We start from the raw sequence: 55,137 nt of genomic DNA, 5'->3' as shown, positions 1-55,137 counted from the left end.
TCCTTTCCGGCTCGTCGACGACAGCAAGTGAGGGGGCGGACGCCGTTCGGCCGACGGGACACAGCGCAACGTTCGCGGCGTCACCGGCAGAACAGGGCTCGGTGGCGTACCGGATGACGATTCCCTGATTCCGACGCCGTCCGAGACGACTACGCCGGGGCCCCGTCATGCCCGTAGGCGCGCTTGCGTGCTGCGATGTAGACGTCCTGGACGGACTTGGCGTGGGTGAGTGTGACCAGGTCTTCGAAGAAGGTGAGGCAGGCGTAGGGGGTGCTGCGTACGTGGTGGGGGCGGGGTGTGGGTGTCGCGATCCTCGGCGCGGTGCCGCGCCGCTCAGGCCACCGCGCTCAGCGTGTCCGCCAGTCGGCGTCGTGCGGCGCGGGTTGCCGGGACAGCGGACAAAGCCGCCGCGCCCGCGACCGCTGCCGTGCCGAACACGAGCAGGAGCAGGAGGGGCGGGCCCTGTGCGATGCCCGCGCCGATGCCGCTCGATCTGCCCTGTGTGTTGATCAGCCAGTGGGAGAGGGGGGCGCCCAGGGCCGTGGCCGCCAGGACCGCGGCCAGCGCCGTGCAGCCGGTGGCCGTGACGGTGACGGCGGTGATCTGGCGGGGGGAGAGGCCGATGGCCTTGAGGGCGAGGAGGTCGCGTTCGCCTTCGCGTACCGTGCCGCCGATTGCGGTGAGGAGTTCCACCAGGCCGATCAGGGCCAGGACCGCGATCACTCCGGCCGCCACTCCGCGCAGGGGGGAGAGACCGTCCGCCGGGTTGGTCACGGTGTGTACGTCCAGGCGGCCGGCTCCGGCCGTGGTCAGGCGACGGGCGGCCTCGTGGACGTCGGTGCCGGGGTGGAGGCGGACCTGGTAGAGCGTGGGGGTCAGGCGGGGGTCGTTCTCGCGCAGGGTGTCCAGCGACGTGGAGATGACCCGGCCGGCGTTCTCCGTCTCGATGCTGCGGCCCACGATGTGCAGGATCTGCGGCTGGTTGCCGACGGTCATGCGGACCCAGTCGCCGACGTGCGCGTCGAGAAGGTCCAGCAGGCCCTGGCCGGCCACCGCCTCGTCGGTGCCGCGTGCGGGGCGGCCCTCGGCCAGGGCGTACGGGTACGGATCCTGGTCGGTGCCGAAGCCGCGCAGGGCGATCGTCGCCGTCTGGCCCGGGACCAGCGCGGCCACCTCCACGCCCGGGTAGGCGGCGGCCACCTGCGGGTCGCGGGCCAGGAGGGCGCGGGTCTGCCGGTCGTCGAGGCCCGCGTCGGCGTGGACGGTGAGCGCGGCCGGGAGCCCGATCCGCCCGGGGTCGCTGTGGAAGCGGCTGATGGTGGTCCATGCGCTCATCGCCACGACGATGAGGAGGAGGGGCAGGGCCAGTCGGGCGATGGTGGTGAGTGAGCGGGTTCGGCGGGCGAAGGCGGTGTGCCAGCCCAGGACCAGGGCGGGCGGTACGCGGAGGCCGAGTGCGTGTCGGGCCGGGGCAGAGAGGCGTCCGGCGGGCTGTCGGGTGGTGACACCGGCGCGGAAGGACGGGAGTGGCATGGGTACCGGTGGCACCCGCCCCGCACGCCAGGCGGCCAGGCCTGTCGTCGCTGCGATGAACAGGACCGCGCCGGCTGGGATCGCGGTCAGTGCTACGGCGTGGCCGGGCAGGCCCTGCCAGAGGGCGATCGCGTCCCCCAGGCGGCCGGGGAGTCTGCTGCCCAGGGAGCGGGTCAGCGCGGCCGCGGTCACGGCGCCGAGGAGCGCGTAGGCGATGTGCTGGAGGAGGAAGACGCGGACCACCTGGTCGGGGGTGAAGCCGATCGCCTTGAGGATGGAGATGTCCCGGAGATGGCCGCGGATGCGGGTGGTGATCGCTCCGTGCACTGCCAGTCCGGCGGCTATCAGTGCGCCCAGTCCGAACAGGGCCAGGACCTGGCCGAGCAGCCGGTTGTCGCCCTGTGCCTCGGCGCGTGCCTGCTGCCAGGTGGCGACCTCGCCGATCGCGCCGGCGCCCAGCGCTGTGACGGCTCGCTGTACGGCGTAGTCGGTGTCGTCGGGGTTGGTCAGGCGCAGGCCGATGACCTGGCCGTTCGGGGTGCTGACGACGGAGGGCGGGGCCCAGACCAGGCCTGGCTGCTCTTCCGGGTCGTAGCGCGGTTCGGCACTGTCGGCTATGCCGAGGACCGTGATCGTGCGGGTGGTGCCCAGCAGGGTGAGGGTGTCGCCTGGCTCGGCGAGCAGGGCGCGGGCCAGGTGGCTCTCCAGGACCACGCCGTCGGGGGACGTCGGGTCGAGCCAGCGGCCGGAGACCAGGAGCGGGCGGCCGATCGTCAGGTGCTGGGGGGTGGCGCGCAGTTCCACGGCGGCTCGGGTGCCGTGGGAGGTGAGGGTGGTGGACTCGGTGGCGTACGGGCCGGCCTCGGACTCGACGCCGTCCAGGCCGGCCAGTTTTCCGACCTGCGCGGACCGGGCGGTGTGCAGCCATACGTGCGCGCCGCGGGTCTGTTCGAAGACGCGCTGCCAGGGGTTGGTGGCGTAGCCGAAGAGGGCGGTGGCCAGGAGCAGCGACAGTACGATGCCGACCGTGGCCAGCACCAGGAACAGCGCCTCGCCGCGGTGCGTGCGCAGATCGGAGTGCGCCCAGCGCAAGGTGGCCCGCATACGGCTCAGCCCCTCCGCGAGACGTCGTGCGCCCGTGTGCTGGGCGGGCGCGTGTCGGCCGTTCGCATATCGGTCGGTCGCATGTCGGTCCGTCAGTCCGTCAGTTCGAGCACGCCGGAGATGCCGGTCCCGCGGGTGGGCGTGGCGTCGAGTTCCGCGTCGTCGGCTATCCGGCCGTCGAAGAAGCTGATCACCCGGTCCGCTGCGCTGGCCAGCCGGGCGTCATGGGTGACCAGGAGAATCGTCTGGCCGCGGGCGTGGAAGCGGGACAGCAGGCGCATCACCTCGCGGGTGCCCTTGCTGTCCAGGCTGCCCGCGGGTTCGTCGGCGAGGAGGAGCGGGGGGTGGTTGACCAGGGCTCGGGCCAGCGCGACCCGCTGCTGCTCGCCGCCGGACAGCTCGCCCGGCAGACTGCGGTCCTTGCCGTCGAGGCCGAGTTCGGACAGGAGTGCCGTGCGTTCGGCGCGTGCCTGCTTCGGAGGTACCCCGGCGAGGAGCGCGGGGAGTTCCACGTTGTCCGCCACCGACAGGTTCGACACCAGGTTGAAGAACTGGAAGACGATCCCGATCCGCTTCCTGCGCTCGACCGCCCAGCGGGCCTCGCTCCAGTCGTCGGCGCGGGTGCCGTCCAGCCAGACGCTGCCGGCGTCCGGCCGCTGCAGTCCGCCCAGCAGGTGCAGCAGCGTGGACTTGCCGGCTCCGGACGGGCCGGTGACGGCGACGAACTCGCCCGGCCGGAGGGAGAGGTCCACGCCGCGCACGGCACGGGCCGGGGCGCCCTCGCCGTGGTGCGTTTTGACCAGGCCCTCGGCGCGCAGTAGGGGAGCGACCTGGGCCTCGGCGCGCAGCACAGGAGCGGGACCCTGCGTCATTCCAGCCCCTCCAGTTCTTCCAGCTCTTCCTGGCACCGTTCCAGCCAGTCGAGATCGGCCTGCAGATGCAGCATCGCGCCCTCGATCAGCAGATGGGCGATCCGGTTGTCGCGGTTCTCGGCGGCGGCCAGCTTCGACAGGCTGCGCATGGTGGTCAGGTACTGCCGCCGCTGCCGGTTGATCAGGGCGATCTGGTCGGCGAGTCCGGTCTGCGGAGCGAGCGCCAGCTTCATGAAGAACTCGTCCCGCACCCGGGGCTCGTCCTCGGGCTTCTCGAACCAGGCGCGGAGTTCGTCCTGCCCGGCCTCGGTGAGGTGGTAGACCTTCTTGTTGGGACGGCTGGACTGCTCGACGTCCTCGCCCTCGATCAGCCCCTGCTTCTCCAGACGGCCCAGGGTGACATAGACCTGGCCGATGTTCGGCTGAGGGTACGCGGAGCCCAGCAGTTGCTCAAGGTCCTGCTTCAGCTCGTAGCCGTGGGCCGGACCGCGCGCGAGGAGTGCCAGGAGGGGCAGGCGCACGTGTGCAGTCCTCCTGTCTACCGATTGTGCTCCGCACCCTAGTATCGCCCATACCTAACAGGTATACATGGCCTGCGACTCGGGGTGAAGGTGCTCCGTGCGGTGCACTGGGAGGAACCTATGCGGTGGTGGCGTGCCGCGGGTAGGGGGCTCCTCGCTCTGGTCGTGGTGATGACCGGGTACGTGGCCTCGGGCGCGCACACCGGCCAGGGTGCCGGCGACGGCCGTGGCCCGCTGACCCTGGCCACCGCGGGGGACCTCACGGGCTATCTCGGCCCGCTCCTGGAGGGCTGGAACCGCACCCACCCCGGTGAGAAGGTCACCCTCGTCGAACTTCCCGACTCCGCCGACGAGACCCACGCCCAGATGGTCACCGACCTGCGCGGCGGCGACCGCAGCCGGTTCGACGTGCTCAACATCGACGTCGCCTGGACCTCGGAGTTCGCGGCGGCGGGCTGGATCCGGCAGCTGCCCCGGGACCGTTTCCCGCTGGACACGTTCCTGCCCCGGGTCGTCGACACGGCGACCTACGAGGGGCGGCTGTACGCGGTTCCGTACGTCACCAACGCCGGACTGCTCCTGTACCGCGCGGACATCCTCGCCAAGGAGGGCGTACGCCCGCCGCGCACCTGGGCCGAGCTGGAGCAGGACGCGAAGACCATCGCGCCCAAGTACGGACTCGGCGGCTACGCGGGCCAGTTCCTGCCCTACGAGGGGCTCACCGTGAACGCCGCCGAGGCCGTCTACTCGGCCGGCGGCACCATCCTCGGCGACGAGGGCGCCCGGGTCACCGTGGACTCCGCGGCGGCCCGCGAGGGCATCGGGTTCCTCACCCGCGGGGTGCGCGAGGGCTGGATCCCCAAGGCCGCGCTGACCTACACGGAGGAGGAATCCAAACAGGCGTTCCAGGACGGCCACCTGCTCTTCCTGCGCAACTGGCCGTACGCGTACGTCGGCGCCTCGGGCCCGGGCTCGGCGGTCGCCGGCAAGGTCGGCGCCGTACCGCTGCCCGGGCGCGACGGGCCGGGGACCAGTGTCCTCGGCGGCTCCAACCTGGCCGTCAACACGCACGCCCGGCACCCCGACTCGGCCGCACGGCTGATCGCCTACCTCACCAGCGCGCCCGTGCAGCGCCAGGTCCTCACCCGCGGCGCGCTGCCGCCGGTGCGCGCCGCGCTGTACGAAGACCCCGCGCTGATCCGGGAGTTCCCCTATCTGCCGACCCTGCGCGCCAGCGTGCAGGCGGCCCGGCCGCGCCCGAAGAGCCCGCGCTACGACCAGGTCAGCCTGGTGGTGCAGGCCGTCGTGCACGACGCGATGACCGGGCACGAGACGCCCGCGGCGGCGGTGCGGCGGCTGGCGCGGGAGCTGGCCGCCCTCTCCGACCACTAGTTACTTGTTAAGTAACGCCACGGTTTCTTCTGCGCTCTCAAGCAGCCTATTTTTCCTGATATAGAACCCCAACCGGGCAGTAGCTTCCGTCCTGCTCGTTGACACCCTCTCGACATGCCTACTTAACATGCATGCATAACGGCTGGCTTTACCAGCCGGCCTCAACGGCTGCCCTTCGCACAGACAGGTCAACGGGTTGAACAGGCACCCTTGGTGGCGTGACGCAGTGATCTACCAGGTCTACGTCCGCAGCTTTCTGGACAGCACCGGCGACGGCATCGGCGATCTGGCCGGCGTCCGGGCCGGACTGCCGTACCTGAAGAAGCTCGGTGTCGACGGGATCTGGCTGAGCCCCTTCTACCCCTCGCCGCAGCACGACCACGGCTACGACGTGGCCGGCTACTGCGATGTGGACCCGCTCTTCGGCGACCTCGCCGAGTTCGACCTGCTGACGGCGGCCGCCCGGCGGCTCGGCATCAGGGTGCTGCTCGACATCGTCCCCAACCACTGCTCCGACGAGCACCCGTGGTTCGGCCAGGCCCTCGCCGCCGCGCCCGGCAGCCGGGAGCGCGGCCGTTTCCACTTCGCCGACGGGCGGGGCCCCGACGGCTCCGAGCCGCCCAACAACTGGTACTCCATGTTCGGCGGCCCGGCCTGGAGCCGGGTGACCGAGGCGGACGGCCGGCCCGGACAGTGGTACCTGCACATGTTCGCGCCCGAGCAGCCCGACTGGAACTGGCGCACCCCCGAGGTCGCCGACGAGTTCGACCAGGTGCTCCGCTTCTGGCTGGACCGGGGCGTCGACGGCTTCCGCATCGACGTCGCCGCCGGTCTCTTCAAGCATCCCGAACTGCCCGACTCCCCGGACCCGGAGGCCGACGCCCGCACCCGCGACTCGGTCAACCCTCTTGCCTGGAACCAGCCCGAGGTGCACGACGTCTGGCGCAACTGGCGCGCGGTGTGCGAGGAGTACACGGCCCGCGACGGCCGCGAACGCCTCCTCGTCGGCGAGGTGTCCGTCCCCACCGCCCGCGACCACGCGCTCTACGTCCGCCCGGACGAACTCCACCAGGCCTTCTTCTTCGACCTGTTGAGCGCCCCCTGGAACGCCGACGCCTTCCGCAAGGTCATCGGCGAGGCCATGCAGGACATCGCGGGCACCGGCTCCACGGTCACCTGGGTCCTCAACAACCACGACCAGGTCCGCACGGTCACCCGCTACGGCGAACCCACCCCCGAGGGCAGCGGACTCGGCGCCGCCCGCGCCCGCGCCGCCGCCCTGCTGATGCTGGCGCTGCCCGGCGCCGCCTACATCTACCAGGGCGAGGAACTGGGCCTGCCCGAGGTCGTCGACCTGCCCGACGACGTGCTCACCGACCCGATCTTCCGGCGCACCGGCAGTCGGGCCCGGATCCGCGACGGCTGCCGGGTCCCACTCCCGTGGTCCGGGCAGGCCTCCCCGTTCGGCTTCACCTCCGGCGCCGAAGGGGCCCGGCCCTGGCTGCCGCAGCCCGACTACTTCGCCGAGTACGTCACCGAACGCGCCCTCGCCGACACCCGCTCCTTCTGGCACCTGTACCGCGACGGACTCCAACTCAGGACGCGACTGCCCCAGTTGGGCGACGGGCCGCTGGAGTGGCTGGACACCCCGCCCGGCGTCCTCGGCTTCGTCCGCGGTGAGGGCCCACTCCGTGGCGACGGCCTGCTCCGAGGTGACGGCCTGGTCTGCGCCGTCAACTTCGGTACGGCACCCACCCCGGCCCCCGTCTCCGGCACCCCCCTGCTCGCCAGCGGCCCCTGCCCGGCCGGAGTGCTCCCCGGCTCCACCGCCGCCTGGTGGATCAACGACCTCTGACCCGACCGTCCGACCCGATCACCCGATCACCCGCTCAACTCGGGCTTCCCCGAAGGGACATCAACGATGATGCGACGACGTACCACCACCCTCCTCACCGGCTGCACCGCCCTCGCTCTCGCGCTCGGCGCCACCGCCTGCGGCGGCAGCGGCGGCCCGGTCTCGGCCGGCGGCGGCTCCAAGGCGCTCAGCGGCCAGACCGTCACCGTGGCCGGTGTCTGGTCCGGGGACGAACTGAAGAGCTTCCAGAAGGTCCTCGACGCGTTCAGCGCGAAGACCGGCGCCAAGACCCAGTTCGTGTCCACCGGCGACAACGTCTCCACCGTCATCGGCAGCAAGATCGAGGGCGGCAACGCCCCCGACGTCGTCATGGTCCCGCAGGTCGGCGTGCTCCAGCAGTTCGCCAAGAGCGGCTGGCTGAAGCCCCTGTCCACGACCACCCAGCAGTCCGTGGACTCCGACTTCGCGCCCGTCTGGAAGAACTACGGCAGCGTCGGCGGCACCCTCTACGGCCTCTACTTCAAGGCCGCCGACAAGTCCACCGTCTGGTACAGCCCCGACGCCCTCGACCAGGCCGGCGTCAAGCCGCCCACCACCTGGGCGGACATGCTGAAGGACGGGCACACCGTCTCCGACTCGGGGCTCGCCGCCTTCTCCATAGGCGGCGCGGACGGCTGGACCCTCACCGACTGGTTCGAGAACATCTACCTCTCCCAGGCCGGACCCGAGAAGTACGACGCCCTCGCCACCCACAAGCTCGCGTGGACCGACGCGTCCGTGGTCAAGGCGCTCGGCACGCTCGGCACCCTCTTCAAGGACAAGCAGCTGATCGCGGGCGGCCAGAAGGAGGCCCTCAACACCGACTTCCCGACCTCGGTGGAGAAGGTCTTCGGGCCCAAGCCGGAGGCCGCCATGGTCTACGAGGGCGACTTCGTCGCCGGTGTCGCCCATGACCAGTTCAAGAAGACGATCGGCAAGGACGCGACGTTCTTCCCCTTCCCGGCGGTCGACGGCGGTACGGCGCCGGTGGTCAGCGGCGGTGACGCGGCGGTCGTACTGAAGGCCGGCAAGAACGCCACGGCCGGCATGAAGCTCCTGGAGTACCTGGCCACGCCGGAGGCCGCGGCCGTCTGGGCCAAGGAGGGCGGCTTCCTGTCCCCGAACAAGAACCTGGACCTGTCCTCGTACGGCGACGACGTCACCCGCGCCATCGCCAAGTCCCTGGTGGGCGGCGGCGATTCGGTCCGCTTCGACATGTCCGACCAGGCACCCGCGGCCTTCGGCGGCACCAAGGGCGCCGGCGAGTGGAAGATCCTCCAGGACTTCCTGGCCGACCCGTCGAACCCGAAGGCCACCGCCGCGCAGCTGGAGACCGCCGCGGCCAAGGCGTACAAGGGCTGACGGCCGTGACCGCGACCCTGGTGAAGAACACCAGGCCACCCCTGTCCGGGCAGGCCGAACGCGCCCGGCGAAGCCGCCGCCGCAGCCGGATCATCGCCCTGCTCTTCGTGTTCCCCGCGCTGCTCCTGCTGGGCGCGATGGTCGTCTACCCCGTGCTGTTCTCGATCGGCCGCAGCTTCTTCGACGCGTCCGGCACCCGGTTCGTCGGCGGTGACAACTACACCGAGATGTTCAGCGACCCGGCGACCCTCAAGGCCATCCGCAACACCGTGATCTGGGTGCTGGTGGCCCCCACCCTGCTCACCGGGCTCGGCCTGATCCTCGCCGTGCTGGTGGAGAAGGTGCGCTGGGCGACCGCCTTCAAGCTGCTGCTGTTCCTGCCGATGGCGGTGTCCTTCCTGGCCGCCGGCATCATCTTCCGGCTCGCCTACGACGAGGACCCGCACAAGGGTGTGCTCAACGCGGCCGCGGTCACCGTGCACAACGCCTTCAAGGGCACCGCCGAGTACCCCACCGCCCGCGCCCGCACCGGCCAGGACCTCACGGCCGGGAAGGACGGCTCGTACCGTACGGCCGTGGACCTCGGGCCGGGCGACACGGTGACGCTGCCCCTGGTGGGCGTCGCACCGAAGGACCTGCCGGGCGGTGCACAGCCCGCCTACCCGGCGGCACACCGCCGGGCGGCGGCCGGTGAACTGCGCGGGGTGGTCTACCTGGACTTCACCCCGGGCGGCGGAGGCAGCCCGGGCGTGGTCGACCGCAAGGAGAGCGGGCTGCCGCGGATGAAGGTCGAGGCGGTACGCGCCGACGGCAAGGCCGTCGCGAGCACCACCAGCGCGGCCGACGGCTCCTTCCGCTTCACGGGCCTCGCGGCCGGCTCCTACGGGGTCGAACTGCCGGCCTCCAACTTCGCACAGCCCTACCAGGGCGTCTCCTGGCTCGGACCCGCCCTCGTCACGCCCGCCATCATCGGGGCCTACCTGTGGATCTGGACCGGGTTCGCGATGGTGCTGATCGGCGCGGGACTCGCCGCTCTTCCCCGGGATGCCCTTGAGGCCGCCCGGATGGACGGCGCGAACGAGTGGCAGATCTTCCGGCGCATCACCGTGCCGCTGCTGGCGCCGGTGCTCACCGTGGTGTTCGTGACCCTCGTCATCAACGTGATGAAGGTCTTCGACCTCGTCTACATCATCGCGCCCGGGCAGGTGCAGGAGGACGCGGGCGTCCTCGCCACCCGGATGTGGCTGGTGTCCTTCGGCGGCGGCAACAACCAGGGGCTGGGCAGCGCGATCGGCGTGCTGCTCCTGGTCCTGGTGATCCCGGCCATGGCCTTCAACGTCCGGCGCTTCAGGAGGAGTCAGCGATGAACGCGATCAGACGCGGCCTGAGCAGCGCCGTGGTGCAGGTCTTCCTCGTGGTGGTCGGGCTGGTCTGGCTCACCCCCCTTGCCGGGCTGCTGCTGTCCTCGCTGCGGTCCTCGCAGGACTCGGCGAGCAGCGGCTGGTGGAAGGCGTTCGCCAGTCCCGGGCAGCTGTCCTTCGACAACTACTCGGCGCTGCTGAAGAACTCGGGCATGACCCAGGCCTTCTGGAACACCGTGCTGATCTCGGTGCCGGCGACGACGCTGGTGGTCGTGGTGGCGGCGCTGGCCGGATACGCCTTCGCCTGGCTGGACTTCCCGGGCCGTGAGCCCGTCTTCCTGCTGGTGGTCGCCCTGTTGGTGGTGCCGGTGCAGATCGGCCTGCTGCCCGTCGCCAAACTCTTCGGGCAACTCGGCCTGTTCGGCACGATTCCCGGCGTGGTGCTCTTCCATGTGGCCTACGGACTGCCGTTCGCGGTGTTCCTGCTGCGGAACTACTTCGCCGAGATGCCCAAGGAGATGCTGGAGGCCGCCCGGATGGACGGCGGCAGCGAATGGCGGATCTTCACCCGGCTCGTCCTGCCGGTAGGACGGCCGGCGATCGCCAGCCTCGCCATCTTCCAGTTCCTGTGGGTCTGGAACGACATGCTGGTGGCCCTGCTGTTCGCGGACCCCTCCTCGCAGCCGCTGACCGTCGAACTCCAGTCACAGATCAGGCAGTTCGGCAGCAACATCGATGTGCTGGCGCCGGGTGCGTTCCTGTCCCTCGTGGTGCCCGTGGTGGTGTTCTTCGCCTTCCAGCGGCACTTCGTGCAGGGCGTGATGGCGGGGTCGGTCAAATAGGCCTCCCGCCCCGGAGCCCAGGGACCTACCGGTCGGCCCGGTCGGCGTCCGGGGCGGCCGCGGGCAGTTCCACGGTGATGCGGATGCCGCCTTCGGGGCGCGGGGCGAGGGTGAGCGTCCCGTCGTGTGCCTGGGTGATGGTCTTGACGATGGCCAGGCCCAGGCCCACGCCCGCGTGATCGGTGTGCACGCGCTCGGTGCCGCGCCGGAACGGCTCGGTCAGTGTCGCGGCCAGCTCGGGGGTGACCAGCTCGCCGGTGTTCTCGACGGCGAGCACCACCGACCCGGGGCGGACGTCGGTACGGACCCACACGGTGCCCTGATCCGGCAGGTTGTGGACGATCGCGTTGTGCACGAGGTTCGTGGTCAGCTGCAGCAGCAGCGCCGGCGATCCGGTCGCGGGGGCGATGTCACCGCCGGTCTCGACGGTGACGCCGTGCTTCTCCGCGAGGGGGAGGAGAGTCTCGGTGGCCTCCTCCGCCAGGAGGGACAGGTCGACCCGTTTCCGGGAGAACGACCGCTGCTCGGCACGGCTGAGCAGGAGCAGTGCCTCGGTGAGATCGATCGCCCGGGTGTTGACGGTGTGAAGGCGGTCGATGACCTCGCCGGTGTCGCACGTCGGGTCGGTACGGGCCACGTCGAGGAGCGTCTTCGAGATCGCGAGCGGGGTGCGCAGCTCATGAGAGGCGTTGGCCGCGAATCTCCGCTGTTCGGCGACGTGTGCTTCGAGCCGGGCGAGCATCGTGTCGAAGGCGTCGGCGAGCTCACGGAACTCGTCGTTGCGGCCCGGCAGCCGGATCCGGTGCGCGAGCGATCCGTTCGTGGCCAGGCGGGTGGCCTCGGTGATACGGGTCAGCGGGGCGAGCATCCGGCCGGCCAGGATCCACCCGCCCACGAGGCCGAACACCAGCAGGAACGCCATCACCGCGGCCGCCCGTGGCAGGAAGACGTGCACGAGGTTGTACCGGACGGGAAAGACACCGTCGGTCCCCGCGGTGTCGTCGCGGGCGATGAGCACGGCACGGTCGGGGACGTAGCGCAGGAGGAACAGCCACACGGCGCCGAGCAGCAGGGCGCCCGCGAGCATGAGGAACCCGGCGTAACTGAGGGTGAGCCTGACGCGGACGCTCGGACCAGGGAGCCTATCCATGGTCTCCTCCCTCGGCTCCGGCCTGCGGCGGTGTGTCGATGCGGTAGCCGACGCCCGGCGCCGTGGCGATCAGCCAGGGTTCGCCGAGTCGTTTGCGCAGTGCCGAGACGGTGATGCGCACGGCGTTGGTGAACGGGTCGGCGTTCTCGTCCCACGCGCGCTCCAGGAGTTCCTCGGCGCTGACGACACCGCCTTCCGCGGCGACCAGGACTTCGAGCACGGCGAACTGTTTCCTGGTCAGCGCGACATAGCGGCCGTCCCGGTAGACCTCCCTGCGGAACGGATCCACCCGCAGCCCGGCGATCTCCCGCACGGGCGGCCTGCTGTGGGCCCGCCTGCGGTCGAGGGCTCTGAGCCTGAGCACGAGCTCCTGGAGTTCGAAGGGCTTCGTGAGGTAGTCGTCGGCGCCGAGTTCGAACCCGGACGCCTTGTCGTCGAGTCGGTCGGCCGCGGTGAGCATCAGGATCGGCATGCCGCTGCCGGAGGCGACGATCCGTTCGGCGACCTCGTCACCGGACGGGCCGGGGATGTCGCGGTCGAGGACGGCGATGTCGTAGGCGTTGACGCCCAGCAGTTCCAGAGCCGTACCGCCGTCACCCGCGATGTCGGCCGCGATCGCCGCCAGGCGCAGCCCGTCGCGGATGGCTTCCGCCAGATATGGCTCGTCCTCGACGATCAGCACACGCATGCCGTCAAGGCTACGAGCCGGCACATATCGCCGGCGTATCGAAAACGGCATACATGCAGGCAACACGGCAGCGCCTTGACTGGCCGCATGAATCAAGCGACCGGCAGTGAACGAGGTCGGACGGTGCTGCCGCCGGACACGGCCGAGACGGGTCAGGAGGACACCGGCCGCAGCGACACCGGAGCCGAAGACACCGGCCGCAGTGGTACCGGCACCCGCCGCGCGCACATCCGCAGAGTGATCGGCCGCGTGACCCGGCCGGAGCCCTGGAAGCACGGCCCGGTGCCGGCCGCGCTGGCGCTGCTGCTCGGGCTGCTGATGCTGCTGCACGCGCGGATCACGGACCGCGGGGGCCTCGGCAGCCTGGTGGAGAGCCTCCTGCCGTGGTGCGGCCTGTTCGTCCCGGTGCTGCTGGCCGGGGCGCTCTGGCGCCGCTCCGCCTCCGCGGTGGTCGCGCTGCTGCTGCCGGTGACGGTGTGGCTGAACCTCTTCGGGGGGCTGCTCGTCGACAAGTCCCACCCCGGCGGCGACCTCACCCTGGTCAGCCACAACGTCAGCGCCGACAACCCCGACCCGGCCGGCACCGCGCGGGACCTGGCCGCCTCCGGTGCCGACCTGCTGGCGCTGGAGGAAATCACCCCGCAGGCCCGGAGCGGGTACGAGAAGGCGCTGGCGAAGACGTACCCGTTCCACACGGTGCTGGGCACGGTCGGGCTGTGGAGCAGGCTGCCGCTGTCGGACACCCGGCCGGTCGACATCGAGACGGACTACGGGCCGCTGGCGGCCACCAAGCCGGCCGACGTCAAGCTGGCCTACAACCGGGCGCTGCGCGCGACCGTCACCACGGACAAGGGGCCGCTCGCGGTGTATGTGGCCCATCTGGGGTCCGTACGCGTGCTGCCCAGCAGCGGCTTCTGGACGGAGAGCCGGGACCGCGGCGCGAAGGCGCTCGCCGAGGCCGTCGCCGCCGAGCCGGACCAGCGGACGGTGCTGCTCGGCGACCTGAACGGCACCACGGACGACCGCGCGTTCGCCGGCCTCACCTCGCGGCTGCGCTCGGCCCAGGAGACGGCCGGGGACGGCTTCGGCTTCAGCTGGCCGGCGACGTTCCCGGTGGCACGGATCGACCAGATCCTGGTCCGCGGTGTGCGGCCGGAGAGCTCCTGGGTGCTGTCGGCCACCGGCAGCGACCATCTGCCGGTGGCGGCCCGCATCAGCTGGTGACCAACGCGCCGAGGTCACGGATCCGCCGCCGGAGGTTTCAGCTCAGGTCCCGGCAGATCGGCCGCAGTACGTGCCCGGCGGAGCAGGACCATTCCGCCACCCCCGCCGTGCTGGAGGGATGGACGCCGAGCCGGTGGGCCGGGCAGGTGGGCCATACCGTCCAGCCCGGGTAGGCCACGTAGGTCTGGACGCCGTCGGCCGCCTCGGCGAGGACGCCCTGCGCGTCGACCGAAAAGATGTGGGTGCCCTCCACCGAGATCTTGCCCAGGCTGTACGGGAGGTCGGGCTCCATCACGTCGATGACGATGTCGGGTGCCCGATGCCCGGCGGCGCGGATGTCCCGTATCAGCGCGGCCACGGATGACTCCGCCAGGAGGGTACGGCGCGCCATGACATGCGGGGCCAGGTGGGCGGTGGTCATCTCCCCGTTGTCGCGGAAGAGGGAGTACAGCCACTCGCCGACGGCCGGATCCCGGTGGAAGGGGTCGAAGTCCACCTCGATGTCGTCGCGCAGGCGCGTCAGCCAGCGCGTGAACGCCTGGCGGTACTGGTCGTCCGGCAAGTCGGCTCTCCTGGGGCTTTGCACACAGTGCCGGTCCAGACGGCTGGCAGGGGGTGCGATTCTAGGACCGCCGCCGACCGCCGTCGCACCCCGCCCCACAGGAGCCCCGCCATGCCCGCCCCTGCCCCTGTCAACGAGCAGTTGATGGCCCGTCTCGACGGTCACACCCGGACCTTCGAGACGCTCTTCGCGGAGTACTTCGACTCTCTGGGCGGCGCGCTCGACACACCGCCGTTCAGCCGCTTCACCCCCGAATGCCTGGGGCTGCTGCGGGAGTTGTCCCTGCGGGGCGGCAAGCGGATCCGGGTGGTGATCCTCAACGAGGCGGCGCGGCTGGTGACGGGCGAACCCGTGCCGGGACTGGAGCACGCGGCCCTGAGCCTCGAACTGCTGCACACCCACGGGCTCGTCCACGACGACCTCATCGACGACAGCCCCACCCGGCGAGGCGGACCCTCCACCTACTACGCCTACCGCGACCGGTTCCCCCAGCACCCCCGGACGGCGCTCGGACTGACCGTGCTCGCCGGTGACCTCGCGCTGGCACTGTCCCTGCGGGTGCTCCTCGACTCGAAGGCCGAACCGCCGGTCCGGCAGGCCATGATCGAGGCGCAGACCAGGGCGGCCGCGGAGACGATCACCGGGCAGATCGCCGACCTGGAACGCGACCTCACCGCCGGGCCGCCGGACACCGAGGTCCTGTACCAGGTGGACGACTTCAAGTCCGCGCGCTATTCGCTGCTCGCGCCCCTGGAGCTGGGGTTGCTGGCAGCCGGTGAGCAACCGGGGCGTCACGTAGGTGAGTTGCGGCGCTACGCACGGCTGGTCGGCATCTGCGCGCAGATGCGGGACGACTATCTGGACCTGTTCGGGGACGAGGAGGAGACGGGCAAGCCGACCGGGACCGATCTCCGCGACGGGAAGCGCAGTCATGTCGTGGCCGCCCTGCTGTCCTCGCTGGACGGGGCGGAGCGGTCCGTGGTGGAAGCCTGCATCGGCGATGCCTCCTGCACCGACGAGCGGATCGCCGTCGTCCGGGAGATCGCCGAGGAGCGTGGTGTGGCCGGCCGACTGCGGGCGGAGATGCGGGACTTCGCGGAACAGGCCGCCCTGGTGGCCGCCGGCTGGCGGTCACGCTGGCGGGGCGAGGCGGTCGCGTTCTTCGAGCTGCTGCCGTACTGGAGTGTCGAGCGCTCGCACTGAACCACGCGAACCGGCATCGTCTGAACCCGGTCGGGCGTCTCCGGGCCTCGGTCGGGCGTCTCCTGGCCTCGGTCGGGCGTCTCCGGGCCCCGGACTGCCGGGCAGGTCCTACGGCGCGGCCGGGCCCAGCGGGCGTTCGGTCACCCGCGCCAGGTGGCGGGCGAACACCTCCTCCGCGTCCGGGGTCAGCGTCCGCAGCGCCACCAGTGCCGTGATCGCCACGTCGCACAGCTCGCCCTGCACGTCCTCCCAGGTGTGGGTGACGCCCTTGCGGGGGTTCTGGCCGGTCGCGCCGATGACCGCCTCGGCGACCTCGCCGACCTCCTCGGAGAGCTTGAGGATGCGCAGCAGTACGCCCTCGGGGCCGGCGTGCTTGCGGGTCGCCTCCAGGCGGGCCCAGAGTTCGTTCACGGTCGGCCACAGATCGACGGAGGCCGTGGTGTCGGGGGTGTCCTGGTCGCTCATGGACCGTAGCTTGCCCCACCTGCCGCTACTCCTCGAACAGCGCCTCCTGCTCCCCCTCCTTCTCCCGCCGCACCCGCCGGTTCCGCGCCCCGATCACCACCGCCGTCACCGCCGCCGTCACGCCCAGCGCCGCCGGGACCATCCAGCCCCGGTCGAAGACATGGCCGCACGCGTGGTCCAGGGAGAGCCGGCCGGGTCCCGAGACGGCCAGCCCCGCCGCGGCCAGGCCCAGGGTCGCCGCGTACTCGTAACCGCCCTCCTGGGCGAAGAACCCGTTCGGCACGTTCAGCGCCGCCGCGCCCGCCATCGCCCCGGCCGCCGCGGCACCCGCCGACGGGGTCGCCAGGCCCAGTGCCAGCAGCGTTCCGCCGCCCGCCTCCGCCAGCCCCGCCGCCATCGCGCTCTGCTTCCCGGGCGCGTACCCGACCGACTCCATGAACTGGCCCGTGCCCTCGATCCCGCCCCCGCCGAACCAGCCGAACAGCTTCTGCGCGCCGTGCGCGGCCAGCACCCCGCCGGTCCCCAGCCGGAGCAGCAGCAGGCCCACATCGCGTCGGTCACAGCAGGTCACGGCGGCTCCTCGGGCGACGGGTGCGATCAGGCCTCCACCGTCGCACCGGGACACCCGGGTGGCCCGTCCGCGCCGCCGTTCGGGTGGCGGGCCTGCGGCCGCGGTGTGAGGCTGGCTGGCATGACGATCAAGACAGCCAAACTCAGCGACCCGGCCGTCCGGGCCTTCGTCGCCGCGGTCAACGCCCACGACCGGGAGGGCTTCCTGCACCTTCTCGCGCCCGACGCGACCATGGCGGACGACGGGGCGGACCGTGACCTCGCCGACTGGATCGACCGCGAGATCTTTTCCTCCAACGGTCACATGGACGTCGAGAACGAGACCGACAGGGGCCGCTCCCTCGTCGCCCGCTACCGCAACGACGCCTGGGGCGAGATGCGCACCCGGTGGACCTTCACCGTCGAGGACGACGGGCGGATCTCCCGCTTCGAGACCGGCCAGGCCTGACGCTTCGAGACCGGCCAGGCCTGACAACTCCCTTGCCTTCGTGTGCGCTTCAACTCCTAGCGTCCACAGGTATGGAAACCGACAGCACCACCAGGACCCTGGGACGTTCCGGCATCCGCGTCAGTGCGCTCGGCTTCGGCTGCTGGGCCATCGGCGGTGAGTGGCAGGACGCGGCCGGGCAGCCGCTCGGCTGGGGGAAGGTCGACGACGAGGAGTCCGTGCGGGCGATCCACCGCGCCCTCGACCTCGGTGTCACCTTCTTCGACACCGCCGACACCTACGGCACCGGACACAGCGAGCGCATCCTCGGCCGGGCCCTCGGCAAGCGGCGGGACGATGTCGTCGTCGCCACCAAGTGGGGCAACGTCTTCGACGAGGAGAGCCGTACGCTCACCGGCCGCGACGACTCCCCGGCCCATGTCCGCCGCGCCCTCACCGCCTCCCTGCGCCGCCTCGGCACCGACCGCGTCGACCTCTACCAGCTCCACATCTCCGACGCCGACCCGGCCCGCGCCGCCGAACTCCGGGATGTCTGCGAGGAGTTGGTCGGCGAGGGGCTGATCCGGGCCTACGGCTGGAGCACCGACGACCCCGCCCGCGCCGCCGTCTTCGCCGAGGGACCGCACTGCACGGCCGTCCAGCACACCCTCAACGTGCTCCAAGACGCGCCTGAACTCATCGCCCTGAGTGAGGAGTTGGAGCTCGCCGCCATCAACCGCAGTCCGCTGGCCATGGGGTTGCTCGCCGGACGGCGGGCGGGGGCCGCGGCCGGGGACATCCGCAGCAGGCCGCCGGCCTGGCTGCCCGGGTTCGGGGCCGGGGCCGGGGCCGACCCCGAGTGGCTCGACCGGATCGACGCCGTGCGGGAGATCCTCACCAGCGGCGGGCGGACCCTCGCGCAGGGTGCCCTCGCCTGGATCTGGGCACGCAGCCCGCGCACGGTCCCCATCCCCGGCTTCCGGTCCGTCGCCCAGGCCGAGGACAACGCCGGCGCGATGGCGAAGGGGCCGCTCACCGCCGAGCAGCTGGCCGGGATCGACCAGCTCCTCGGGCGGTGAGCGACCCCGGGCCGCTCCCTGCCGACGGTCAGTAGCCCTGGCCACCGCCGTGCTGCTGCTGTACGTAGGGCTGCTGGTCGTACGCCGCCTGCTGCGGCCGGCCGCCCTGCCCCGCCGCCTGCTGCGCGAACCGCTGTCCGCCGCCCTGCTCGGTGAGGGTGATCTGGCCGGCCTTGATGGTGGCCAGGCGCGGGGCGCGGCGGGCGATGGAGGAGTCGTGGGTGACCATGATGAAGGTCAGCCCGTACTCGTGCCACAGCCCCTCCAGCAGGGCCATGATGTCGTCGCGGGTGCCCTCGTCGAGGTTGCCGGTGGGCTCGTCGGCGAGCAGCACCTTCGGCTTCTTCACCAGCGCGCGGGCGATCGCGACGCGCTGCTGCTGGCCGCCGGAGAGCTCGGAGGGGGCGTGCCCGAGGCGCTCACCGAGACCGACCGAGCGCAGCGCCTCGGCGGCCCGCTCACGGCGCTCGGCAGGCTTGACGCCGAGCGGGACGAGCGCCGTCTCCACGTTCTCCTGGGCCGTCAGCGTCGGGATCAGGTTGAACGACTGGAAGATGATGCCGATCTTCTCGGCGCGCAGCCGGGTCAGCTTGGTCTCGCTGATCCGGGCGAGGTCCTCGCCGTCCAGCTCGACACTGCCCTCGGTGGGGCGGTCGAGTCCGCCGATCATCTGCAGCAGCGTCGACTTGCCGCCGCCGGTCGGGCCCTGGATGACGAGCTGGTCGCCGTCCTCGATGGTCAGGTCGATGCCGCGCAGCGCCTCGACCGTCTCCTTGCCCCGCGTGTAGCGCTTGGTGACACCGGTGAGTCTGTACATGGGTTCTCCACAGGGTGGTAAGGCCGCAGGTGGTAGGGGGGTGGGGCGCCGCGTCCCGGGGGGAACGGAGGCGGCGCCCCGGCTCGGGGGTGCTCCGGTGCTACGAGACGCTGCGCAGGGCGTCGGCCGGGCGCATCCGGGAGGCGCGCCAGCCGCCCATCGCGCCGGCGATCAGACCGCCGGCGACCGCGAGGCCGACCGCGAGGGCGATGGTGGTGAGGGAGACGGGCGCGGTCAGCGCGATCTCCAGGGTGTTCTGGGTGGACTGCTGGCCGGGGCCGCCGCCGCCCGGGCCGCCGCCCATGCCGCCACCGCCGCCGGTGGAGCCCATCTGGGCGGTGAGCTTGGGGCTGATCGCGGTGACCGCGTAGGCCGCGCCGACGCCGAGGGCGATACCGAGGGCGCCGCCGATCAGGCCGTTCACCATGGACTCGCCGACGACCTGGCGGGTCACCTTGCGGCTCGGCCAGCCGAGGGCCTTCAGGGTGCCGAACTCACGGACCCGGCGGGAGACCGCGGAGGAGGTCAGCAGGGCCGCCACCAGGAAGGCCGCCGCGAGGACCGCGATGGACAGCCACTTGCCGACGCTGGTGGCGAGGCTGGAGGCGGTGGAGAGGGAGCCGGAGACGGTGGACGCCAGGTCGGCGGAGGTGGTGACCGTCGTACCGGAGATGTTGGACTGGATCTCCTTCTTCACGGTGGAGATCTGCTTGGAGTCGGTCGCCTTGACGTAGATCGTGGTGACCTCGTTCTTGGCGTCGCCCAGCGTCTGCGCCAGCTTCAGCGGGATGAACAGGTCGGTGGTGGACTCGCTGCTGTCCGGGGTGGCGATGCCGATGATCGTGAACTTGCTGCCGGAGATCTTGAAGGTCGAGCCGACCTTGTACTTCTTCTCCTTGGCGTACGACTTGCTGACCACCGCGACCTTGGTGCCGGTCTGCGAGGAGGTGAAGGTCTTGCCCGAGGTGATCTTCATCGAGGCCAGCGGGCCGAGGCCCTGGTGGGCGACGTCGACGCCGACCACGGAGTAGCTGTTGACGTTGAAGTTGGCGCCGCCGCCCTGGACCTGCGGCTGGCCGCCGCCCGAGCTGCTGCCGCTGCCGCCGCCCGGCTGACCCTGGCCACTGCTGCTGCTGCTGTTGCTGCTGCTGCCCGTGGTGGTCTTCGCCTTGCCCTGGGTGAAGGAGCCGTCGACCTTGGTGACGTTCAGGGAGAGCGCTCCGACCGCGTTCTCCACGCCCTTCTGCGAGGCGACCTTTGTCACAAGGGAGGACTTCAGGGCCTGACCACCCTGAGTCATCACCCGGTCCGAGCTCTGCTTGCTGCTGCTGGAGGACTTGGCGCCGAACTTGAAGCTCGGGCCGCCGGAGCTGCCCGAGGTGGGCGCGGACTGGGCCTTGGTCACCGTCATGTCGGTGCCGAGGCCGTAGAGCGACTGGAGGACCTTGTCCTGCGCCTTGGACATGCCGGCCGACACCGAGCTGACCGTGATGACCAGCGCGATTCCGAGCGCCAGACCCAGTGCGATGACGAGGGCCGCCTTCTTTCTACGGCCCAGCTCGCGCTTGAGATAGATGCCAAACATCCCGTTCCTCGCAGGTTCTTGGCGCCCGCTGTGGGCGCCGCATCAAACTAGGGAGAAACCTTTGAGTCGCACTGAGTAAAGGATGTGTCAGAGCTGAGAAAGCGGGCACTCTTATCAAACTTTCATAAGACAGCAAATTCCTATCTCGTCGAGCGGGTCCTCCCAGGAAACCGCTGTTGGATGCGGTGTACGGTCCCGGGATGCGCGATTCCTCTCGGCTGACCCGGCGTGCCGCCCTCGGGCTGACGGCCGCCGCTCTTCCCCTGTCCGCAGCGTCCCCCGCCTCCGCCGCCACCACCGTGGTGGGCGGCGAGCGGCTGGCCCGCGGCGGGATACAGGTGCGCGGCGCCACCGGCCTCCCCAAGAAGATCACCGCCCAGGCCTGGCTGCTGGCCGACTGCGACAGCGGAGAGGTACTCGCCTCCTACAACGCGCACCGGCGGCTGCCGCCCGCCTCCACCCTGAAGATGCTCTTCGCGGACACCGTGCTGAAGAAGTTCGAGCGCAGCGGGCGCTACACGGTCAAGGACTCCGACATCTCCGACGTCCCGTCCGGCTCCAGCCTGGTCGGCATCAAGCCCGGCATCACCTACACCGTCGAGCAGCTGTGGCAGGGCGTCTTCCTGCGCTCCGGCAACGACGCCGTGCATGTCCTGTCCCACATGAACGGCGGGCTCGCCAAGACCGTCGCCGAGATGCAGGCCAAGGCGGTCGACCTGCAGGCCCTCGACACCCATGTGGTCAGCCCCGACGGCTTCGACCACAACGGGCAGCTGTCGTCGGCGTACGACCTGACCCTCTTCGCCCGGCACGGACTGAAGGACGAGGAATTCCGGGGCTACTGCGGGACGAGGACCGCGGACTTCCCGGCGGGCGGCAAGAAGACCTTCCAGATCCAGAACACCGACCGCCTGCTCACCGGCGCCTGGGGCCTCGGCGTCTACAAGGGCCTGATCGGCGTCAAGAACGGCTACACCAGCCACGCGGGCAACACCTTCACCGGCGCCGCGACCCGGGGCGGCCGCACCCTGCTGGTCACCGTGATGCACCCCGCCGCCGGCAGCAACGCCGTCTACGAGCAGACCGCCGCGCTGCTCGACTGGGGCTTCGGGAACGGGAGCTCGGCGCAGTCGGTGGGTCTGCTGGTCGACCCGCTGAGCGAGGGCGGGGCGAGCGTGTCGCCGTCGAAGGGGGCCGCGGGAGCGTCCGGGACGTCGGCGGCCGCTGCGGGATCGTCCAAGCCCTCGCCGTGGCGGCTCGCGGAGGGCGGGGCGGGGACGCTCGCGCTGCTCGGCGCGGGGGCCTGGGCGCTGCGCCGCCGCCGGCGGACGGCCGTTGCAGCCACTGCCACTGCCACTGCCGCCGTTGCCGAACCCGACGTGCGCGACGCGACGGTCTCCGACCCGGGTGACACGCCGACCGGCTGACGTCTCGCGGCAGCCGTCCCACCCACCGGTGCGTACCCGCGGTCCCACGCGGGTCCACCCCCACCCGGTCCGGTGGAACGGCTGCCGCCTCCCCCCTCGGTGTGGTCGGCGGAATGCCAGAGCTCCAAGTGTGAAGTTCTGGTGGAGAAGAGTCGAGCATAGGCTTTCTACCGGCCGCAATACCTCGGACGTCTGAATTCCGCTTGTGCAGGTTGCGAAGGTCCGGACTGAACGGGGGTTCAGCCCCGGCCCACGTACGGCATCGCCGTCGCCAGCACCGTCGCGAACTGCACGTTCGCCTCCAGCGGCAGCTCGGCCATGTGCCGCACGGTCCGGGCCACGTCGGCGACGTCCATCACGGGTTCCGGGGCGAGCTCCCCGTTCGCCTGGAGCGCGCCGGTCTGCATCCGGGACGTCATGTCGGTGGCCGCGTTGCCGATGTCGATCTGCCCGACCGCGATGCCGTACGGCCGCCCGTCCAGGGACAGCGACTTGGTCAGACCGGTCAGCGCGTGCTTGGTCGCGGTGTAGGCGACGGAGTGCGGGCGGGGCGTGTGCGCCGAGACGGACCCGTTGTTGATGATCCGCCCGCCCTGCGGGTCCTGCTCCTTCATCTGCCGGTACGCCGCCTGCGCGCACAGGAACGCCCCGTTGAGGTTGGTGTCCACGACGTGCCGCCAGGCGTCGTAGGGCAGGTCCTCGACGGGCACCCCGCCGGGCCCGAAGGTCCCCGCGTTGTTGAAGAGCAGGTCCACCCGCCCGAACCGCGCCACGGCCGCCGCGAACAGCCCGTCGACGTCCTCCGGCCTCGCCACGTCCGTGCGTACGGCGACGGAGGCGCCGTCCGGCACCAGCGCCGCCGTCTCCTCCAGTGGCCCCGGGCGCCGCCCGGCCAGCGCCACCGACCAGCCGGCCCGCAGCAGCTCCACGGCGACGGCCCGCCCGATCCCGGAACCGGCGCCGGTGACCACCGCGATCTTCGATTGCTTGGCATCCATGGGGCCGCACCCTATGGAGTGCGGCCGGGTCAGGTCACGCTTCCCCGGGGTAGCGCACGCCGATCTGCCCCCGGAGGGTGTCCAGGGTGCGCATGACCGCGAGGGTGCCGTCCAGCGGGACGAGCGGGGACTCCTTCTCGCCGGCCCGCAGGGCCCGCATCACCTCCCGGGCCTCGTGGCGCAGGGTGTTGCGCGGGCCGTCGGCCGGGTCCATGACGAACTCCTCCGGATCGCGGCCGTCGCGGTGCAGCACGAAGCGCTCGGGGTGGAAGAAGCCGTCCGGGATGTCGATCCGGCCCTGCGAGCCGGTGATCGAGGCACTGGTCCCGGTGCCGCCGACGATGGAGCAGTGCACCATCGCGAGAGCGCCGCTCTCCCAGGAGAGCAGTGCACCCGTCTGGAGATCGACGCCCTCCTCCGAGAGCACCGCTCGCGCCGACATTGCGTCCGGTTCACCGAGCAGCAGATGCGCGAACGACACCGGGTACACCCCCAGGTCGAGCAGCGCGCCCCCGCCCAGCGCCGGGTCCCGCAGCCGGTGCGCGGGCGGGAACGGGCCCTCAAGGCCGAAGTCGGCCTGAACGGTCCGCACCGCCCCGATCGCCCCGTCCGCGACCAGCGCCGTCAGCCGCCGCACCAGCGGGTTGCAGTACGTCCACATCGCCTCCATCAGGAAGCGGTCGTGCTCCTTCGCCAGCGCGACGAGTTCCTCGGCCTCACGGCCGTTGACCGTGAACGCCTTCTCGCACAGCACGTTCCGCCCCGCCTCCAGGCAGAGCCCGGCGGCCGCCCGGTGCGCCGAGTGCGGAGTGGCGACGTACACGACATCGATGTCCTCGTCCCGGGCCAGCGACTCCCAGTCGCCGTACGCCCGCCCGATCCCGAACCGCTCGGCGAACGCCTCCGCCGACGCGGCCGTCCGCGAGGCCACCGCGACGATCTCCGCGTCCGGCAGATCGACCAGGTCCGCCGCGAACGCGGCCGCGATCCCGCCCGTCGCCAGGATCCCCCACCGCACGCTCTGCTCCGCCATCCTGGCCGCCCCACCCTCGCTCGTGTGTCTCCGGCAGTCTGTACGAGCTGAGAGCATAGGCGGCGGACATCGGGGTTCACCAAGCAAGGGAATCAGCGCATGCGAGAGACACGGAGAGAGTGAGGGGCAATGCCCGAGCAGCCGGCGCCGCCGACATCGGACACACAGGACACCGCCGTACCCCGCAGGACCGCCATCCCCAGCCCTACCCCCGCCCCCGCCGCCGTGCCTTCCGCCCGCCGTACCGGCCTCCTCCTCGTCCTGATCCTCGGCGGACTCACCGCGACACCCCCGCTGGCGATGGACATGTACCTCCCGTCCCTGCCGGAGGTCACCCGCTCCCTGCACGCCCCCGCCGCGACCGTCCAGCTCACCCTCACCGCCTGCCTCGCCGGAATGGCCCTCGGCCAACTCGTCGTCGGCCCGATGAGCGACCGCTGGGGCCGTCGCCGCCCGCTGCTGGCCGGCCTCGCCGTCTACATCGTCGCCACCGCGCTGTGCGCCCTCGCGCCGGACGTCGGGACCCTGGTCGCCTTCCGTCTCGTCCAGGGCCTCGCGGGCGCGGCCGGCATCGTCATAGCGCGGGCCGTCGTACGCGACCTCTACGACGGGGACGCCATGGCCCGCTTCTTCTCCACCCTGATGCTGGTCTCCGGAGCCGCCCCGATCATCGCCCCGCTGATCGGCGGGCAGATCCTGCGGGTGACGGAGTGGCGGGGCGTCTTCGTCGTCCTGACCGTCGTCGGCGCGGTGCTCGCCGTACTGGTCTGGGCGAGGCTCCCGGAGACCCTGCCGCCGGCCGACCGGCACGCCGGGGGAGCGGCCGGTGCCGTACACGCCATGCGCACCCTGCTCGCCGACCTCCCCTTCACCGGCTACATGCTCTCCGGCGGCTTCGCCTTCGCGGCGCTGTTCGCCTACATATCCGCGTCCCCGTACGTCATCCAACTGATCTACGGCGCCTCCCCGCAGACCTTCAGCCTGCTCTTCGGGCTCAACTCGGTCGGGCTGGTGATCGCCGGGCAGGTCAACGGCAAGGTGCTGGTCGGCCGGGTCGGCCTGGACAAGGTGCTGGGCGTGGGCCTGGTGGTGACCGTCCTCGCCTCGACGGCGCTGCTGCTGATGACCACCGGCGCCCTCGGCCCGGTCGGACTCGCCCCCGTCGCCGCCGCCCTCTTCGTGCTGATGTCCGCGATGGGCTTCACCCTCCCCAACGCCCAGTCCCTCGCCCTGCTGCGCACCCGGCACGCCGCCGGTTCCGCGTCCGCGCTGCTCGGCACCTCGTCGTTCCTGGTCGGCGCGGTCGCCTCGCCGCTGGTCGGGATCGCCGGGGAGAGAACCGCCGTGCCCATGGCGATCGTCCAACTGGCGGGGACACTGGTGGCGCTGGCCTGCTTCATGGGAATGTGCCGTCCCTGGGCAGTACGTGGGAACACACGTGCGGGGACGGAGGGAGCGGAGCACTGAGCGTACCGAGACTGCGCGTCGAGACACCGGAACGGGCCGGGCTCGACCCCGCGGAACTCAGGCACCTCGTCCGCGATGTGCGCGACCTCACCACCGGTGAGCACCCCTGGGCGGCCGGGGTCGTCGTGGTGGCCGGACGCGGGCCCGTGATCGCCGCGCAGGAGGCGGCCGGCTGGGCGGTGCGCTATTCCGCGTACGACCCCGAAACCGACGCCGGCGTCGAATTGCCGCCCGCCGCCCGGGTCCCGATGACCGTCTCCACCCCCTTCGACGTGGCCTCCCTCACCAAGCTCTTCACCGCGGTCGCCGCCGTGCAGCAGCTGGAACGCGGCACCCTCGGCATAGACGCCCGCGTCGGCGCCTACCTCCCCGACTTCCACGCGGCGGCCGCCCACGGCATCACCGTCCGCCAGCTCCTCACCCACACCTCCGGCCTGCGCCCCGAACTCCCGCTGCACGACTGCCCGGACGACACGGCCCGCCTGGAGCTGCTGCGCGCCGAGGCACCGAGCAGCGCACCCGGCGCGTACCGCTACTCCGACCTGAACATGCTTTTCCTCCAGTACGTCCTGGAGCGCATCACCGGCCGTACCCTCGACGTCCTCGTCCGCGAGGGCATCACCCGCCCCCTCGGCATGACCGCCACCGACTTCGGCCCCTGCCCCGGTGCGGCGGCGACCGAGGACCAGCGGCGCCCGTGGGCCAAGGCCGACCGAGGGATGCTGCGGGGTGTGGTGCACGACGAGAACGCCTGGGCGCTGGGCGGGGTAGCCGGGCACGCGGGCCTGTTCTCCACGGCCGGGGACCTGGCGGTCTTCTGCCGCGCGCTGCTCGCGGGCGGCGCGTACGGCCCCGCGCGCATCCTCGGCCCCGACTTCGTGGACCTGCTGCTGGCCCCGCCCGGTCTGGGGTTCCTGGTGGACCAGCAGTGGTTCATGGGCGACCTGGCGGGCCGGGGCGCGGCGGGCCATACCGGGTTCACGGGGACCTGCCTGGTCCTGGACCGGGCGACGGACACGTTCCTCGTGCTGCTGGCCAACGCCGTGCACCCGCGGCGGCGGCCCGGCGACAGCGCACCCCGGGCGGCAGCGGCGACCCGCCTCGCCCGGGCTGTCCATACAATCGCCGGGTGAACCACCCCGCAGCCCCCGGCTCCGTGTCCCCGGCCGACCAGCTCCGCGCCGCGCTCTCGGCCCTTCTCGACGGCCTGCCCCCAAGGCAGGCCGCCGGAGCCGTCGACCGGCTGATCGCCAACTACCGGGGGGCCACCCCGACCGACGCGCCGATCCTGCGGGACCGCGCGGACGTGGTCGCGTACGCGGCGTACCGGATGCCGGCCACCTTCGAGGCGGTACGGGCGGCGCTGGCGGCCTTCGCCGACGCGGTGCCGGAGGGCTGGGCGCCGGGCAGTCATGTGGACGTCGGCGGCGGGACGGGCGCGGCCACCTGGGCCGTGACCGACACCTGGGGCGGGGTGCGGCCGGTGACGGTCCTCGACTGGGCCGAGCCCGCGCTGGCCCTGGGCCGGGAGATCGCCGCGGCGAACCCCGCGCTGCGGGAGGCCGTGTGGCGGCGCTCTCGGATCGGAGCGGCGCTCACCATCGAGAGCACTGATCTCGTCACGGTGTCGTACGTCCTCAACGAACTCGACGAGGCCGACCGGGCGACCCTCGTCGACACCGCTGCGGCCGCCGCCCGGGCGGTCGTGATCGTCGAGGCCGGCACACCCGCGGGCTACGCCCGGATCATCGAGGCCCGCGACCGACTGATCGCCGCCGGCCTCCACGTCGCGGCGCCCTGCCCGCACAGCGCCGCCTGCCCGATCACCCCCGGCACGGACTGGTGCCACTTCTCGGCCCGGGTCAGCCGTTCCTCCCTGCACCGCCAGGTCAAGGGCGGCTCACTGCCCTACGAGGACGAGAAGTTCAGCTACGTGGCCGCCACCCGGTTCCCGGTCGCCCCGGCCCCGGCCCGGGTGGTCCGGCGGCCGCAGATCCGCAAGGGACAGGTGCTCCTCGACCTGTGCGAGGCCGGCGAGCAGCTGCGCCGCACGACGGTCACCAAGCGCCATGGCGACCTCTACAAGGCGGCACGGGACGCGGACTGGGGGGATGCGTGGCCGCCGTTCGATTCGCAATCGTGAGCCCCTCTAACCCCCGCAAGCTCCTCTCGCCACCGCGAGACCCCCTTGCCCCCCGTACCCCCCTTCGCACCCAGATGGGACCATAAGGCATGCTGGCGGGACCACAGCGAGGCGAGGCGATAGATGAGCGCGACGTTCGGCGGCCGTAGCGGCCGGCAGGGCAAACTCACCCGGTGGCTGCTCGGACGGCGCCCGAAGGAAGCCGCCGCCACCGACGACGAAGGCCGTGCGGCCCTGCTGCTCGCCGCCGCCGAGGCGGGCCTCCCGCTGGCCCCCGCCGCGCACCCGGCCCCCGGCTACGGTTGCTCCTGCGACCGTGTCGGCTGCCCGACCCCCGCCCGGCACCCGGTGTCCTTCGCCTGGCAGACGCAGTCCACCTCCGACCGCGCCCAGATCGAGCGCTGGGCCCGGCACCAGCCGCAGGCCAACTTCATCACCGCGACCGGTATGACCCACGACGTCCTCGACGTCCCCCTGGAGGCAGGCCGGCAGGCGCTGGAGCGGCTGCTCGCGAACGGCGTCGAGGTCGGTCCCGTCGCCGAGAGCGACGACGACCGGATGTTCTTCTTCACCCTCACCCGGGGCACCCCCGAGGACGAGGACGAGTGGTGGCCCTGCGAGCTGGACTGCCGCCCCGAGACCATGGACGAACACCCGGGCCTGCGCTGGCACTGCAGAGGGTCGTACGTCCTCGTACCGCCCGCCCGGCTGCCCGGCGACGACGACCGGCGGGTGCACTGGGCGCGCGGCCCGGAGCATCCGCTGCCCGACCCGCTGAGCCTCCTGGAGATCCTCACCGACGCCTGTGCCCGGCACGCCGGCGAGGAGCCCGACCAGGCGGGCGCCGCCTGGCCCCTGCGGCACTAGGCCGTCACGACCCCGCCGACGACTCCGCCTATGACCCCTCTGCGGAGGTGAGGCCCTGGATGCGCCCCAGGATCGAGACCTTCCCGGTGCCCGCCGGGTCCAGCGCGACCTGGTTGGAGACGAACTCCATGGTCAGCGACTGCTTGACCTCACCCTTGGTGAGGGCCTTGACGTCCCGGTTCGGCGTCGGCACGGAGGCGCCCGCGGCCGCGGTCTGCTTGGCGTAGTAGCGGGTGGTGAAGAACACCAGCGCCCCGCCGTCGGCGGTGCGCAGCGCGAGCGCCGCGAAGTCGCCGTTGGTGAGCGCCTCGTCGATGTACTGGGTCGCCAGGCCCGGCTTGGTCGACTTCCTGCGGTCCGTGCGCCAGCCGCTGGTGTGCGCGCCGTCCGCGAACACCGAACCGCCGTTCTTCAGGTACGTGGCGTAGTCCTGGCTCAAGTCACCGGGGGATGCCGCCAGTTGAGCGCTGTTCGCCGGGACCGCCTCGGCCCAGCCGGCCTTGTCGGTCTTGAACTTCGGTATGTCGTTCGGGGCGACCAGCGTCAGATACGCCACCTGGAACGGCTCGGAGAGGCTGTTGCGGGTGAAGACCAGCAGCCAGCGCTCGTCGCCGCCCTTGTTGCCGTGCGCGTCGGCGACGAACCAGCGCGGCCAGCCGGCCTTCTTGGGGATGGTGTATTTGACGTCGTCGAACTCCAGCGCCGAGTGGCCGGAGTTGCCGGCCGGGCTGTTGGCGTGCCCGGCCTTCAGGCGCGCGGAGTCGATGTCGGCGAGGGCGCCGGTCGTGTAGTCCGCGTCCAGGGAGGCGTCGTACGCCTTGTCGGCCTTGTTGTACGCGGCCGTGAACTGCTCCAGCGCCCTGGCGGCCTCGGCGCGGGTGGTGGCGGGGAGCACCTCGCGCTCCCCGTGCACCACCACACAGCCGCTCGCCGTCATCGACATGGCGGTCAGCGAGACCACCATGAGTGCGTTCCGGTCACGCCTGCGGAGCCTTCGAGGGCCGCGATCCCTGGTCGTCAGGTGCGTCATCAGGTGCCTTCACCTTCCCCTTCCCGGAGGCGAACCCTACCGGGGCGAAGAAGAGTACGAGCGTCGGGACCAGGTAGAGCAGCCACACCGTGACCTGAAGCACGGTCGGGTCCGGCTGGAAGTTGAACACGCCCTTCAGCAGCGTCCCGTACCAGCTGTCCGGTGGAATGGTGTCGCTGATGTCGAAGGCCTGGTTCGTCAGCCCCGGGATCCAGTCGGCCTCCTGGAGGTCGTGGAAGCCGTACGCCAGCACGCCCGCCGCCACCACGACCAGCATGCCGCCGGTCCAGGTGAAGAACTTGGCGAGGTTGATCTTCAGCGCACCCCGGTAGAACAGCCAGCCGAGGAACACGGCGGTGGCGAGGCCGAGGGCGGCGCCGACGAGCGGACGCGGGGTGCCGTCGCCGGCCGCGTGCACGGACGCCCACACGAACAGGGCGGTCTCAAGCCCCTCACGGCCGACGGCCAGGAACGCGGTGGCGACCAGTGCGCCCGTACCCATCGCCAGGGCCGCGTCCAGCTTGCCGTGCAGTTCCGACTTCAGGTGCCGGGCGGTGCGCCGCATCCAGAACACCATCCACGTCACCAGGCCCACGGCCACGACGGACAGCGACCCGCCGAGCGCCTCCTGCGCCTTGAACGTCAGTTCCTGGGAGCCGAATTCGAGCACGCACCCGAAGCCCATCGCGATCAGCACCGCCACGGCGATGCCGGTCCAGATCGGCTTCAGGGCGTCCGTGCGCCCGGTCTTGACCAGATAGGCGATGAGGATGCAGACGACGAGCGAGGCCTCAAGACCCTCCCGCAGCCCGATCAGGTAGTTGGAGAACACGGCTCACGCCCCCTTCGACGACTCGGAAAACAGCGTCCGGCCCCACCAGTCGTCCTTGTCCCGGACGCCGGGCGGGACGGCGAAGACGGCCGAACCCACGTGCTGGATGTACTCGTTGAGCGCGTCGGACGCGGACAGCCTGCGCTGCAGCGGGATGAACCCCTTGCGCACGTCACGCATGTAGGCCAGGAAGAACAGCCCCGCGTCGAGCCGCCCGAGCCCGTCGGTGCCGTCCGTGAAGGAGTAACCCCGGCGCAGGATGGTGATCCCGCCGTTGGAGTCGGGGTGCGCCAGCCGGACGTGGGCGTCGGGCTTCATCGCCTTCAGGAACGGCTCGTCGTGCTCCTTGGCCTTGCCGACCGGAGCACCCTCGCCCTTGTCCCGCCCGAACACGTCCTCCTGCTCCTGGAGCGAAGTCCGGTCCCAGGTCTCGATGTTCATACGGATGCGCCGGGCGACGAGATACGACCCTCCCGTCATCCAGGCGGACCCGTCCCCCTCCGCGGCCCACACGAACTTCTTCAGACGGTCGGTCTCGGTCCCCGCGATGTTGCGGGTGCCGTCCTTGAACCCCATGAGATTGCGGGGGGTCTGGGCGTCCGGGGTGGTCGACGAGGTCTTTCCGAAGCCGAGTTGGGACCAGCGGATGGCGACCTTGCCGAAGCCGATACGGGCGAGGTTGCGGATGGCGTGCACGGCGACCTGCGGATCGTCGGCACAGGCCTGGATGCAGAGGTCGCCGCCCGTACGGGAGTTGTCGAGGTTGTCCCCGGGGAACTTCGGCAGATCGACGAGCGCGGCCGGCCGCCGCCCGCCGAGCCCGAACCTCTCGAAGAAGGACGGCCCGAAGCCGATCGTCAGCGTCAGCCGGGACGGCCTGAGCCCGAGGGCCTCACCGGTGTCGTCCGGCGGCGCCTCGGCGAGCCCGCCGTACGCGCCCTCGCCGACCGCCTGCCCGGCGGTCATCCGCCGGGCCGCGGCCGTCCAGTCCTTCAGCAGCTGCACGAACTCGGCCCGGTCGTCGGTCTTCACGTCGAACGCGGCGAAGTGCAGCCGGTCCTGGACGGGCGTGGCGATACCGGCCTGGTGGGCGCCGTGGAACCCGACCGCGCCACCGGTCTCGGCGGCGGCCGGGTCCAGGTCGTCGCCGGCCTGGGCCATCGCCACCGCGCCCCCGGCCACGGCGGCCCCGAGCGCGAGCCCGGCCCCGCCCCAGCCGATGAGCGCCCGACGCGAGGGAGTGACGTTCTCGCTCATGTCCCGTCCCCTACTTGACCACGGCCGCGGCGAGCTTCGACAGCGGCTCCGCCAGCGCGTTGACCGCGTCGGACAGCTCCTTGCGCTGCTCCTTGGTCACCTTGTCGTAGGACACGAAGTCGTACGACGCCTTGTCCGTCCGGTACTTGTCCAGCAGTGTGTCCAGCGCGGCGAACTGCTTGTCCAACTCGGCTGCCAGCGCCGGGTCGTTCTTCGAGGCGACCGGCTTCAGCAGCTCGTACGCCTTCTGGGCGCCCTCGACATTGGCCTTGAAGTCGACCAGGTCGGTGTGGGAGTAGCGGTCCTCCTCGCCGGTGACCTTGCCGGTGGCGACCTCGTCGAGGAGTTCCTTGGCGCCGTTGGCCATGGAGGTCGGGGTGATCTCGGCCTTGCCGACCCGCTTCTGCCAGTCCTTCAGATCGGTGACGAGCTGGTCGGCAAGCGTCTTCTCCGCGCTGCCGATCTTCTTGTCCGCCCACAGGGCCTTCTCCAGCCGGTGCCAGCCGGTCCACTTCTGGCCCTCCTCCAGGCCGTCGGCGCGGGTGTCGGTCTTCGGGTCGATGTCACCGAAGGACTCGGCGATCGGCTCGGTGCGCTCCCAGCCGAGCCGCGAGGGGGAGTACGTCTGCTGCGCGGCCGCCAGGTCACCGGCCTTGACGGCCTTGGCGAAGACCTCGGCGAGCGGGACGGTGGCGTCGGCCTGCTCCTGCGCGTACTCGCGGTAGTCGGCGACGGCCTTGTCGAGCGTCGGGTTGCGCTTGGCGACGGTGCCGGAGCCGGTGACGGTCAGCTTCTGCCGTACGCCGTGGCCCTTCATGCCGGGCCGGCAGGCTATCTCGTACGACCCGGCCTTCACCTCGGCGGTGAGCGTGTACTTGGTCCCCGGCCCGATGTTCTCCTTCTCGGAGACGATCCGGTCGTCTGGGAAGAGGATCTCGACCTCGGTGGCCTTGGAGCCCTTGTTCTCGATGGCGAGCGTGACATGCCCGGCCGGGACCGACTTCGTCGACGTCTCGCACCTGGAGTCGGCGGCGGTGACCTGGATCGCGTCGCCGCCCTTGCCGTCGCTCTTCGCCGTGCAGGCCGAGAGGGCGGTCAGGGCGGCCGCGGTGGCGGCGGCGGTGACGGTGAGTCGGACGGCACGCATGCAGGCTCCAAGCGAGGACGGTGTGGTGAGGCTTGCCTAACTTACCTGAGGCTTACCTCACTCTTACCCATGCGGGTCGTGATTCACCGGGCACAGAAAGATCACAGACACGGCTTGATATCGATGACTCAAAACAGGCGTCAAGAAATGGTAAAGGACAGGTCAAGGGGTGTGTTCTGGCGACCCGCCGCGAGTGCTTCAATGCCGGAGTGACTGACTACGACGTGCTGCGTGTCTTCTGCGCGGCGAACGGCGGATACGGCAACGAGCTCGGCGTCGTCCGCGACGGCTCCGTGCTGCCCGAGCGCGAGGACCGGCAGGCGCTGGCGGCGAAGCTCGGATTCAGCGAGACCGTGTTCGTGGACGACCCCGAGCGCGGGATCGTCGACATCTACACCCCCACCCTGCGCCTGCCCTTCGCCGGGCATCCCTGCGTCGGCACGGCCTGGCTGCTGGACGTGCCCGAACTGGTCACCCCGGCCGGAGTGGTCGGCGCCCGCCTGGACGGGGAGTTCAGCTGGATCGAGGCGCTCCCGGAGTGGGCCCCGCCGCGCACCCTGCGCCAGTACGCCACCGCCGCCGAGGTCGACGCCCTGCCGGTGCCGCCGCCGGGGGAGTGGATCTACGCATGGGCGTGGGAGGACGAGTCGGCGGGCCGGGTCCGCGCCCGCGGCTTCCCGGGCCGCGACGACGGCATAGGCGAGGACGAGGCGACCGGCGCGGCGGCGCTGCTCCTCACCGACCTGCTGGGCCGGGCCCTGAACATCACCCAGGGCAAGGGCTCACAGATCCTCACGGCACCACAGCCCTACGGCTGGGTGGAGATCGGCGGGCGGGTCCTCCTGGAAGGCCCGGAGAAGCAGCCGGGAGGTCAGCCGGCGGACCTCTCGGTACGGCCGCGCTTCACGTAGTACCAGGTCATGTTGGACGACAGGCCCGTCAGCAGCACCCAGACCACGCCCATCAGCCAGCTGCCCTGCACGAAGGAGACGACGGCGGCGGCGACGGCGAGGACGCAGACGGTCAGGGCGTAGAGGGCGAGGCGGGGCATAGAAGTCGCTTTCGAATCGGTCCGGATCGTTTGTCTCGGTCGGATCGTTTGTCTCGGTCGGATCGGTCGGATCGGTCGGATCGGTCGGATCGGTCGGATCGGTCGGACCGATCCGGACCGGTCGGGGACACTGGTGGCCGCCCACCAGTGTCCCCCATCCGCTCAGACGTCCGTGACGCGGAGCCCGGCGTGTGCCTTGTAGCGGCGGTTGACCGAGATCAGGTTCGCGACCAGGGACTCCACCTGGTGCGCGTTGCGCAGCCGCCCCGCGAAGACACCGCGCATCCCGGGGATGCGCCCGGCCAGCGCCTGCACGATCTCCACGTCCGCCCGCACCTCGCCCAGCACCATCACATCGGTGTCGATCTCATCGATCTCCGGGTCCTGGAGCAGTACGGCCGAGAGGTGATGGAACGCGGCGGTGACCCGCGAGTCCGGCAGCAGGGCCGCGGCCTGCTCCGCCGCGCTGCCCTCCTCCGGCTTGAGCGCGTAGGCGCCCTGCTTGTCGAAGCCGAGCGGGTTGACGCAGTCCACGACCACCTTGCCGGCCAGTTCCCCGCGCAGCGACTCCAGCGTCTTGCCGTGCCCGTCCCACGGCACGGCGACGATCACGATGTCGCTGCGGCGCGCGCACTCGGCGTTGTCGGCGCCCTCGATGCCGTGACCGAGCTCGTCGGCGGCGGCCTGCGCGCGCTCGGCGGCCCGGGAGCCGATGATCACCTTCTGGCCGGCCCGGGCCAGCCGGTAGGCGAGGCCCTTGCCCTGCGGGCCGGTGCCGCCGAGCACACCCACGACCAGGCCGGAGACGTCGGGCAGGTCCCAGGGGTCCTTGGCGGGGGCCTTCGCGGCCGTCGGCTGCTGTGCACTGTCGGTAGAGGTCATGGGCCGACTCTATGTCCGCGCCGACGGCCGCAACCGGTCAGGTGAGGCGGTTCACCGGCACCCGTCGGAACGTGATCGTCGTGTACGCGCTGAAGTCACCGGTCTCGTACAGGAGTCCCACGGTGGCCACGTCGATCCGGGTCAGATCGGAGTAGGCGGCGGGCAGCCCGTCCACGGTGTGCACGGGCCGCCAGGTGGTACCGCCGTCGACGGAGGCGCGGATCGTCATCAGGGCGCGGCTCGCCGGATCGCCCGGCCCGGAGTACAGCAGCACGTCCGGGTCGCGGAGTTGCAGCACGCTGGCCTCGCAGACGGGGGCGGCGAGCCCGGCCTGCGGCCGGAACGGCTTCACGAGCGTCCGCCCGCCGTCCGCCGAGTGCGCGTCGGCCCTGTTGCCGGGGGCGGACGAGTCGTTGCGGGTGTTGAAGTAGACGCGCCCGTCCGGGAGTTCGGCCGCGGTGGTCTCGTTGACGTTGATGTACCCGTCGGTGTTCTCGTCGACGTACCCGAGGTACCAGGTCTCCCCGCGGTCGTCGCTGAGCAGACAGTGCCCGCTGTTGTACTTCCCCTCGGTCCCGTTGTCGGTCCCGGCCGGCGGCAGGGAGTGGTTGCCCGGTACGACGACCCGCCCGGACCGCAATTGCAGGCCATGCCCCGGGGTGGTGGCGTACCACCGCCACCCGTCCCTCTTCACGGACTTGGTGATCTCGATCGGAGCCGACCACGTCACCCCGTCGTCATCACTGTGCTGCACCCACACCCGCCGCCCGTCGGCGTCCGGCACCTGCCCGCGCAGGATGGCGTCCTCGGTGGCGGAGGCGGCGCTGCGGACATGGACGAGCAGGATCCGGCCGGTGTCGAGGACGACGGGGGCGGGGTTGCCGGCGAGATCGGCGCCGTTGCTCGCGGCGACCTGCAGCGGCCCCCAGGTGCGCCCGCCGTCCCCCGACCGCTTCAGTACGACATCGATGTGCCCGTGGTCCGCGGCGGAGTCCACTCTCCCCTCGCAGAAGGCGAGCACGGTGCCCGTCCGGGACACCACCACGGCCGGGATCCGGAAACTGGCGTAGCCCTCTTCGCCCCCGCGAAAGGGAATGCTTGCTTCTACGTCGCTCATGGGCCGCGTTCTCCCCGGTTCGGACGAATTCCGGGTGAACTCCGCGTCACGAGTGACCGATTGCGGCAGTATGCGATGACATGGACGCTGTACGGGTCGCATTGTTGCGCGAAGTGCTCGCCGGGACCGAGTGGTTGGGGGCGACGCGGAGATTTGCGGGTGCGCTGCGGGGCTCGGTGGTCACGCACGGCGGCGGACTGCTTCTGCTCGGCACCCCGGAGTACGAGCCGTGGCATCTCGCCGCGCATCTGGTGGACGAGGCGGCGTGGTCCGGCACGCCGGAACTGGCGCCGACGCTGGTACGACACGACGCTCGCCCCACCGACCCGGCGCACCTCGCGGTCGGCCCCGGCCGTATCGAGGCGGCCCGCCGGGGCGAGACGCTCCTGGTCGTGGCGCCGGGCGAGTCGGTACCCCTCCTGGACCACGTCCACGCGGCCCGCCGGGCCGGGGTGACGGTCCTGGCGCTCTCCACCACCGCGGACGACGCGCTGACCACGATGGCCCACGAGGCGCTCACGGTCCCCGAGGGCGCGGAGCTGGACCTGGACACGGTCCAGCACCTGGTGAGCGCGGCGACGGGTGAGAACGGCCCGTCCCCCCGGGGCCGCCGCCGCTTCAGGGACCGCCTGGCCCGCCTGGCGGAAGCGGTAACGGCCCCGCCGCCGACCCCCTGGTGACTTGCCCGCCCACCCACCCGACTCGCCCGGTCAACTGCCTTCGGCAGTACCGAGGGAGGGTGGGGAGGCGTCGGCCGCGACGGAAGGGTGGGGGAACTGCGCGACCAGCCCCCACCGGGCTGCACCGGATCCAACTGCCTCCGGGCTCCGGCCGCTCGCCCTCTACCGATCGAGTCGGCCCCGCGCACCCCCTCACCTCGCCTCTCCATCAACCGAGTCGGGTGGGTGGGCGAAAAGGGTTTGCTGGTGCCGAGCGCAGCGTTCAGCATGGGGCGGCGTGAGACGTCTGCTTCCCGACCTCGCCCCCTGGAACGCCTCCGTCGACTTCCGGCGGCTGTGGGTCTCCGGGCTCGTCAGCAACTTCGGGAGTTTCCTGACGTTCGTCGCGCTCCCCGTGCAGATCAAGGACCTCACCGGGTCCGCGGCCGCCGTAGGAGCCGTCGGCGCCGTCGAGTTGCTGCCGCTCATCCTCTTCGGGCTGTACGGCGGCGCCCTCGCCGACGCCCTCGACAAGCGCACGCTGATCGTCCGGACCGAGGCCGGTCAGGGGCTGCTCAGCGCGGGACTGCTGGTCAACGCCCTGCTGCCGCACCCCGCCGTATGGCCGCTGTACGCCGTCGCCGCCCTCTCCGCCGCCCTCGGGTCGGTCCAGCGCCCGGCCCTCGACTCGCTCTGGCCCAGGATCGTCGCCCACGACGACCTCCCGGCCGCGGCGGCCCTCAACTCGTTCCGCTGGACGGTCGGCGGCGTCGCGGGCCCGGCCGTCGCCGGCCTGGTCGTGGCGTACGCGGGACTCGGCTGGGCGTACGGCGCCGATCTCGTGACGTTCCTGGTCTCCGTCGTCCTGATCGTCCCCATCGCCGCGTCCCCGGCGTCTCATGAGGCCGCCAGGCCCTCCCTCCGGTCCATCGCCGAGGGCGCCCGCTACGCCTGGAGCCGCAAGGAACTCCTCGGCACCTACGCCGTCGACCTCGCGGCGATGTTTCTGGCGATGCCGCTCGCCGTACTCCCGTTCCTGGCCGACGAGTTGCACGCGGAGTGGTCGCTGGGGCTGATGTACGCGAGTGTCCCGGCCGGGGCGCTCATCGTGAGCCTCGTCAGCGGCTGGACGTCCCGCGTGCACCGGCACGGGCGGATGGTGGTGCTGGCCGCCGCGCTGTGGGGCCTCGCGATCGCCGCCGCCGGTGCCGTGGCGAACGTATGGCTGGTGCTGCTGTTCCTCGTCGTCGCGGGCGGCTGTGACATGGTCAGCGGGATCTTCCGCGGCGCGATGTGGAACCAGACGATCCCCGACGAGCTGCGCGGCCGCCTCGCCGGGATCGAGCTGCTGTCGTACTCCGTGGGCCCGACCCTCGGCCAGGTCCGGGCCGGTGGGATGGCCGGATGGCTGGGCGTACGGGCGTCCGTGGGTGCGGGCGGCCTGCTGTGCACGGGTGCGGTCGGCCTGCTGGCCCTGTGCCTGCCCGCCCTGATGTCGTACGACGCGCGGACCGACGAACACGCTGTACGGCTGCGGGCCCAGCGGATGGCCGCCGCGGCCCCCACCCAGCCCTGATCAGCCTTGATCGGTCCTGATCAGTCCTCTTCCGAGGAGTCGCCCGCCGGCGCGTCGTGCCACCGTGGATCGTTCTCCCACTGGAGGTTGCGCTCCCGCGCGATCTCCATCGCGTGCTCGGCCTCCGCACGGGTGGCGTAAGGGCCGAACCGGTCCTTGGCGGGGCACTCGGGACCCTCCTCGACCTTCTTGTGCTGCAGGCAGTAGTACCACTCGCCCGCCTTCGCGACGGTCCGCTTCTTGAACAGGGCCATGACCGGCTCCTTTCACCATCCACATGTTCCCCCATGCCCGCTGGTTAGACTCGCTGGCATGTCTGGCCAGTCGCTGCTCGTACCAGGGGAGCTCTCTCCCACCCGTTCGGTACCCGGAAACATCCGCCGCCCCGAGTACGTCGGTAAACCCGCGCCGACCCCGTACACCGGGCCCGAGGTGCAGACCCCGGAGATCATCGAGGCGATGCGGATCGCCGGCCGTATCGCCGCGCAGGCGATGGCCGAGGCCGCGAAGCTCGTCGCGCCGGGTGTGACCACCGATCAGCTCGACAAGGTCGCGCACGACTACATGTGCGACCACGGGGCCTACCCCTCCACGCTCGGCTACCGGGGCTTCCCCAAGTCCCTGTGCACCAGCGTCAACGAGGTGATCTGCCACGGCATTCCGGACACGACGGTGCTCCAGGACGGTGACATCGTCAACCTGGACGTGACCGCGTACATCGGCGGGGTGCACGGCGACAACAACGCGACCTACCTGGTCGGTGACGTGGACGACGAGAGCCGGCTGCTGGTCGAGCGGACCCGGGAGTCCCTCGACCGCGCGATCAAGGCGGTCAAGCCGGGCCGGCAGATCAACATCATCGGCCGGGTCATCGAGTCGTACGCCAAGCGCTTCGGGTACGGGGTGGTGCGTGACTTCACGGGCCACGGGATCAACTCGTCGTTCCACTCCGGGCTGATCATCCCGCACTACGACAGCCCGCACGCGACGACCGTGATGCACCCCGGGATGACCTTCACCATCGAGCCGATGCTGACGCTCGGGACGTACGAGTACGACATGTGGGACGACGGCTGGACCGTCGTCACCAAGGACCGCAAGCGCACCGCGCAGTTCGAGCACACGCTCGTGGTGACCGACATCGGCGCGGACATCCTCACCCTGCCGTAGCGGTCCCGTGACCCCGCCCCTGCCGGGGCGGGGCTTTTCTTGTAGCCTTTTACCGACACAGTGTCGGTAACTTTACCGACGAAGTGTCGGTAAGGGTGTTGACTTAGGTAAGGCTTACCTTAGAGGGTGTTGCCCATGGACTCGTTCTCGACACTCATCCGCACCGCGTCCCACCAGCAGCACATGGAGGCGAAGACCTCGACGTTCATGAGCGACCTGCTCGGCGGCCGGCTGGGGGTGGAGGCGTACACGCGCTACACCGAGCAGCTGTGGTTCGTGTACGACGCCCTGGAGGCCGGCACCATGCGGCTGGCCTCGGATCCGGTGGCGGGGCCCTTCGTGCGGCCCGAGCTGTTCCGGCTGGCGGCGCTGGAGCGGGACCTCGCGCATCTGCGCGGGCCCGGGTGGCGGACGGGGCTCACGGCGCTGCCGGCGACGGAGGCGTACGCGGCGCGGGTGCGGGAGTGTGCGCAGGGGTGGCCCGGCGGCTATGTCGCCCACCACTACACGCGGTACCTCGGCGACCTCTCCGGCGGCCAGATCATCCGCGACCGGGCGGAGCGGACCTGGGGTTTCGAGCGGAAGGGCGACGGCGTCCGCTTCTACGTCTTCGAGGACATCGCCAACCCGGCCGCCTTCAAGCGGGGTTACCGCGAACTCCTCGACGCGGTGGACGCCGACGACCTGGAGAGGCGGCGCGTCGTGGCCGAGTGCAGACGCGCGTTCGCCCTGAACACCGCGGTGTTCAGGGCGCTGGGCGAGGAGTTCCCGCTGTCGGCGTGACAGCGCGTGGGGGTCAGCCGACGGCGGAGCAGTACTCGTTCGTGCCCTGCCAGAAGCGGTAGAGCTCCTGGCCGCAGTACTGCGAGAAGTCGTCGACGCCCAGCCCGCGCAGCAGCGCGTCGATCACGTCGAAGAACACGCTGTTGATCGACGGCACCCACAGCAGCGCGAACACGAACAGCAGGCCGAACGGCGCGAACGGCTCCACCTGCCGCTTGATGTTGTACGACAGCCAGGGCTCGATCACGCCGTAGCCGTCCAGGCCCGGTACCGGGAGGAAGTTCAGGATCGCGGCCGTGACCTGGAGCAGGGCGAGGAAGGCGAGGGCGAACCGGAAGTCGGCGGGGACACCGTCCAGGGCGTGCAGCCAGAAGGGGGCCGTGCAGACGGCGGCGAACAGGACGTTCGTCAGCGGGCCCGCGGCCGAGATGAGGCTGTGCCGCCAGCGGCCGCGGATCCTGCTGCGCTCGATGAAGACCGCACCGCCGGGCAGACCGATCCCGCCCATGATCACGAACAGCACGGGGAGCACGATGCTCAGCAGCGCATGGGTGTACTTCAGCGGGTTCAGGGTCAGATAGCCCTTCGCGCCCACCGTGATGTCACCGCCGTGCAGGGCGGTGCGCGCGTGCGCGTACTCGTGCAGACAGAGGGAGACGATCCAGGCCGCCGTCACGAACAGGAACACGGCGACCCCGGGCTGCTCGGCGAACCCGGACCAGGTGGCCCACCCGGTGACCGCGGTGACGGCCAGGATCCCGACGAAGACGGGACTGATCCGCCGGTCGCTGTGGCGGGTGGTGGTCGCGGTCATGGATGGGACTCCTGGAGGACTGGGGTGGTCGACGCGGGTCCGACCGTACCTGGCACGGCGGAAAAACGCTTCAGGTGCTGGGGAAATACCTCTTGGCTCACGTGAGAACGGATCGCGACCGGCGTTCGGTTCCTGGAAGCCGGGGCCATGCCGCTGCTGAAGGTGTGCTACGAGGACTGCGGATGGAGTGCTGCCGTCACGCTGGAGCCCGCCGGCGGCTGCCCAGGTGGTTCGAGGAGGCGGACCGCGGCACTGTGGACGGCCTGGGGCGGGTCCGCCGCACCCGCGGCGCCCTCGTCACGCTGGACGCCCCGGACACCGTGCACGTCCTGCGGCCCATACGGCAGTGGGGCCCGTGCGGCCGGGGTCCGACACCCCCGCCTTCGAAACCCCGTGACCGCCGCCGACGTCCCCAGGGACAATGGACCCCGTGCGCTACCGGATCCTCGGCACCACCCAGGCACTCCGCCCCGACGGCACGGCCGTCCCCGTGGGCGGGGCGCGGCTGCGTGCCCTGCTGACCGCGCTGGCGCTGCGGCCCGGCCGCGGGGTGCCGGCCGGACACCTCGTCGACGAGGTGTGGGGCGACGAACCGCCCGCCGACGCGAGCGGCGCGCTGCAGGCGCTGGTCGGCCGGCTGCGGCGGGCGCTCGGCGCGGACGCCGTCGGCTCCACCGAGGGCGGCTACCGGCTCACCGCCGCCCTCGACGACGTCGACCTGCACCGCTTCGAGCGGCTCACCGGCGAAGGCCTGCGCGCGCTCGCCGACGGCGACCCCGCCAAGGCGGCCACCGTCCTCGACGACGCCCTCGCCCTCTGGCACGGCCCGGCCCTCGCCGACCTGCCCGACCGTGCCGCCGAGGCGGCCCGCGCCGACGTCCGCCGCCTGGACGCGCTGCGCGGCCGCCACACCGCGGCCCTCGCCCTCGGCCAGGCCGAGCAGTCGCTGCCCGAGCTGACCGCCCTGTGCGACGCCCACCCCCTCGACGAACCCCTCCAGGCCCTGCGGCTGCGCGCCCTGCACAACACCGGCCGCACCGCCGAGGCGCTGGCCGCCCACGACGACGTGCGCCGTCTCCTCGCCGACCGCCTCGGTTCCGACCCCGGACCCGAACTGCGGGCCCTGCACACCGAGTTGCTCGCGCCCGCAGCGGCCGTGGAGAAACCGTCCCGGCCCGGCAACCTGCGCGCCCGGCTCACCTCCTTCGTCGGGCGCGAGGCCGACATCGAGGCCATCCGGGGCGACCTCGCCGCCGCCCGCCTGGTCACGCTGCTCGGGCCCGGCGGCGCGGGCAAGACCCGGCTGTCGCAGGAGGCCGCCGAGACCGTGCGGTACGCCTCCCGGGACGGGGTGTGGCTGGCCGAACTGGCCCCCGTCGACGACCCCGCCGCCGTCCCCGAGGCCGTGCTCAGCGCGCTGGGCGCCCGCGAGACCGTGCTGTACGGCGCCGGCGCCGAGGGCCTGCGGGCCGCCGCCGACCGGCACGACGACCCGGTCGAGCGGCTCGTCGAGCACTGCGCCCGGCGCCGGATGCTGATCATCCTCGACAACTGCGAGCATGTCGTGGACGCGGCCGCCGACCTGACGGCCCGGCTCCTGGAACGCTGCCCGGACCTGACGATCCTGGCCACCAGCCGCGAACCCCTCGGAGTGCCGGGGGAGTTGCTGCGCCCGGTGGAGCCGCTGCCCGAGCCGACGGCGCTCCGGCTGCTCGCCGACCGGGGCGGAGCGGCCCGGCCCGGCTTCACGGTCGACGCCGACGAGGAGACCGCGGCGGCCTGCGCCGAGATCTGCCGCCGCCTGGACGGACTGCCCCTCGCCATCGAACTGGCCGCCGCCCGGCTCCGGATGCTGACCCCCCGCCAGATAGCGGACCGGCTCGACGACCGCTTCCGGCTCCTGACCTCCGGCAGCCGTACGGTCCTGCCGCGCCAGCAGACCCTGCGCGCGGTCGTCGACTGGTCCTGGGACCTCCTGGACGCCGACGAACGGGACGTCCTCGGCCGCCTCTCCGTCTTCGCGGGCGGCTGCGACCTGGCCGCCGCCGAGGCCGTGTGCGGCCCCGCCGCCCTCGACGCGCTCGGCGCCCTGGTCGACAAGTCCCTCGTCGTGGCCGCCCCTTCGGGCGATGAGGGCATGCGCTACCGGCTCCTGGAGACCGTCGCCGAGTACGCCGGGGAACGCCTCGACGAGAGCGGTGAGCGGGCCGCCGCCGAGCGCGCCCATCTGACGTACTACCGCGAACTCGCCCGCACCACCGACCCGTTGCTGCGCGGCCCCGGCCAGCGGGCCGCCGTCGCGCGGCTCCAGCTGGAGTACGAGAACCTGCGCACCGCCCTGCGGCACGCCGTCGCCGTGCGCGACGAGCAGGAGGGGATCTGTCTGGTCCACTCCCTGTTCCGGTACTGGCAGTTGCACGACCAGCGCATCGAGACCCGCACCTGGTGCGCCGACGTCATGGCCCTCGGCCCCGACCCCTTCGCCGCCCCGGTGCGCCGCGCCGAACCGGTGTGGGAGCGCTGCACCGACACCCCGCCGCCGTACACCGGGGAGGCCCTCGTCGAGGCCCGGCGCGGGGTCCATCTGGCCCATCTGGCCTGCATGGACACGGAGCTGGACGCCTGGCAGACGCCGGAGGCCCAGGCCAGGATGCGCGCCGTCACCGAGGTCTACGAGCCGGGTCTGCCGCAGACCTGCCGGACCCCGGGCATGTTCTGGTTCTTCGCCGTGATGCTGACCCGCGGCATGGACCGGCTGCGCGTCATCCTCGACGCCGGCGTCCAGACCTGCCGTGAGACGCCCGGCTACGAGTGGGAACTGGCCGGCGCCCTCGCGATGCGCGCCAACCTGCTCGCCAACCGCGCGGACTGGGCCGCCGACGCCACCCGCGACGCCGACGAGTCACTGGAGCTCTTCGGGCGCCTCGGGGACGACTGGGGCGCCGCCGAGGCCTTCTCGGCGCGGGCCGAGTCCCGGGAGCGCAAGGGCGAGTATCCGGCGGCGGCCGCCGACTACCGGGCGGCCATCGAGCACGCCGACCGGCTCGGCGCCGGCGCCCAGATCGCCGTGCTCAACGCCCGCCTCGGCAGCGTCCTGATCGAGAAGGGCGAGACCGAACGCGGCGAACGGCTGCTGCGCGAGGTGATCAGCTCCAACGACAGCCTGAGCAACGAGGCGATGCCGGCCGCCCGGCTCTTCCTCACCGCCTGGCTCATGCTGACCGACCGCGTCGCCGAGGCCCGTGAGCAACTCCGGCTGCTGCGCGAGGAGTTCAAGATCTCGCACTTCGTCGTCTTCGATGCGCTGATCCTCACCCAGGAGGCCTGGGTGGACGCCCTCGAAGATCTCCCCGAGGACGCCCTGGCCAAGCTCAGGCAGGCCCTGCGGCTCGCCGCCGACCCGCTGACCGAGGCCATCACCCCGCATCTGCCCTCCGCCTGCCTGACCGTCGCCGCGGTCGCCCTGGCGGGCGCCGACGGCGGCGCCCGCGCCCGGGACGCCGCCCGCTGCCTGGGCGCCGCCGACGCCCTGCTGCCGGTCGGCCACATCTCCGTCGGCATGGAGCGCACCACCCGTGAACGGGCGGAGAACCGGGTCCGGGCCGCACTCCGCGACGACCGGGCCTATGCGTCCGGGTACGCCGAGGGCGGTGGCCTCTCCCTCACGGAGGCCACCGCCCTGATCTGACCTGTGCCGGTGAACGTCAGCTCTTCGTACGGAACTTGTGGATCGCGTACGGCGCCGCGACCGCCGTGATCGCCACCGACCAGCCCAGCGTCACCCACAGGTCGTGCGTGACCGGGCCGCCCACCATCAGTCCGCGCGCCGCGTCGGCGAGCGTGGACAGCGGGTTGTAGTCCGTGAAGGACTGCAGCCAGCCCGGCATCGAGTTCGTCGGGGCGAAGATCGACGAGCCGAACTGCAGCGGGAACAGCACCAGGAACCCCATGGCCTGTACGGACTGCGCGTTCTTCAGGACCACGCCCAGGGTGAGGAACACCCACATGATCGACGAGGCGAACACCGCGGACAGGCCCACGGCGGCGAACAGCCCGCCCCAGTGGTTGATGTGGAACCCGACGAGCACGGCGACGATCATGAGCACGGCGGTCGCGAACAGCATCCGCACCAGCTCCACCGAGATCTTCGCGAACAGCACCGAGCCGCGCCCGATCGGCAGCGACCGGAAACGGTCCATGACACCGGAGTTGAAGTCCTGGCTGAACCCGGTGCCGACGCCCTGCGAGAGCGTCATGCTCATCATCGCGATCATGCCCGGGATGACGTACTGGACGTACCCGTCCTGACCGCCGCCGAGCGCCTGGCCGATCGAGCCGCCGAAGACGTAGACGAACAGCAGCGTGAACACGACCGGCATCAGCAGCGCGTCGAACATCGACTCCGGGTCCTGCCGGATCCACAGCAGGTTGCGGCGGACGAGCGCGCCGGTGTGGCGCAGATGGGCGCGCAGCGAGATCGGCGCGTCGGACACGGGGGCGGTGGCGGCCACGGGGACGGTGGTGGCGCTCATACGGCGACCTCCTGACGGTCGTCGGCGGGCGTGGCGTCCTGCGGGGCACTGGCGCGATGGCCGGTGAGGGACAGGAACACCTCGTCCAGGCTGGGCAGTTCGGTGGTGATGGAGCTGATGGTGATACCGCGTGCGGTGACGGCGCCGACCACGGCGGTCAGCTGCTCGTCGCTGAGGATCGGCACCAGCAGGGTGCCGTTCTCCGGGTCCACGGTCGTCGAGGCGAGCCCGGTGATGCCCAGCTCGTCGATCATCTCGGCGAGCGGCCGCACCTGCAGCGGATCGACCGGCCGCACCCGCAGCGTCCGTCCGCCGACCTTCGCCTTCAGCTCCTCCACCCGGCCGTTCGCGATGACCTTCCCGCGGTCCACGACGGTCAGCTCGGAGGCGAGCTGCTCGGCCTCCTCCATGTACTGGGTGGTCAGCAGCACGGTCACCCCGTCGCCGACCATCGCCTTGACCTCGGCCCACACCTCGTTCCGGGTACGCGGGTCGAGACCGGTGGTCGGCTCGTCCAGGTACAGCACCTGGGGGTGTCCGATCATCGAGGCGGCGAGGTCGAGCCGGCGGCGCATACCGCCGGAGTAGGTGCTCGCCGGCCGCTTGGCGGCCTCGGTCAGCGAGAACCGCTCCAGCAGCTCGTCGGCGCGGGCCCGCGCGTCCTTGCGCGGCAGGTCGAGGAGCCGCCCGATCATGTACAGGTTCTCCCAGCCCGGCAGCTTCTCGTCGACCGAGGCGTACTGCCCGGTCAGTCCGATCACCCGGCGCAGCTGGCGGGGCTGGCGCAGCACGTCGTACCCGGCGACGGTGGCTGCGCCCGCGTCCGGCTTCAGCAGCGTGGACAGGATCCGCACCAGGGTCGTCTTGCCGGCCCCGTTCGGTCCGAGCACCCCCATCACGGTGCCCTCACGGACGTCCAGATCAACTCCGTCGAGTGCCTTGGTGTCGCCGTAGTGCTTCACCAGCCCCCGTACGGACACGGCGTTGTTGTCGATTCGCGTCATGGGAAGAACCGTGCCAGCCCCCACCGACAAACCACCGACAGCCCGCCTACACGGTCCGACAGACCACCGACACGGGTACCGCGCAGGGCGTGACCACCCACACGGCCCGGGTCATCAGCCCCGGCAACTCCCCGATGACCACCGCAACCATCGATTGAGCAACCACGACGGCGAGCACCCGGTCCGCGAGAGCGGCGCCGGTTCAGGCGCAAAGCACGGACAGCCCGCCGACGGGGGAAGATCGGCGGGCTGTCCTCGGTGTTTCCGCAGTGGCTCTCGGTAGCGCCCCGCAGGGGCGCTGGGGGTACCCCCGGCCGAAGGCTGGGGGAGGAACTGCGCGACCAGCCACGACGGTGCCGCAGACGATCTACGGCCCGGCGCGGCACTTCCGGCGGAGCGCTCAGTGGACGGAGTGCTCCTCCAGCGGGAAGGTTCCGCCGACGACGTCCTCGGCGTAGGCGCGGGCCGCGTCGCCCATCACCTCGCGCAGGTCCGCGTACTTCTTCACGAACTTCGGCACCCGGCCCGAGGTCAGGCCCAGCATGTCCGTCCAGACCAGGACCTGCGCGTCGGTCTCGGGGCCCGCGCCGATGCCGACCGTCGGGATGTGCAGCATCCGGGTCACCTCGGCCGCCAGCTCCGCCGGAACCAGCTCCAGAACGACCGCGAACGCGCCCGCGTCCTGGACCGACTTCGCGTCCCGCAGCAGCTGCTGGGCCGCCTCCTCGCCGCGGCCCTGCACCCGGTAGCCCATCGCGTTGACGGACTGCGGGGTCAGGCCGATGTGCGCCATCACCGGGATACCCGACTCGACGAGCAGCCGGATCTGTTCGTAAGACCGCTCGCCGCCCTCCAGCTTGACCGCGCCGACGCCGGCCTCCTTCACCAGCCGGGTCGCCGAGCGCAGCGCCTGCACCGGGCCCTCCTGGTAGGAGCCGAAGGGGAGGTCGCCGACGATGAGGGCGCGCTGGGTGCCGCGGACCACGGCCGCCGACAGCATCGTCATCTCGTCCAGGGTGACGGGCACCGTCGACTCGTACCCGAGGTGGCAGTTGCCCGCCGAGTCGCCGACCAGGAGCACCGGGATCCCGGACTCGTCGAAGACGGAGGCGGTCATCGCGTCGTACGCGGTGAGCATGGGCCACTTCTCGCCGCGTTCCTTGGCGAGGGCGATGTCGCGGACCGTGATGCGGCGGGTGCCCTTACCCCCGTACAGCGTCTTGCTGCTGCCGTCGGAGGGGCTGTTCTGCACAGTCTGGGCAGCCGAAAGCTGCGTCATGACAACGGCTCCTAACAAGTCATCTCGAGGCACCCTCACGGTGTCCCCGGACCGGTTCCATGGTGGCACTTCGTGCCGCCCTCGGCCAGGGGACCGCCGTGTGATCCATCGAGCACCGCCGCCCCCGCTCCATGGGCGCCGCCCTCACTCCGTAAGCTCTGGGTAAAGGAATTCAGATACGAGACGGTGCCGTATTGAAATGGGCCTAGGCTCGCACCATGACAACTCCTGCCGACCACGCTCCACCCGGCCCGCGAATACCCGAGGAGGTCCACCGGCGCCGCTGGGCGATCCTCGGCGTGCTGATGCTCAGCCTGCTGATCGTGGTGCTCGACAACTCGATCCTGAACGTCGCGATCAAGACCATCTCCACCCCGGCCCCGACCGGTCTGGGCGCCACCCAGAGCCAGTTGGAGTGGGCGATCAACGCCTACACCCTGGTCTTCGCGGGCCTGCTGTTCACCTCCGGTCTCGTCGGCGACCGGCTCGGCCGCAAGAAGGTGCTGATCGGCGGCATCGCCGTGTTCGGCGTCGGCTCCGCCCTGGCCGCGGAGTCCGGTTCCGCGGACCAGCTGATCGCCTACCGCGCCCTGATGGCCCTCGGCGCCGCCTTCGTGATGCCCGCCACCCTCGCCGTCCTGATGAACGTCTTCGAGCGTCAGGAACAGCCCAAGGCCATCGGCATCTGGGCCGGCGGCGTCGGTCTCGCCATCGCCATCGGCCCGATCACCGGCGGTGTGCTGCTCGACCACTTCTGGTGGGGCTCGGTCTTCCTCATCAACGTACCGATCGTGATCGTCGCGCTCGTGCTGATGCTGTGGCTGGTGCCCGACTCGCGCGACCCGCGGCCCGGCCGCCTCGACCCCGTCGGCGTGGTCCTGTCCGTCGTCGGTCTCGTCCTGCTCGTCTACGGCATCATCAAGGGCGGCGAGGTCGCCGACTTCACCGACGGCAAGGTGCTCGCCACCATCGCCGCCGGACTCGCGGTGCTCACCGCCTTCGTGATCTTCGAGAAGCGCAGCGACCACCCGTCCCTGGACGTCGGCTACTTCAAGAACAAGGTCTTCTCGGCCGCCATGGCCGCCATCGCGCTGGTCTTTTTCGCGCTGATGGGCGTGACCTTCTTCTCCGTCTTCTACACCCAGAGCGTGCGCGGCTACTCGCCGCTGCAGTCCGGTCTGCTGCTGCTCCCGCTGGCCGCCGCGCAGATGATCTTCGCACCGCGGGCCCGGCTGGTCGTGGACCGGTTCGGCAACAAGGCCACGACCGCGGGCGGCCTGGTGCTGATCGCCGTCACCCTGGGCGCCTTCGCCACCTTCGAGGCCGACACGCCGATCTGGATCCTGGAGGTCGTCTTCTTCCTGATGGGCTTCGGCATGGCGCACATCATGACGCCGACCTCGGTCGTCATCATGCAGGCCCTGCCGCGCGAGAAGGCCGGTTCCGCCTCCGCGCTCAGCAACACCTTCCGCCAGGTCGGCGGCGCCCTCGGCATCGCCGTCCTCGGCTCGGTGCTCTCCACGTCCTACCGCAACGGCATCGAGGGCAAGCTCGGCGCGCTGCCGCCCGGGCTGCGCGAGACCGCCGGCGAGTCGATCGAGGCCACGCTGGGCGTCGCCGGGAAGCTCGGCGCGCAGGGCAAGGCCCTGGTCACCCCCGCCAACGACGCCTTCCTGCACGCCATGCACATCACCGCCCTGTGCGGTTCGGCCGTGGCGGTGCTCGGCGCCGTGGTCGTGGCCCTCTGGCTGCCGGGCAAGCCGCCGGCCGGCCAGCAGGGCGAGCGGGAACAGGAGTTGGTCGTAGCGGCGGAGTGAACGACCGGCCGGACGACCGGCCGGATGACCGGGTGGCCACTACGGGGGAGGCGGCGGCTGCGGGAGAATTCCCGCAGCCAGTGAGAGGACGGTACGACGTGACGCTTGCCGACAGCCGACCGCGGACCCAGGGCCCCGCCCGGGGCCGCCCCCGCAGCGAGGCGGTGGAACACGCCATCCTGGAAGGGGTGATGAAGCTCCTGGAGGACGGCGTTCCGCTCGCCGAACTGTCCATCGAGCGCATCGCCCGGACCGCCGGCGTCGGCAAGGCCACCATCTACCGCCGCTGGAACGGCAAGGAGGAGCTCTTCGTCGACGTCATGCGCGCCGCCGAGCCCCCCGACCCCGAACTCCCCGGCACCTCCATGCGGGACGACCTCGTCGTCCTGCTGGAGTCGCTGCGCCGGCGCGGGCTGGTGAACCGTTCGTCGGCGATCCTGCACAACGTCTACGCCCAGATGAAGAGCAGTCCCCGGATCTGGAAGGCCTACCACATCAGCGTGGTGAACCCCCGGCGCGAACTCGGCAAGGAGGTGCTGCGCCGCGGTCAGCGGAACGGCGAACTCCACGCCGACATCGACCTGGACCTGGCCAACGACCTGTTCACCGGCCCCATGCTGCTGCGGGCCATGATGCGCCCGGACGACGAACTCCCCGAGGGCCTGGCCGAACAGATCGTCGATTCCGTGCTGGCCGGGCTACGGCCCGTCAGCTCGCCGCAGCCGTAAGCCGGAGTGTGCGCGTTTCGTCACAGTCCCCGCCGGCGCGGCGGTAACCGGAACCCCCGCTGTCGGCTCGTTCGTCCTCGTCTTCCGTACGGACGTCGTACGGCGGTGGCCGCCATGTGACGTCGGGATCGGAACCGATCATCCCCTAGGGTCGTATCCCGGGGGACGACGGTGTGCACGGCGGGTTGTGAGGCAGGCGGTATGGCGCAGCAGGCGTACATGACGGAGACGGACAACGGCGGCTCGGGACCCGAGCGTCCGGGGGACCGGTTCCGGCGCCTGAAGAACCGCCTGTTGTCCGGCTGGCGCGACGATCCGCGCATCTGGCGCCGGGGTGTGGTCGTCGCCGCCGTGGCGCTGCTCCTCGCCGGGGTGATGCTGCTGCACTCCCGTATCCCCAACACCATCGGCAACCTCGGCAGTCTCACCGAGACGTTCCTGCCCTGGCTGGGCCTGCTGATCCCGGTGCTGTTGCTGCTCGGCGTCCTGCGCAAGTCCGCGACCGCGCTGATCGCCGTCCTGCTCCCGGCGATCGTCTGGCTGAACCTGTTCGGCGGACTGCTCACCGACAAGTCGGGCACCGGCGGCGACTTCACGGTGGCCACGCACAACGTCAACGCCGAGAACCCCGACCCGACCGGTACCGCCGCGAAGCTCGCCGCGTCCGGCGCCGATGTGCTGGCCCTGGAGGAGCTGACGGCGACGGCCGTACCGACGTACGAGAAAGCGCTGGCGTCGACGTACAGGTACCACGCGGTCGAGGGCACCGTCGGACTGTGGAGCAAGTACCGCCTCACCGGTGTGAAGGCCGTCGACATCAAGCTGGGCTGGACGCGCGCGATGCGGGCCACGGTCGCCACGCCCGACGGTCCGCTCGCCGTCTACGTCGCCCATCTCCCCTCTGTCCGGGTGAAGCTGAACGCCGGGTTCACCGCCCGGCAGCGCGACACGAGCGCGGACGCGCTCGGCGAGGCCATCGTCGACGAGCAGCTGCCCCGCGTGATCCTCCTCGGCGACCTCAACGGCACGATGAACGACCGCTCCCTCAACGGCGTCACCTCGCAGATGCGCTCCACACAGGGTGCGGCGGGCAGCGGCTTCGGGTTCAGCTGGCCGGCCTCGTTCCCGATGGCCAGGATCGACCAGATCATGGTCAAGGGCGTGGAACCGGAGAGCTCCTGGACCCTGCCGAGGACCGGGAGCGACCACCTTCCGATCGCCGCCCGTGTGAACCTGACCACATCGGGTTCGTAAAAAGCGCTGGTCAGCGCAGTATTGTTGCCTTTGTCAGGACAATCGGACACCGGGCCGTAACCTGTCGGAATACTTGGGCTGGGACACTTTGTTCCGTAGCTGAACTTAGAAAGCACGGAACCCTGCTCCCCGAAAGGCAAAGCCCTTCATGCCTCTGGCCCTGCTCGCACTGGCCGTCGGCGCTTTTGGTCTCGGCACCACCGAATTCGTGATGATGGGGCTGCTGCCCGACGTCGCCGACGACCTGCACATCTCGATCCCCACCGCCGGGCACCTCGTCTCGGCGTACGCGCTGGGCGTCGTCATCGGCGCCCCGCTGCTGGCCGCGCTCACCGCGCGCATGCCCCGCCGCACCGTCCTCATCTCCCTGATGGCCCTGTTCGTCGCGGGCAACGCGCTCTCGGCCCTGGCCCCCGGCTACGACTGGCTGCTCGCCGCCCGCTTCCTGAGCGGCCTGCCGCACGGCGCCTTCTTCGGCGTCGGCGCGGTCGTCGCCACCGGCCTGGTGGCGCCGGAGCGCAAGGCCCGCTCGGTCTCCCTGATGTTCATGGGCCTGACGATCGCCAACATCGCGGGCGTCCCGGTCGCCACCCTCATGGGCCAGCACCTCGGCTGGCGGGCGACCTTCCTGGGCGTGAGCCTGATCGGCGTGGCCGCGATGGCCGCGGTGCACTTCCTGATCCATCCCGCCCACACCCCGGCCCCCACGACCGGGCTGCGCGGCGAACTCTCCGCCCTCCGCTCCCTCCCGGTCTGGCTGGCCCTCGCCACCACGGTGGTCGGCTTCGGCGCCCTCTTCTCCGCGTACAGCTACATCACACCGATGCTGACGGAGTCGGCCGGCTACGGAGAGGGCACCGTGACGCTCCTCCTCGCCCTGTTCGGCGTCGGCGCCACGATCGGCAACCTCGTCGGCGGCCGCCTCGCCGACCACGCGATGCGCGGCACGCTCTTCGGCGGCCTGGCGTCCATGGTGGCGGTGCTGCTCCTCTTCCCGGTCCTGATGCGCGCGGAGTGGAGCGCGGCCCTCGCGGTCGTCCTCAACCTCGCGAACGCGGGCGGCGCCTGGATCGGCGGCGTGGCACTGGCGGCGGGCTTCGGCGTGACATCCCCCGCGGTGGCGGGCGCGGCCCTGGCGGTCCTCGGCCTGGGCGTCGCGAGCGTGGCGTACGCGGTGGACCGGCGACAGACGGTCCCGCCCGCGGCCCACGTACGCGTGGTCGCCTCGCACGTCCCGGAGACGGCGGAGCCGGTTCGCTCCTGACGCACGAAGGGCCGGACGCGCCTACGGCGTCCGGCTCTCAGGATCCTGGTCTCAGTGTGCGTCGGCGGGCCGCAGCGTCTGCCGGGTGTCGTCGAACGTCTTGGTGAAGGTCCGCAGCTTGTCGTCGTCGCCGGCCAGGCCGGCCCGGTCGGTGCGGGTCCGGTCCCAGTACCGACGACCCTCCTCGTCGGCCAGAAGAGCCGAGGCGTGCGCGCGGAGCCGGTGCTGGGACAGGGCGCCGATGCGCCACTGCAGTTCCCAGGCGGTCATCTGCGCTTCGAAGAACAGGTGCCGACGGGCCTCTCCGGGCTCCGCGCCGGTGAACTGCGGCCCGGCCGCGGCCCGTGCCAGCTCCGGTTCGGCCGCAGCAGCCTTGAGCAGTTCCACCTGCGTCCGCAACACGGTGGCCCGCAGCGTCTCCCGGTGCTGCTCACGGCGCTGCACCACCTGCATCAGCAAGACGGCCACCCCGGCGGCCAACAGCAGAGCGAACAGGATCGGCACAGTAACTCCCCCCGAAGTGACGACAGTTGGGGCTGATACTCTGTCGCGCCCACACCGACGGCAAGAACGGCCCGGCTTCCTTCCCCGAACCCTCACAACCCCATGAGCGGCGCGGTCAGTGTTGTCCGCGGCGGGGATTCTTCGCGAAGGGCCGGATGGCCGATCTCGCACCAGACCGTCTTGCGGTCCGGGCCCAGGTCCACACCCCATCGATCGGTCAGCGCGTCGAGGACGGCCAGGCCTCGGCCCGACTCCTCCGTCTCCGTGGCGGAGCGCAGGGTGGGCAGCGCCCGTGGATCGGAGTCGGTCACCTCGATCCGGGTACGGTCGTGCGCCTGCCCGCCGATCACGCGGACGGTCACCGGTGTTCCCTCGCCCACGTGGTCGATGACGTTCGTCAGCGACTCCGTTGCGCACAGCCGGACATCGAACATGTGGTCACGGAGGTGGCGGCAGCGGGAGGTGGCGGGGCTGTCCCTGGAGAAGCTGGTCGAGGGCAGCTTCTACGGCAAGTCCCACCTCGGTGACATCGAACGCGGCGAGCGGCGGATGCCGTTGGAGCTGGCCCGGCATGTGGATCGGGTACTGGGGACGGACGGGTACTTCGAGCGGTGTTGCGAGGACGTGCGGAGGGCCAGGCGGGGGCCGCATGCCGCGTACTTCGAGAAGGTCCTGGAAGCGGAGAGACACGCCGAGTCCATCGAGGAGTGGTGCCCGAGCAGCTTCCCGGGACTGCTCCAGACCGCTCCGTACCGCCTGGGTCCCTTTCGTCGCCTTCCTCAAGGTCCCGCGCTTGCTGGGATACCAGGACTCGAACCTGAACTGACGGAACCAGAAACCGTCGGGCTGCCAATTACCCCATATCCCATTTGCCCCGGTGGCCGCGGGAGCTCGGCCGGCCGGGCGTTGCCCAGTCTATGCACGCTCTCCGTGATGCCTGGTGATGCGCACCCGGAGTGTCGATCAGGGTTCCGGAGGCCTGGCGGCGAAGAGTGACCGGTGGGCGATCCATGCCACTGTTCCTCCCGCGGTCGTCCGCCGCCTCCGGTTCATCCTGCCGCATCCTCGGGTGCTTCGCCGGTCGCCGGAGCCGATCGGGGGATTCCTCGCCCCGGGCGGCTTGCCCGATTGCGGGGTGTTTCAGGTGCTGCCTAGCTTCAATGTGTCGGATTTATTCCGAAAAGGTCAACAACATCCTCTATGTTGACCTTCCCGTAACATTGAACGGAGCGTTCATGTCGGTGATGACCGGTACCCCGCCCCTGCAGCAGTTCGGCCAGCAGATCTCCGGGCCGCAGCAGCAGCTCGCGCAGGTCGTCCAGCAGTCCATCCAGCAGGCCTGCCAGCAGGCGGGCCAGCAGATCGCGCAGCGCATGCAGCAGACGCTGCAGCAGATCCAGCAGGTCCAGCAGCAGCTGCAGCAGCAGGGCATTGCCCACCACGCCCACCCGTACCTGGCCGTCGCGCTGCACCACAGCCTGGTGCAGGGCGTGCGCAGCGCCGTGGAGCAGTCCGTGCAGCAGGCGCTGCCGACCGCGATCCTGACGCTGGTGCAGCAGAGCCAGCAGGGCCAGCAGAGCCAGCAGGGCCAGCAGCAGTGGGGCGGTGGCTTCGGCCAGCAGCCGTACGGCCAGCAGTACCCGCAGCAGTACCCGCAGCAGTACCAGCAGCCCGGCTTCGGCTTCGGCCAGATGGGTCAGCCCTTCGGCATCGGCTGACATAGGGCAGTGAGCTGTGGGGGGGGGGGGGGGGCCGGGGGCGGGGCCCCCCCCCCCCCCCCCCCCCCCGGGGGGCCCCCGCCAAACGGGAAACAACCCCAAAAAACCCAATGGGACGGGGGGGGGGGGGGTG

At 71.3% G+C, this 55,137-nt stretch carries 51 protein-coding genes, 1 tRNA gene and 1 pseudogene; 26 read left to right on the top strand and 27 right to left on the bottom strand.

The features are described 5' to 3' along the window. Positions 1-333: 333 nt before the first annotated feature. The 3 genes from ACIRR9_RS10930 to ACIRR9_RS10920 all read right to left on the bottom strand — a co-directional run bounded on the left by ACIRR9_RS10930 (position 334) and on the right by ACIRR9_RS10920 (position 4,030). Positions 334-2,637: an ABC transporter permease gene (locus tag ACIRR9_RS10930; RefSeq protein WP_403749837.1), complete on the bottom strand. Its 2,304-nt coding sequence runs from the start codon at positions 2,635-2,637 to the stop codon at positions 334-336. A gap of 92 nt (positions 2,638-2,729) precedes the next feature. Continuing rightward, positions 2,730-3,509: an ABC transporter ATP-binding protein gene (locus ACIRR9_RS10925; RefSeq protein ID WP_403749834.1), complete on the bottom strand. Its 780-nt coding sequence runs from the start codon at positions 3,507-3,509 to the stop codon at positions 2,730-2,732. Beyond that, entirely contained in the window at positions 3,506-4,030 is a 525-nt protein-coding gene (locus ACIRR9_RS10920) for a PadR family transcriptional regulator (RefSeq protein WP_123977659.1), read from the bottom strand. Before ACIRR9_RS10920 ends, ACIRR9_RS10925 begins: the two co-directional genes overlap by 4 nt. A gap of 120 nt (positions 4,031-4,150) precedes the next feature. Here ACIRR9_RS10920 and ACIRR9_RS10915 point away from each other — a divergent pair, with 120 nt between their 5' ends. The 5 genes from ACIRR9_RS10915 (at position 4,151) to ACIRR9_RS10895 (ending at position 10,881) form a co-directional block, all read left to right on the top strand. Further along, positions 4,151-5,422 carry an ABC transporter substrate-binding protein gene (locus tag ACIRR9_RS10915; protein WP_403749831.1) on the top strand — a complete coding sequence of 424 codons (1,272 nt, stop codon included), beginning with the start codon at positions 4,151-4,153 and terminating at the stop codon, positions 5,420-5,422. A 196-nt stretch (positions 5,423-5,618) separates the two neighbouring features. Next, positions 5,619-7,277 (top strand): alpha-amylase family glycosyl hydrolase, encoded by a 1,659-nt coding sequence (locus ACIRR9_RS10910; RefSeq protein WP_403749829.1) that lies wholly within the window; start codon positions 5,619-5,621, stop codon positions 7,275-7,277. Positions 7,278-7,343: 66 nt separating this feature from the next. Further along, positions 7,344-8,678, top strand: coding sequence for an ABC transporter substrate-binding protein (locus tag ACIRR9_RS10905; protein ID WP_403749827.1), 1,335 nt, complete (start codon positions 7,344-7,346; stop codon positions 8,676-8,678). Positions 8,679-8,683: 5 nt separating this feature from the next. Further along, positions 8,684-10,045 carry an ABC transporter permease subunit gene (locus ACIRR9_RS10900; RefSeq protein ID WP_403749825.1) on the top strand — a complete coding sequence of 454 codons (1,362 nt, stop codon included), beginning with the start codon at positions 8,684-8,686 and terminating at the stop codon, positions 10,043-10,045. Further along, positions 10,042-10,881, top strand: coding sequence for a carbohydrate ABC transporter permease (locus tag ACIRR9_RS10895; RefSeq protein WP_384557116.1), 840 nt, complete (start codon positions 10,042-10,044; stop codon positions 10,879-10,881). Before ACIRR9_RS10900 ends, ACIRR9_RS10895 begins: the two co-directional genes overlap by 4 nt. A gap of 25 nt (positions 10,882-10,906) precedes the next feature. On the opposite strand, the gene ACIRR9_RS10890 is transcribed toward ACIRR9_RS10895, so the two are convergent. Further along, positions 10,907-12,031, bottom strand: coding sequence for a sensor histidine kinase (locus ACIRR9_RS10890; protein ID WP_403749823.1), 1,125 nt, complete (start codon positions 12,029-12,031; stop codon positions 10,907-10,909). Next, a complete protein-coding gene (locus tag ACIRR9_RS10885) occupies positions 12,024-12,719 on the bottom strand; it encodes a response regulator transcription factor (RefSeq protein WP_403749821.1) in 696 nt (231 codons plus the stop codon). Before ACIRR9_RS10885 ends, ACIRR9_RS10890 begins: the two co-directional genes overlap by 8 nt. A gap of 87 nt (positions 12,720-12,806) precedes the next feature. Here ACIRR9_RS10885 and ACIRR9_RS10880 point away from each other — a divergent pair, with 87 nt between their 5' ends. After that, positions 12,807-13,943, top strand: a complete 1,137-nt coding sequence (locus ACIRR9_RS10880; RefSeq protein WP_403749818.1) for an endonuclease/exonuclease/phosphatase family protein — start codon at positions 12,807-12,809, stop codon at positions 13,941-13,943. A 37-nt stretch (positions 13,944-13,980) separates the two neighbouring features. Here the strand turns inward: ACIRR9_RS10880 and ACIRR9_RS10875 are convergent, their stop codons facing one another. After that, entirely contained in the window at positions 13,981-14,505 is a 525-nt protein-coding gene (locus tag ACIRR9_RS10875) for a hypothetical protein (protein WP_403749815.1), read from the bottom strand. A gap of 111 nt (positions 14,506-14,616) precedes the next feature. Between ACIRR9_RS10875 and ACIRR9_RS10870 the strand changes: the two genes are divergently transcribed. Continuing rightward, the gene (locus tag ACIRR9_RS10870) at positions 14,617-15,708 is read left to right on the top strand and encodes a polyprenyl synthetase family protein (RefSeq protein ID WP_403749813.1); all 1,092 of its coding nucleotides are present in this window, start codon (positions 14,617-14,619) and stop codon (positions 15,706-15,708) included. 108 nt (positions 15,709-15,816) lie between these two features. Here ACIRR9_RS10870 and ACIRR9_RS10865 read toward each other — a convergent pair whose 3' ends face one another. Continuing rightward, a complete protein-coding gene (locus ACIRR9_RS10865) occupies positions 15,817-16,173 on the bottom strand; it encodes a MazG-like family protein (RefSeq protein ID WP_403749810.1) in 357 nt (118 codons plus the stop codon). Between the two features lie 25 nt (positions 16,174-16,198). After that, positions 16,199-16,744: a DoxX family membrane protein gene (locus ACIRR9_RS10860; protein ID WP_403749807.1), complete on the bottom strand. Its 546-nt coding sequence runs from the start codon at positions 16,742-16,744 to the stop codon at positions 16,199-16,201. A gap of 120 nt (positions 16,745-16,864) precedes the next feature. On the opposite strand from ACIRR9_RS10860, the gene ACIRR9_RS10855 reads away from it, so the two are divergent. Together ACIRR9_RS10855 and ACIRR9_RS10850 are read left to right on the top strand one after the other, a co-directional pair. After that, positions 16,865-17,191, top strand: a complete 327-nt coding sequence (locus tag ACIRR9_RS10855) for a nuclear transport factor 2 family protein (RefSeq protein ID WP_403749805.1) — start codon at positions 16,865-16,867, stop codon at positions 17,189-17,191. A gap of 71 nt (positions 17,192-17,262) precedes the next feature. Further along, positions 17,263-18,249 carry an aldo/keto reductase gene (locus ACIRR9_RS10850; protein WP_403749803.1) on the top strand — a complete coding sequence of 329 codons (987 nt, stop codon included), beginning with the start codon at positions 17,263-17,265 and terminating at the stop codon, positions 18,247-18,249. A gap of 28 nt (positions 18,250-18,277) precedes the next feature. Here the strand turns inward: ACIRR9_RS10850 and ACIRR9_RS10845 are convergent, their stop codons facing one another. Both ACIRR9_RS10845 and ACIRR9_RS10840 read right to left on the bottom strand, forming a co-directional pair. Next, positions 18,278-19,066 carry an ABC transporter ATP-binding protein gene (locus tag ACIRR9_RS10845; protein WP_403749801.1) on the bottom strand — a complete coding sequence of 263 codons (789 nt, stop codon included), beginning with the start codon at positions 19,064-19,066 and terminating at the stop codon, positions 18,278-18,280. A gap of 100 nt (positions 19,067-19,166) precedes the next feature. After that, positions 19,167-20,651 carry an ABC transporter permease gene (locus ACIRR9_RS10840; protein WP_403749798.1) on the bottom strand — a complete coding sequence of 495 codons (1,485 nt, stop codon included), beginning with the start codon at positions 20,649-20,651 and terminating at the stop codon, positions 19,167-19,169. A gap of 200 nt (positions 20,652-20,851) precedes the next feature. On the opposite strand from ACIRR9_RS10840, the gene ACIRR9_RS10835 reads away from it, so the two are divergent. Beyond that, entirely contained in the window at positions 20,852-22,078 is a 1,227-nt protein-coding gene (locus ACIRR9_RS10835; protein ID WP_403749796.1) for a D-alanyl-D-alanine carboxypeptidase family protein, read from the top strand. Between the two features lie 239 nt (positions 22,079-22,317). Here ACIRR9_RS10835 and ACIRR9_RS10830 read toward each other — a convergent pair whose 3' ends face one another. Together ACIRR9_RS10830 and ACIRR9_RS10825 are read right to left on the bottom strand one after the other, a co-directional pair. Continuing rightward, positions 22,318-23,076, bottom strand: coding sequence for an SDR family oxidoreductase (locus tag ACIRR9_RS10830; protein ID WP_403749793.1), 759 nt, complete (start codon positions 23,074-23,076; stop codon positions 22,318-22,320). A 34-nt stretch (positions 23,077-23,110) separates the two neighbouring features. After that, positions 23,111-24,109 carry a Gfo/Idh/MocA family protein gene (locus tag ACIRR9_RS10825; RefSeq protein WP_403749791.1) on the bottom strand — a complete coding sequence of 333 codons (999 nt, stop codon included), beginning with the start codon at positions 24,107-24,109 and terminating at the stop codon, positions 23,111-23,113. Positions 24,110-24,238: 129 nt separating this feature from the next. Between ACIRR9_RS10825 and ACIRR9_RS10820 the strand changes: the two genes are divergently transcribed. The 4 genes from ACIRR9_RS10820 to ACIRR9_RS10805 all read left to right on the top strand — a co-directional run bounded on the left by ACIRR9_RS10820 (position 24,239) and on the right by ACIRR9_RS10805 (position 28,586). Beyond that, complete coding sequence (locus ACIRR9_RS10820; protein WP_403749788.1) at positions 24,239-25,576, top strand: multidrug effflux MFS transporter; 1,338 nt, start codon at positions 24,239-24,241, stop codon at positions 25,574-25,576. Beyond that, positions 25,516-26,709 carry a serine hydrolase domain-containing protein gene (locus ACIRR9_RS10815; protein ID WP_403749787.1) on the top strand — a complete coding sequence of 398 codons (1,194 nt, stop codon included), beginning with the start codon at positions 25,516-25,518 and terminating at the stop codon, positions 26,707-26,709. The genes ACIRR9_RS10820 and ACIRR9_RS10815 overlap by 61 nt, the downstream gene beginning before the upstream one ends. After that, complete coding sequence (locus ACIRR9_RS10810; RefSeq protein WP_403749784.1) at positions 26,706-27,719, top strand: small ribosomal subunit Rsm22 family protein; 1,014 nt, start codon at positions 26,706-26,708, stop codon at positions 27,717-27,719. Before ACIRR9_RS10815 ends, ACIRR9_RS10810 begins: the two co-directional genes overlap by 4 nt. Positions 27,720-27,842: 123 nt before the next feature. Beyond that, positions 27,843-28,586: a bifunctional DNA primase/polymerase gene (locus ACIRR9_RS10805; RefSeq protein ID WP_403749781.1), complete on the top strand. Its 744-nt coding sequence runs from the start codon at positions 27,843-27,845 to the stop codon at positions 28,584-28,586. A 28-nt stretch (positions 28,587-28,614) separates the two neighbouring features. Here the strand turns inward: ACIRR9_RS10805 and ACIRR9_RS10800 are convergent, their stop codons facing one another. The 4 genes from ACIRR9_RS10800 to efeO are packed head-to-tail and all read right to left on the bottom strand — an operon-like array spanning position 28,615 to position 32,852. Beyond that, positions 28,615-29,550: a hypothetical protein gene (locus tag ACIRR9_RS10800; RefSeq protein ID WP_403749778.1), complete on the bottom strand. Its 936-nt coding sequence runs from the start codon at positions 29,548-29,550 to the stop codon at positions 28,615-28,617. 13 nt (positions 29,551-29,563) lie between these two features. After that, the gene (efeU, locus tag ACIRR9_RS10795) at positions 29,564-30,448 is read right to left on the bottom strand and encodes an iron uptake transporter permease EfeU (protein ID WP_123977695.1); all 885 of its coding nucleotides are present in this window, start codon (positions 30,446-30,448) and stop codon (positions 29,564-29,566) included. Between the two features lie 3 nt (positions 30,449-30,451). Further along, a complete protein-coding gene (gene efeB / locus ACIRR9_RS10790; protein WP_403749776.1) occupies positions 30,452-31,705 on the bottom strand; it encodes an iron uptake transporter deferrochelatase/peroxidase subunit in 1,254 nt (417 codons plus the stop codon). A gap of 10 nt (positions 31,706-31,715) precedes the next feature. After that, positions 31,716-32,852 (bottom strand): iron uptake system protein EfeO, encoded by a 1,137-nt coding sequence (gene efeO, locus ACIRR9_RS10785; protein ID WP_403749774.1) that lies wholly within the window; start codon positions 32,850-32,852, stop codon positions 31,716-31,718. A gap of 209 nt (positions 32,853-33,061) precedes the next feature. On the opposite strand from efeO, the gene ACIRR9_RS10780 reads away from it, so the two are divergent. Beyond that, positions 33,062-33,763: a PhzF family phenazine biosynthesis protein gene (locus tag ACIRR9_RS10780; protein WP_403749772.1), complete on the top strand. Its 702-nt coding sequence runs from the start codon at positions 33,062-33,064 to the stop codon at positions 33,761-33,763. On the opposite strand, the gene ACIRR9_RS10775 is transcribed toward ACIRR9_RS10780, so the two are convergent. The 3 genes from ACIRR9_RS10775 to ACIRR9_RS10765 all read right to left on the bottom strand — a co-directional run bounded on the left by ACIRR9_RS10775 (position 33,724) and on the right by ACIRR9_RS10765 (position 35,902). After that, positions 33,724-33,903, bottom strand: coding sequence for a hypothetical protein (locus ACIRR9_RS10775; RefSeq protein ID WP_403749771.1), 180 nt, complete (start codon positions 33,901-33,903; stop codon positions 33,724-33,726). The genes ACIRR9_RS10780 and ACIRR9_RS10775 overlap by 40 nt on opposite strands. A 162-nt stretch (positions 33,904-34,065) precedes the next feature. Further along, complete coding sequence (gene npdG, locus ACIRR9_RS10770) at positions 34,066-34,785, bottom strand: NADPH-dependent F420 reductase (protein ID WP_365336896.1); 720 nt, start codon at positions 34,783-34,785, stop codon at positions 34,066-34,068. A gap of 37 nt (positions 34,786-34,822) precedes the next feature. Then, positions 34,823-35,902, bottom strand: a complete 1,080-nt coding sequence (locus ACIRR9_RS10765; protein ID WP_403749769.1) for an exo-alpha-sialidase — start codon at positions 35,900-35,902, stop codon at positions 34,823-34,825. Between the two features lie 80 nt (positions 35,903-35,982). On the opposite strand from ACIRR9_RS10765, the gene ACIRR9_RS10760 reads away from it, so the two are divergent. Then, positions 35,983-36,582 carry a hypothetical protein gene (locus tag ACIRR9_RS10760; RefSeq protein WP_365336898.1) on the top strand — a complete coding sequence of 200 codons (600 nt, stop codon included), beginning with the start codon at positions 35,983-35,985 and terminating at the stop codon, positions 36,580-36,582. Between the two features lie 277 nt (positions 36,583-36,859). Continuing rightward, entirely contained in the window at positions 36,860-38,137 is a 1,278-nt protein-coding gene (locus tag ACIRR9_RS10755; RefSeq protein ID WP_365345946.1) for an MFS transporter, read from the top strand. A gap of 20 nt (positions 38,138-38,157) precedes the next feature. On the opposite strand, the gene ACIRR9_RS10750 is transcribed toward ACIRR9_RS10755, so the two are convergent. Further along, positions 38,158-38,391, bottom strand: coding sequence for a hypothetical protein (locus ACIRR9_RS10750; protein WP_123977704.1), 234 nt, complete (start codon positions 38,389-38,391; stop codon positions 38,158-38,160). Between the two features lie 58 nt (positions 38,392-38,449). Between ACIRR9_RS10750 and map the strand changes: the two genes are divergently transcribed. Both map and ACIRR9_RS10740 read left to right on the top strand, forming a co-directional pair. Further along, on the top strand, positions 38,450-39,307 hold the full coding sequence (map, locus tag ACIRR9_RS10745; RefSeq protein ID WP_403749767.1) for a type I methionyl aminopeptidase: 858 nt from the start codon (positions 38,450-38,452) through the stop codon (positions 39,305-39,307). Positions 39,308-39,442: 135 nt separating this feature from the next. Continuing rightward, on the top strand, positions 39,443-40,090 hold the full coding sequence (locus ACIRR9_RS10740) for a heme oxygenase (biliverdin-producing) (RefSeq protein WP_403749765.1): 648 nt from the start codon (positions 39,443-39,445) through the stop codon (positions 40,088-40,090). A gap of 13 nt (positions 40,091-40,103) precedes the next feature. Here ACIRR9_RS10740 and ACIRR9_RS10735 read toward each other — a convergent pair whose 3' ends face one another. After that, positions 40,104-40,904 (bottom strand): site-2 protease family protein, encoded by an 801-nt coding sequence (locus ACIRR9_RS10735; RefSeq protein WP_365345954.1) that lies wholly within the window; start codon positions 40,902-40,904, stop codon positions 40,104-40,106. Between the two features lie 421 nt (positions 40,905-41,325). Between ACIRR9_RS10735 and ACIRR9_RS10730 the strand changes: the two genes are divergently transcribed. Further along, positions 41,326-44,592 (top strand): BTAD domain-containing putative transcriptional regulator, encoded by a 3,267-nt coding sequence (locus ACIRR9_RS10730; RefSeq protein ID WP_403749764.1) that lies wholly within the window; start codon positions 41,326-41,328, stop codon positions 44,590-44,592. 16 nt (positions 44,593-44,608) lie between these two features. On the opposite strand, the gene ACIRR9_RS10725 is transcribed toward ACIRR9_RS10730, so the two are convergent. The 3 genes from ACIRR9_RS10725 to panB all read right to left on the bottom strand — a co-directional run bounded on the left by ACIRR9_RS10725 (position 44,609) and on the right by panB (position 47,719). Continuing rightward, entirely contained in the window at positions 44,609-45,436 is an 828-nt protein-coding gene (locus ACIRR9_RS10725; protein ID WP_403749762.1) for an ABC transporter permease, read from the bottom strand. Further along, positions 45,433-46,440 carry an ATP-binding cassette domain-containing protein gene (locus ACIRR9_RS10720; protein WP_403749761.1) on the bottom strand — a complete coding sequence of 336 codons (1,008 nt, stop codon included), beginning with the start codon at positions 46,438-46,440 and terminating at the stop codon, positions 45,433-45,435. Before ACIRR9_RS10720 ends, ACIRR9_RS10725 begins: the two co-directional genes overlap by 4 nt. A gap of 400 nt (positions 46,441-46,840) precedes the next feature. Continuing rightward, positions 46,841-47,719, bottom strand: a complete 879-nt coding sequence (gene panB / locus ACIRR9_RS10715) for a 3-methyl-2-oxobutanoate hydroxymethyltransferase (RefSeq protein ID WP_403749760.1) — start codon at positions 47,717-47,719, stop codon at positions 46,841-46,843. Positions 47,720-47,937: 218 nt separating this feature from the next. Here panB and ACIRR9_RS10710 point away from each other — a divergent pair, with 218 nt between their 5' ends. The 4 genes from ACIRR9_RS10710 to ACIRR9_RS10695 all read left to right on the top strand — a co-directional run bounded on the left by ACIRR9_RS10710 (position 47,938) and on the right by ACIRR9_RS10695 (position 52,782). Further along, positions 47,938-49,536, top strand: a complete 1,599-nt coding sequence (locus ACIRR9_RS10710; protein ID WP_403749757.1) for an MFS transporter — start codon at positions 47,938-47,940, stop codon at positions 49,534-49,536. Between the two features lie 98 nt (positions 49,537-49,634). Then, positions 49,635-50,264 carry a TetR/AcrR family transcriptional regulator gene (locus ACIRR9_RS10705; protein WP_403749755.1) on the top strand — a complete coding sequence of 210 codons (630 nt, stop codon included), beginning with the start codon at positions 49,635-49,637 and terminating at the stop codon, positions 50,262-50,264. A 201-nt stretch (positions 50,265-50,465) separates the two neighbouring features. Beyond that, positions 50,466-51,518 carry an endonuclease/exonuclease/phosphatase family protein gene (locus ACIRR9_RS10700; protein ID WP_403749752.1) on the top strand — a complete coding sequence of 351 codons (1,053 nt, stop codon included), beginning with the start codon at positions 50,466-50,468 and terminating at the stop codon, positions 51,516-51,518. A 148-nt stretch (positions 51,519-51,666) separates the two neighbouring features. Further along, entirely contained in the window at positions 51,667-52,782 is a 1,116-nt protein-coding gene (locus tag ACIRR9_RS10695) for an MFS transporter (protein WP_403749749.1), read from the top strand. A gap of 51 nt (positions 52,783-52,833) precedes the next feature. Here ACIRR9_RS10695 and ACIRR9_RS10690 read toward each other — a convergent pair whose 3' ends face one another. Both ACIRR9_RS10690 and ACIRR9_RS10685 read right to left on the bottom strand, forming a co-directional pair. Continuing rightward, a complete protein-coding gene (locus tag ACIRR9_RS10690) occupies positions 52,834-53,286 on the bottom strand; it encodes a DUF6082 family protein (RefSeq protein WP_403749747.1) in 453 nt (150 codons plus the stop codon). Positions 53,287-53,378: 92 nt separating this feature from the next. After that, on the bottom strand, positions 53,379-53,720 hold the full coding sequence (locus tag ACIRR9_RS10685; RefSeq protein WP_403749744.1) for an ATP-binding protein: 342 nt from the start codon (positions 53,718-53,720) through the stop codon (positions 53,379-53,381). Between ACIRR9_RS10685 and ACIRR9_RS10680 the strand changes: the two are divergent. Continuing rightward, positions 53,719-54,039: pseudogene (locus tag ACIRR9_RS10680) on the top strand (helix-turn-helix domain-containing protein); the annotation flags it as partial. The gene ACIRR9_RS10685 and the pseudogene ACIRR9_RS10680 sit on opposite strands and share 2 nt — an antisense overlap. A 43-nt stretch (positions 54,040-54,082) precedes the next feature. On the opposite strand, the gene ACIRR9_RS10675 reads toward ACIRR9_RS10680, so the two are convergent. Next, positions 54,083-54,154, bottom strand: a tRNA-Gln gene (locus tag ACIRR9_RS10675). A 367-nt stretch (positions 54,155-54,521) separates the two neighbouring features. Here ACIRR9_RS10675 and ACIRR9_RS10670 point away from each other — a divergent pair. Further along, a complete protein-coding gene (locus ACIRR9_RS10670; RefSeq protein ID WP_403749742.1) occupies positions 54,522-55,004 on the top strand; it encodes a hypothetical protein in 483 nt (160 codons plus the stop codon). The last annotated feature ends 133 nt before the right edge of the window (positions 55,005-55,137 follow it).

This window comes from Streptomyces sp. NPDC101234 (genome assembly GCF_044767525.1).
GTDB classification, from domain to species: Bacteria; Actinomycetota; Actinomycetes; order Streptomycetales; family Streptomycetaceae; genus Streptomyces; species Streptomyces sasae.
The sequence above is the reverse complement of the archived record's forward strand: the minus strand, read 5'-3'. Positions and strand labels throughout refer to the sequence as shown.

Excerpts from the sequence above, each read along its gene's own strand:
- ACIRR9_RS10735 (WP_365345954.1), bottom strand. The coding sequence starts at position 40,904 with ATGACCGCGACCACCACCCGCCACAGCGACCGGCGGATCAGTCCCGTC.
- ACIRR9_RS10765 (WP_403749769.1), bottom strand. The coding sequence starts at position 35,902 with ATGAGCGACGTAGAAGCAAGCATTCCCTTTCGCGGGGGCGAAGAGGGC.
- ACIRR9_RS10895 (WP_384557116.1), top strand. The coding sequence starts at position 10,042 with ATGAACGCGATCAGACGCGGCCTGAGCAGCGCCGTGGTGCAGGTCTTC.
- ACIRR9_RS10885 (WP_403749821.1), bottom strand. The coding sequence starts at position 12,719 with ATGCGTGTGCTGATCGTCGAGGACGAGCCATATCTGGCGGAAGCCATC.
- efeO (WP_403749774.1), bottom strand. The coding sequence starts at position 32,852 with ATGCGTGCCGTCCGACTCACCGTCACCGCCGCCGCCACCGCGGCCGCC.
- ACIRR9_RS10710 (WP_403749757.1), top strand. The coding sequence starts at position 47,938 with ATGACAACTCCTGCCGACCACGCTCCACCCGGCCCGCGAATACCCGAG.
- ACIRR9_RS10835 (WP_403749796.1), top strand. The coding sequence starts at position 20,852 with ATGCGCGATTCCTCTCGGCTGACCCGGCGTGCCGCCCTCGGGCTGACG.
- ACIRR9_RS10890 (WP_403749823.1), bottom strand. The coding sequence starts at position 12,031 with ATGGATAGGCTCCCTGGTCCGAGCGTCCGCGTCAGGCTCACCCTCAGT.
- ACIRR9_RS10930 (WP_403749837.1), bottom strand. The coding sequence starts at position 2,637 with ATGCGGGCCACCTTGCGCTGGGCGCACTCCGATCTGCGCACGCACCGC.
- ACIRR9_RS10725 (WP_403749762.1), bottom strand. The coding sequence starts at position 45,436 with ATGAGCGCCACCACCGTCCCCGTGGCCGCCACCGCCCCCGTGTCCGAC.
- ACIRR9_RS10750 (WP_123977704.1), bottom strand. The coding sequence starts at position 38,391 with ATGGCCCTGTTCAAGAAGCGGACCGTCGCGAAGGCGGGCGAGTGGTAC.
- ACIRR9_RS10805 (WP_403749781.1), top strand. The coding sequence starts at position 27,843 with ATGAGCGCGACGTTCGGCGGCCGTAGCGGCCGGCAGGGCAAACTCACC.
- ACIRR9_RS10775 (WP_403749771.1), bottom strand. The coding sequence starts at position 33,903 with ATGCCCCGCCTCGCCCTCTACGCCCTGACCGTCTGCGTCCTCGCCGTC.
- ACIRR9_RS10915 (WP_403749831.1), top strand. The coding sequence starts at position 4,151 with ATGCGGTGGTGGCGTGCCGCGGGTAGGGGGCTCCTCGCTCTGGTCGTG.
- ACIRR9_RS10880 (WP_403749818.1), top strand. The coding sequence starts at position 12,807 with ATGAATCAAGCGACCGGCAGTGAACGAGGTCGGACGGTGCTGCCGCCG.
- ACIRR9_RS10800 (WP_403749778.1), bottom strand. The coding sequence starts at position 29,550 with ATGGTGGTCTCGCTGACCGCCATGTCGATGACGGCGAGCGGCTGTGTG.
- ACIRR9_RS10720 (WP_403749761.1), bottom strand. The coding sequence starts at position 46,440 with ATGACGCGAATCGACAACAACGCCGTGTCCGTACGGGGGCTGGTGAAG.
- ACIRR9_RS10730 (WP_403749764.1), top strand. The coding sequence starts at position 41,326 with ATGGACCCCGTGCGCTACCGGATCCTCGGCACCACCCAGGCACTCCGC.
- ACIRR9_RS10740 (WP_403749765.1), top strand. The coding sequence starts at position 39,443 with ATGGACTCGTTCTCGACACTCATCCGCACCGCGTCCCACCAGCAGCAC.
- ACIRR9_RS10905 (WP_403749827.1), top strand. The coding sequence starts at position 7,344 with ATGATGCGACGACGTACCACCACCCTCCTCACCGGCTGCACCGCCCTC.
- ACIRR9_RS10845 (WP_403749801.1), bottom strand. The coding sequence starts at position 19,066 with ATGTACAGACTCACCGGTGTCACCAAGCGCTACACGCGGGGCAAGGAG.
- ACIRR9_RS10850 (WP_403749803.1), top strand. The coding sequence starts at position 17,263 with ATGGAAACCGACAGCACCACCAGGACCCTGGGACGTTCCGGCATCCGC.
- panB (WP_403749760.1), bottom strand. The coding sequence starts at position 47,719 with ATGACGCAGCTTTCGGCTGCCCAGACTGTGCAGAACAGCCCCTCCGAC.
- ACIRR9_RS10870 (WP_403749813.1), top strand. The coding sequence starts at position 14,617 with ATGCCCGCCCCTGCCCCTGTCAACGAGCAGTTGATGGCCCGTCTCGAC.
- npdG (WP_365336896.1), bottom strand. The coding sequence starts at position 34,785 with ATGACCTCTACCGACAGTGCACAGCAGCCGACGGCCGCGAAGGCCCCC.
- ACIRR9_RS10670 (WP_403749742.1), top strand. The coding sequence starts at position 54,522 with ATGTCGGTGATGACCGGTACCCCGCCCCTGCAGCAGTTCGGCCAGCAG.
- ACIRR9_RS10840 (WP_403749798.1), bottom strand. The coding sequence starts at position 20,651 with ATGTTTGGCATCTATCTCAAGCGCGAGCTGGGCCGTAGAAAGAAGGCG.
- ACIRR9_RS10685 (WP_403749744.1), bottom strand. The coding sequence starts at position 53,720 with ATGTTCGATGTCCGGCTGTGCGCAACGGAGTCGCTGACGAACGTCATC.
- ACIRR9_RS10695 (WP_403749749.1), top strand. The coding sequence starts at position 51,667 with ATGCCTCTGGCCCTGCTCGCACTGGCCGTCGGCGCTTTTGGTCTCGGC.
- ACIRR9_RS10830 (WP_403749793.1), bottom strand. The coding sequence starts at position 23,076 with ATGGATGCCAAGCAATCGAAGATCGCGGTGGTCACCGGCGCCGGTTCC.
- ACIRR9_RS10855 (WP_403749805.1), top strand. The coding sequence starts at position 16,865 with ATGACGATCAAGACAGCCAAACTCAGCGACCCGGCCGTCCGGGCCTTC.
- ACIRR9_RS10760 (WP_365336898.1), top strand. The coding sequence starts at position 35,983 with ATGGACGCTGTACGGGTCGCATTGTTGCGCGAAGTGCTCGCCGGGACC.
- ACIRR9_RS10925 (WP_403749834.1), bottom strand. The coding sequence starts at position 3,509 with ATGACGCAGGGTCCCGCTCCTGTGCTGCGCGCCGAGGCCCAGGTCGCT.
- map (WP_403749767.1), top strand. The coding sequence starts at position 38,450 with ATGTCTGGCCAGTCGCTGCTCGTACCAGGGGAGCTCTCTCCCACCCGT.
- efeB (WP_403749776.1), bottom strand. The coding sequence starts at position 31,705 with ATGAGCGAGAACGTCACTCCCTCGCGTCGGGCGCTCATCGGCTGGGGC.
- ACIRR9_RS10865 (WP_403749810.1), bottom strand. The coding sequence starts at position 16,173 with ATGAGCGACCAGGACACCCCCGACACCACGGCCTCCGTCGATCTGTGG.
- ACIRR9_RS10820 (WP_403749788.1), top strand. The coding sequence starts at position 24,239 with ATGCCCGAGCAGCCGGCGCCGCCGACATCGGACACACAGGACACCGCC.
- ACIRR9_RS10825 (WP_403749791.1), bottom strand. The coding sequence starts at position 24,109 with ATGGCGGAGCAGAGCGTGCGGTGGGGGATCCTGGCGACGGGCGGGATC.
- ACIRR9_RS10700 (WP_403749752.1), top strand. The coding sequence starts at position 50,466 with ATGGCGCAGCAGGCGTACATGACGGAGACGGACAACGGCGGCTCGGGA.